Genomic DNA, 55817 nt, shown 5'->3' with positions numbered 1-55817 from the left:
ACCCCCAATTCGCGGCCAGCCTTGGTGAAGGCCGCGATCGCTGTGTCAATCTGCGCGAAGGTGTGCGCGGCGGAAATCTGCGTGCGGATGCGGGCCTGACCTTCCGGCACAACCGGGAAGGAGAAGCCGATGACGTAGATGCCCTCTTCGAGCAAACGGGCGGCCATGGCCTGCGCCAGTTTGGCATCGTGCAGCATGACCGGGATAATCGGGTGCGAACCCGGTAGCAGATTGAAGCCTGCCGCCGTCAGGCCGGCGCGGAAACGCTCGGCATTTTGCGTCAGTTGGGCGCGCAGGTGATCGCCGGTTTCGGCCAGTTCAATGGCCTTCAGGCTGGAGGCGGTGATCGAAGGCGCCAGGGCGTTGGAGAAGAGGTAGGGACGGGCGCGCTGACGTAGGAGGTCGATGACCGTCTTTTTCGCTGCGATATAACCGCCCATCGCACCGCCGAGCGCCTTGCCGAAGGTGCCCGTCAGGATGTCGACGTTCACGCCGGCGCGGGCAGGGGTGCCGGCGCCTTTGGGGCCGGTAAAGCCGGTGGCGTGGCAATCATCAACCATCACCAGCGCATCGTATTGCTCCGCCAGTTTGGCTATGCCTTCCAGGGGAGCGTAGTAGCCGTCCATGGAAAATACGCCGTCCGTGGCGATCAGAATGGTACGCGCCCCGTTATCGCGGGCAGCCTTGAGCTGAGTTTCCAGATCGGCCAGGTCGGCGTTTTTGAAGCGGTACTTTTTCGCCTTGCATAACCGCACGCCGTCGATGATCGAGGCGTGGTTCAGGCTGTCGGAAACAATGGCGTCCTCGTCGGTGAGCAGCGGCTCGAACACACCGCCATTGGCGTCGAAGCACGCAGCGAAAAGGATGGCGTCCTCCATGCCGACGTAAGACGCGATCTTCGATTCCAGTTGCTTGTGCAGGGTTTGCGTGCCGCAGATGAAGCGCACACTGGCCATGCCGGCGCCATATTCAAGCAGGGCGGCGCGGCCGGCTTCGATGACGTCCGGATGATCGGCCAGGCCGAGATAGTTGTTGGCGCAGAAATTGATGACCTCGCGTCCGTCCTCCAGTCGAAGCGCCGGGCGTTGCGGTGAGGCGATAACGTGTTCCGGCTTTTTCAGCCCGCGCGATTCGATATCGGCAAGGGTGGTTTCCACCCGTTCGTAAAAGGCTGTGCGCATGTGACCTTCGCTCTCAATTCCATTATATTGTATTTTTGTACAATATAATGCGAGCGGGTTCAAACGCATTTTCCACTATACAGCCGAAAAATCTACTATAATGGATCTTTTGTGGTGGGGATTATCCCGGCAGCACCACCAGCAAGGCTTCCAGCTTTTCGTTTCCGGTATTGCTGATGCTGTGCGGCACATCAGCGCGATAGCGCACCGTACTGCCGGCCAGCGCCTTTTGCTGCGCTTCCGCGGCGATGACCAGCGCTTCGCCGGAGAGGATGGACAGGTGCTCACGACTGCCCGAAGCGTGGGGCTGCGAGGTCAGCGAGGCGCCGGGTTCGATCTCCAGCCGATACCATTCCATATCGCCTGTGGTTTCCGGCGGGCTCAGGATCTGGAGCACGCAGTGGCCGTCCGCCGAATGGATGCGCGGCGTATTGTGCGCCTCCACCAGTTCAATCGCCTGTTCGCTTGCGTCGGCCGCTTCACCGATCAGGGTGGCGATATCGATGCCGAGCGCCTGCGTCAGCGCCCACAAGGTGGCGAAGGTGGGATTGGCCAGGCCGCGCTCAACCTGACTCAGCATCGAGCGCGAAATCTTCGACCGGCCGGCCATGTCATCGAGCGAAAGGCCCTGCTGTTTACGCAGGGCCTGCAAACGAGAGCCTATTTCAGGGGCTTTTCTGATCTTGTCCATGCGCCTTTTCTAAGCGCAAAACGGCGATCTTACCAGCGCGGATCGGACTCATGTGGCGGGATCTGCATCTCGTGCAGCAGAAGGGCGACGTGCTCGCTGTCATGACCCTTGCGGCCCAGCATGACCGAGCGCTGTGGCTTTGGTGGTGTCAGGCCGGCCTCGTGCAACACGGCGCTGACGCGGTTGTCGAACTCAGCCCGTAGGGCGGCCTTGCTGATGGAAATGCCTTTATGCAGCAAGGCCTCATCCACTTCGTCCATCATGAATAGCTCGTCGACGAAATGCGACATGTAGTCCATGCTTTTGACCAGGCGCTGATGGCTGAGGCAGGACGAATCCCCGAGGCGAATCATCCAGTCGCGGGCGAAATCGACATGGTAACCGACGTCGCGTACACTTTTTTCTGCGATATCGGCCAACTCCTTGTGCGAAGAGCCCGTCAGGGCCTCAAGGAACAGATACTGGTAATTGGAGAAGAGGAACTGACGCGCCAGGGTCTGGGCGAAATCGCCATTGGCCTGTTCAACCAGCAGGCAGTTGCGGAAATCGTGCGGGTCGCGGTGGAAGGCCAGGGCATCGGCGTCGCGTCCCTGTGGATCGTTCTTGGCCGCCAGTTCCAGCCAGAAGGTGGCTTGGCCTACAAGGTCAAGCGCAAGGCTCGACAGGCCAAGATCGACCTCAAGGCTCGGGGCGTGGCCGCACCAGGCGCTCAGGCGTTTGCCGAGGATCAGGGCGTCATCGCCGAGACGGAGGCTGTAATCGAAGATGGGATCTCTCATATTCCCTGTACCTTTTTCTTTGCGTTTAAAGGATGTAAACGCGCCCCTGCCGCAACAAACGAAAGATGCTGCACCGCATGGCAGCGCAGCATCTTGAATCGATTTCGGGGTGAAAACCGCTTGGCGACGTCCGTCTGGCGGACGGCCTGCCGGCGCGACGTGGCGATCGTTCCAGCGTTGTGAAATCGGCAAAGCAAACATATGTGCGGTTCTGTGGCGTTTTCTCTTATCGTTGAAAATACACTACAAAAAAGTCGACGCAGGGTCAATTTCAAAAACTGACACCTATGTCAAATTTATATAATATCGCGCAATTTGGGATAATTTCTCATGTTTCCGACGCTATTTGCAAATTTATGCTGCAGCGGTTGCGTTGAGCGATTCCTCAGCCGCCCATGAGCCGAATCGAGCAGGATCTGGGATCGGCTGAGGCGGCCTGTAAGGCGGTTGATGGCTGCGTCCTATTTTATTTTTCCCACAGGTTGAGAAGGACATCTGAAAAGGCTATCCAAAGAACAGATATTCTCCGGACGAGGTGCGCCGTACCCGGTTACGACAAGACGACGCCAAAACTGGAGTCGAGCCATGTTCAAAAATCCGAAACTGTGGGCGATTATCGCCATCCTGATCGCGATCGTGTCGGTGCAGCTTGGCGCCACGCTCAGCAAACACGTCTTTCCGCTAGTCGGTTCCGAAGGCACGACGGCGCTGCGCCAGTTCTTCGCCACGGTCGCGCTTTTGATCGTTTTCCAGCCATGGCGCGGCGGACCTGAGCGCAAGCACTGGCCGGTGCTGGCGCTTTATGGCGTCATACTCGGCATCATGAACCTGGTGTTTTACGCCTCGATTGACCGTATCCCGTTGGGAATCGCCGTGGCGCTGGAATTTTCCGGCCCGCTGGCCGTGGCGATCTTCGGTTCACGCAAATGGAGCGATTTCATCTGGGTGGGCTGCGCCGTGGCCGGCCTGTTGATCCTGTTGCCTTGGGGGGAGAGCAAGGGCGCGCTTGATCCGGTTGGCGTGGTCTACGCCTTGATCGCCGGCGTGCTATGGGGGCTTTATATCATTGTCGGCCAGAAGGTCGGCGACCGCGTCCATGGTGGCAAGGCGGTGGCGCTCGGCATGGCGTTTTCGACGATTTTCACGGTGCCGATTGGCGTGGCTTTTGCGGGTGCAGCCTTGTGGTCGCCCGCCATTCTGCTCTACGGTGTCGGTATCGGCATTCTGGCCAGCGCCATCCCTTATTCGCTGGAGATGATCGCGCTGAAGGCCATGCCCGCCAAGACTTTTGGCCTCATGATGAGCCTGGAGCCGGCGGTGGCCTCGCTGCTGGGGCTGGTTATCCTGCACGAACTGTTGACGCCCTTGCAATGGCTGGCAATAGCGCTGGTGATTATCGCGTCAGCGGGTTCCAGCCTGACGGCGAAGCGTGGATCGAACGACGCCACGGCTTAGCAAATCTCTTCCACTGTAAAGCGGAGGAGGTGCGGCCGTAGTTTCGCCGGAGGTGCATAACTGATTGCGGGGCTGACCCCTCCGTCAGCGACACCAGCCCTACGGGCTTCGCGCTGACACCTCCCCCGAACGCTTAGCTACAGGGGAGGAGGAAGTTTATTAAGCCGTGACGATCTCTCCATCTTCAATACGCACTGGCCACGGTGTCAATGACTGACCGGCGCACGGACCACCGACACAACGGCCGGAGGCGATCTGGAAAAGGGCGCCGTGCCAACTGCATGAGATAAGGTCGGCCTGCGGTGTCAGATAGTCGTCGAGCTCCTGTGCCAGCGGCAATCCGGCGTGCGGGCAGCGGTCGACATAGCCGTAATAGTCATTAGCCTTGCGCACCACGAAGCCGTGGAAGTGCGCTTCGCCAATCTGCAGCACGAAATTGCGTGCGGTCCTATCAGCGATCAGATTCGCCGGCCCCAGTTTAACGCCGGCGGGGGTGGTGAAAACACGTTCAATTTTAGTCAAGAGTTGGCTTTCATGATCAGCGGTTGGAATCCACCGTATCGGCATCGGGCTGATGACGCGGATGCGCGCGCACAAACGCCGGATGGTCATCGCAGCGTTCATTGACGGCGCGGATATTCGGATACGGATCGAGGCTGACACCGAAGCGCTGGGCGGAGAAGACTTGCGGAACCAGGTAGCAGTCGGCCAGGGTCGGTTCGCTGCCGAAGCTATAGCCCTTGCCGTGCTGACCGATCAGGGTTTCCAGCGCCGTGAAACCTTCGGCGATCCAGCCCTTGGCCCACATTTTCGTCTGGGTTTCGTCGGCCTGCCAGTCGTTCTTCAGTTCGCGCAAAACACGCAGATTGTTGAGCGGGTGGATATCGCAGGCGATCAGCGCCGCCATGGCCCTGACCGCGGCGCGATCGGCGGCGGCTGGCGGCAAAAGCGATGGCTCCGGGCAGGTCTCTTCCAGCCATTCCATAATGGCCGAACTCTGCGTCAGCACGTGGCCACCGATATCGAGCGCCGGCACCAGGCCTTGCGGATTGAGCGCCTTGTAGGCCGGATCATGGTGCGCGTTGCTGCGCAGGTCGTGGCTATGCGATTCGTAGGATAGTCCCTTGAGATTCAGGGCGATGCGAACGCGGTAGGCGGCGCTGGAGCGCCAGTAGTCGTGCAGCTTGAGCATGATCCTCGCCTTTGTTCTTATCTGGCAGGCGCTATGCGCCCGCGGCAGTCCCCAAATCCGATGCTGACAAAACCGTCAGCCTCAGCGCGTGCTCTTAAGATAAGCTCATCATGGTCTTCAAGAAAGGTGCGCGTCTCGTCTGACGGCAGGATCACGGGCTTTTTACCGCCTTCGGACAATTCGAGCAGGCTGCCGGCGCTGTCGGGTGTGGGGCCTGAGATCGTGCCGGTGCCAAGCAGATCACCGGTTTGCAGGTTGCAGCCATTGCTGGCGTGATGTGTGACCAGTTGCGCCGCCGTCCAGTACATATGGCGCGCCTCGCTTTGGCTCAAACTATAGGGCGGCAGGTTTTGCGCCCGCATGGCTTCGGTCTGGATCAGAACGTCCAGCTTGAGCCCCAGCGCGCCCGTGGCCTGATCGGCCTCGTCCCACAGATAGGGCAGGGGCTTGGGATCACCTTCCGGGCGTGCTTGTTGCGCCTGACGGAAGGGCGCCATGGCCTCCGGCGTGATGATCCACGGCGAGATCGTGGTCATGAAGTTCTTGGCGAGGAAGGGACCGAGTGGCTGGTACTCCCAGGCCTGAAAATCACGCGCTGACCAGTCGTTGAGCAGGCAATAGCCCGCGATATGGTGCGCAGCATCGCCGATATCGACAGGCATGCCGAGATCATTACCCTGACCGATCCAGATCCCCAGCTCCAGCTCAAAATCAAGTCGCTTGCTGGGTCCGAAGGATGGGGCTTCGGCGTCGGGCGCTTTGGTCTGGCCCTTGGGGCGGATAACCGTTGCGTCGGTCGGGTGGATCGATGAGGCGCGGCCATGATAGCCGATCGGCACGTGCTTGTAGTTGGGCAGCAGGGGATTATCAGGCCGGAACAGCTTGCCGACCGTCACCGCATGATGGATGCCGGCGTAGAAGTCAGTATAGTCGCCAATGTGCGTCGGCAGATGTAGGGTGCAGTCGGTGGCGCTATGCAGATAGGGTTCGGCGGAATCGGCATGGCGCGGATCGCTAAGTAATTGCGACATTTGCTGGCGCAGGCTTTTGCGTAAAGCTGGCGTGGCGAGAACCTGATCCAGCGTCACGCTGTCCTGCCGCAGGCCGGCCGCCACCAGCGCCTGTAACTCGATGATCTCATCACCGATGGCAACACCGGCGCGCGGCGCTTCATTCGCAGGGCTGAACAGGCCAAACGGCAGGTTCTGGATCGGGAAATCCCTATGCCCGCTGGCGCTGGCCACCCATGAGGTCAGTTTCGGATCGTGTGTCGCGTCTATCATTCTGGCTCCAGCGCTTGCGGCGCGTAGGTTGTTTAGGGGATCCACAGATTGCACAGATTATGCGGGCGCTACCGGGCCCTCGGTGTGCGAAACGACAATAGCGCTATGACGACGCGAAGCGTCAGTTTGCATTTTCACACGATAAGCTGCAACAAACGCGGAAAGGGTGCGGTAGCGCCCGCATAATCTGTGCAATCTGTGGATAAACTTTCTTACTTTTTCGGCAAATCGGCCTTTTTGAAATTGTCCCAGCACTGGTCGTAATCGCTCTGCAACAGTGGTGTTTCCATCGCATGCGTGGTGGGGATAAGGGGCAGGCGTGTCTCGAACATGAAGGCCATGGTGCCGTCGATCTTGTGCGGTTTCAGATCCGCAGCAATCGCGGCTTCAAAACTGGCCTTGTCGGGGCCATGACCGTTCATGCAGTTGTGCAAGGAGGCCCCTCCGGCTGCGAAGCCATCGGCCTTGGCGTCATAGGCGCCAGTGATCAGGCCCATGAATTCGCTCATAATATTGCGGTGGAACCAGGGCGGGCGAAAGGTGTGTTCGGCCACCATCCAGCGCGGCGGGAAGATGACGAAATCGGCATTGGCGGTACCGGGTGTTTCAGACGGCGAGGTCAGGACGGTGAAGATCGACGGATCGGGATGGTCGAAACTGACCGTGTTGATGGTGTTAAAGCGCCTGAGATCATAACGATAGGGCGCCAGATTGCCGTGCCACGCCACGACATCGAGCGGCGAATGATCGGTCCGCGTCGTCCATAGTCTGCCGGCGTATTTTTGCAGCAGTTCATAATCGCCGTCGATATCCTCGAAGGCGGCGACCGGTGTCTCGAAATCGCGTGGGTTGGCCAGTCCGTTGGCGCCGATAGGGCCCAGATGGGGCAGGCGGAAAGGATGGCCGTAGTTTTCCAGAATATAGCCCGCGGCATGGCCTTCAGGCAGGGCAACGCGAAATTTCACGCCACGCGGAATTACGGCGATCTGGAGCGGTCCGACTTTCAGGACGCCCATCTCTGTGAAAATGACCAGCCGACCCGATTGCGGCACGATAAGCCATTCACCATCGGCATTGAAGAAGGCGCAATTCATCGAACGGTTGGCGGCATAGAGGTGGATGGCCACGCCGGTCTGGGCCGTGGCATCGCCATTGCCGGCGTAGGTGATCAGGCCGTCGATGAAATCGACGGGCGCGACGGGTGCGGTCAGCGGTGACCAGCGCAGACGGTTGGGCGTCGGCGCGGCGAAGGTGGGGGCGTCACGATAGGGGATGAAAGGCGCATGGCTGGCTGACGGGCGCAGACGGTAGAGCCACGAACGCCGGTTGTCGTTGCGAGGCGCGGTGAAGGCCGAGCCGGAAAGCTGTTCGGCATAGAGCCCGAAAGGCACGGCCTGAGGTGAGTTTTGCCCGATCGGCAAGGCGCCGGGTATAGCCTCGGTGGAGACATGGTTGCCGAAGCCGGTCATGTACGCAGGGTTTTCTGTCATTGTTGTCTCCCTGTAGAAGCAAAATACCCAGCACCATTGCAGCGCAATGGTCCACCTCCCCGACAAGCGGGGAGGTGCAGATGTTCCTGCGTCTTAAGTCTTAAGCCACCTTGATAACCCCGCGACGGATCTGATCAAGTTCAATCGATTCAAACAGCGCCTGGAAATTGCCATTGCCAAAGCCCTGATTCCCCTTGCGCTGGATAACTTCGAAGAAGATCGGCCCGAAGGTGTTCTCAGTAAAGATCTGCAGCAAAATGCCTTCGCTCTCGACATCGCCATCGATCAGAATGCGGTTGGCCTTAAGGCGTTGCAGATCCTCACCGTGGCCAGGCACGCGCTTATCGATCAGATCGTAATAGGTCTCGATCGTATCCTGGAGCTTCACGCCGCGGGCGCGCAGCATTTCGACCGTATCGTAGATGTTGTCGGTGGTCAGCGCGATATGCTGGATGCCTTCGCCTTTGTACTGGCGCAGGAATTCCTCGATCTGGCTGGTGTCGTCCTGGCTCTCGTTGAGCGGGATGCGGATGGCGCCGTCGGGCGCGATCATGGCTTGCGAGAACAGGCCGGTCGCTTGTCCCTTGATGTTGAAATACTTCTGCTCTTCAAAGCCGAAAATCTGGGCGTAGAAGCTGGACCAGGTACGCATCTGGCCGCGCGCCACATTGTGTGTCAGGTGATCAAGCACTTGGAAACCAACGCTGTTGGCTGCCTCCGCCTCTTCTGCGCCTTCGATGGCGATCCAGTCAGCATAGAGATCGTGGTCGATGAGATAGAGCAGCGATCCGCCGATGCCTTGCAGCACATAGCTGCCGGCTCCGAGCGCGCCTTGGGCGGCATCGTAGGCGACGGCGCCGCTTTTCAGCGCCAGATCATAGGCTTTGGCGGCATCGGTGACGCGGAACCCCATGCCATTGGCCGAAGGGCCATGGTGCGCGGCAAATTCTTTCGCTTGCGGACTGGCTGAGGTGTTGAGCAGGAAGTTGATTGTGCCCTGCTTATAGCGCACGATGTCGCGCTCAGGGTGACACGAAGCGGCGACGAATCCCATCATCTCCAGTTGACGTGCCATGGCGGTGGTGTCGGGGCCTGTGAACTCGACAAACGCGAAACCATTGAGACCTAGAGGATTATCGTTCATGTTGGGCTCCTTGCAGATAGGGTTTCAGCGCAGCGGCGAAGCGCGGCAGGTTGCCCGCTTGCAGACCGGCGATGTTCATGCGACCGTTTTCCACCATGTAGATGCCATGCTTAACGCGCAGGTCGGCCACGGCTTCGCGGTTTAAGGGCAAGAGTGCAAACATGCCGCTTTGCTGCGCCACCGAAGCCAGTTGCGGCACGGCTTTCGCCAGTTCGGCACGCATGGTGTTGAGGCGGGTGCGCATCTGTTCAAGCTCGGTGAGCCAGATTTGCGTCAGGTCGGTCGAATTGAGGATGGTGCGCACAACCGCGGCGCCGTGATCGGGCGGCATCGACCACATGGCGCGCGCGATCAGGATCAGATTACCACGCGCACGCAGGGCGGCGGTGGCGCTGTCGGCCTTGACCCACAAGGCGCCGATGCGTTCGCGGTAAAGGCCGAAATTCTTGGAACAAGACGCGGCGATGATCGCTTCCGGCACGCTGTCGAGCAGGGTGCGCATGGCGTCGGCGTCGGCCTCCATGCCTTGCCCCAAGCCCTGATAGGCGATGTCGATCAGCGGGATCAGGCCCTTGCGGCTAACCAGTTCGCCGATGGTACGCCACTGAGCGGGCGTGAAGTCCGCGCCGGTCGGGTTATGGCAGCAGGCGTGCAGCAACAGCACGTCGCCGGTGCGGGCGCTTTCCAGTGCGGTCATCATCTCATCGAACAGCACGGTCTGCGTGGCCTGATCGAAGAACGGGTGTTCGAGGATGTGCAGACCGGCGGAGCGGATCAGGGCATGGTGATTGATCCAGGTCGGCGTACCCAACCAGACGCACGCTTCCGGATTGGCCTTGTGGATCAGTTCGGCTGCCAGGCGCAGGGCACCTGTGCCGCCGGGCGTCTGTACGCCGCAATAGCGGCTGTCCTCAGCGGTGCCCAAAACTCGTTGCGTCAGCAAGTCTATAAAATGCGCGTCGCCCTCGGCGGCCAGATAGGCCTTGCTGCTTTGCGTCTCGATCAGGTTGCGTTCGGCCATCTTGACGGCCTGCATAACCGGCGTGTGGCCGTTGTCATCGCCATACACGCCAATGCCTAGATCAATCTTGTTGGCCCGCGGATCGTTGCGCAGCAAATGGAGCAAGGTCAGCATGGCGTCGAGCGGCCGATCATCAAGCGCATCGAAAAGATGGGGGCGGGCCAGCAGATGGGAAGGCATGATGGTTTCCAATGTGATGATATCTTGTGAAACTATATGCCTGCCGTCGTGCACTTTCAATTCCAATTTCGTCATTATCCCGAGAAATAATACCTTTTGGGCTGGTCATCCGACGATAAATGACAAAGCTTTTTCGTCTGGATAGCTGATCCTTGCCAAGGTGGCGCTTCCGGAGCATGGTAAGGCTAGCGGCCCCGAACCGTTTCAACGAGCGGGCCTGTTCCGGGAGAGAGTATGAAAAACGCCTTTGTCACCCTTGCCACTATCTGCGCCTTAAATGCGTTTCCCGTATTCGCCGAAGCGCCGAAAGGTTTCGAGGTCGCCATCACGGTCGATGACCTGCCGTCGCATGGCGCGGTGCCGCCGGGCGTCAGCCGGGTCGATGTAGCGCGGGACTATCTGGCGGCGCTCAAGGCGCATAAGGTGTCGGGTGTCTATGGCTTCATCAATGCTATCCATATCAAGGCAGATCCGTCGAGCGCCGAGGTGCTGAAGATGTGGCGCGCGGCGGGTTATCCGCTCGGCAATCATGGCTATAGCCATATGAACATCAATGCCGGCGGGCTTGAGGCCTTCGAAGGCGACCTGATGGGCAATGAGCCCGTCCTGGCCGAGCTGATGAAGGGTGAAGACTGGCGCGTGCTGCGCTTTCCCTTCCTCAATGCCGGCACAGATCCGGCGCTGCACAGTGGCATCATGGACTGGCTGAAAGCGCACAACTACCGCATCGCCGACGTCACCATGAGCTTTAACGACTGGGCCTATACCGACACCTATGCGCGCTGCATGGCCAAGGGCGATGCGGCGACGATTGAAACGATGAAAGCGCAATATATGTTGGGCGTGAAGGCCTCCATTGCGCGGGGGCTGAGCGGTTCGGAAAAGGTTTACGGCCGGCAATTCCGCACGTCCTGCTGATCCACGAAGGCGCCTTTACCGCGCAGATGCTGCCGCAGGTGCTCGATACGTTCGAGGCTGCCGGTGCCCGTTTCGTCACGCTCGATCAGGCACAGAGCGATCCGGCCTATAGCGCGCCGAGCGAGCACCGGGGCGAGCAATTACTGATTGAGCGCACGGCGAAAGAAAAAGGTATCGACATCTGGAAGGATGCCCCCGCCGATGTCGATATCTCTAATCTCGCCAAGCTTTGCGTTTAGAAAGCTTCGGAAACGATCTCGCTGTCGCCTGAGAACCAGGCGCGCTTCATGCCTTGCGAGCGAAAGGGGACGATGACCTCGCCCTTGGCATTGAGGGCGATCAGGCCGCCTTCGCCACCCATATTGACGATTTGCTGTAAGGTGGCGTCGGCGGCTTCGCCGAGCGCCTGTCCGCCGGCGTGGCGGAAGGCCAGTTGCGCTGACGCGTTGACGCGGATGAAGTATTCGCCCTGACCGGTGCAGGACACAGCGGTCTGGCCATCGGCCCAGGTGCCGGCCCCGATGATCGGCGTGTCGCCGACGCGACCGGGCAGTTTACCGAAGACGCCGGCGGTTGAGGTGGCGGCGGCGAGGTGGCCGTAGCTGTCGAGACAGACGCAGCCGACCGTCCCGTGAGCCAATGTGCCAGGCGGGTGGTTGGATTCGAAGCGGCCGGCGCGAGTGAAATACTCGGCCTCGTCGGCGATGGGCTCAAAACCCTGCTCGTGAGCAAAGAGGCCTGCGCCTTCGCCGGCCAGCATAACGTGCGGGGTCTTTTCCATAACGGCGCGCGCCACCAGAACCGGATTGGCGAAACCTTGCAGGGCGGTGACCGCGCCGCAAGCGCGGTCGGCGCCATTCATCAGGCTGGCGTCGAGTTCATAGAAACCGGCAGCGTTGGGCGAGGCGCCTTTGCCCGCGACATAGAGGCCGGAATCTTCAAGCTGGCGGACCACTTCGGTGACGATATCGAAGGCTTTCGCACCATTAAGCAAGCTGTCACGGGCGAATTGCGCTATCTCGCGCATATTGGCGATTTCGACGGAATAGTCGCGGCCGGCCTTGGCACCGGCACCGCCATGCAGGGCGAGAGCGATCATGTGTAGTCTCCGTTAGGTTTGCCACCGGCTATGCCGCGAGGAGACTTTTGATGCAAGAGAAGAAAGGTGATCCACAGATTAAACAGATTAAGATCGGCGCACTTGCGCCGCCAACCTTGTTCAGAAACACGTCGCGAAGGCTTCAGGGACGCAACAGCGCGAACGCGTCTCTTAATCTGTGGATCAACCTGCCTTAATCCGCTGCGTGTGTAACCGGGCCGGTGACCAGGGTCTTGCGGCACAGCCAAACGGCCGGGATCAGCAGGATGATGATGATCGACGAGATGCGAAACAGATCGACCGTAGCCAGAAGGAAGGCCTGCGATGACACCTGCCGAACGATTACACTGATACCTTGAGCGGTGGTCAGGCCGTATTGAGTCGCCTGGTTCAGAGCATCACTCATTGGCTCGCTAAAACCACCCCCGCCCCCAGTATTGCCTGGATTGCCGGGCCCGCCCATAATCTCAGCCAGACGCGTCTGGTGCTGGCTTTCGCTGCGCTCCCAAATAGTGGTCACCAGCGAAGCGGCGAACGAACCGGCGATGATGCGAGCGAAGTTCGACAGGCCGGAGGCGGCCGGCACGCGCTCGGGCGGAATGCCGTTCAGTCCGATGCTGATGAAGGAGATGAAGAAGAAGCTCATCGCCGCACCCATGACGAGGGTGGGCAGCATCAGTTGGAAGAAGCTGGCCTCGGTGGTGTAGAGCGAGCGCATGAAGAAGGACAGGGCGAACAGCACCAGTGATACCGTGCCGAGGATGCGCGCGTCATAACGGTTGAGCATCCGGGCGGCAAACGGCGTCAGGATGACGGCGATTATGCCCGAAGGCGCGGCCACCAGGCCGGCCCAGGTGGCGATATAGCCCATATTGGTTTGCAGCCATAAAGGCATCAAGAGGTTGGCGCCGAAAAAGATGGCGTAGGCCACACAGAGCACCAGCGTACCGAAGGCGAAATTGCGCGTCTTGAAGAAGCTTAAGTCCACCATCGGGTTCTTGTCGTTCAGTTCCCAGATCACCCAGGCGATGAAGGCTATGATGGCGACAAGGGTTTCTACCACGATGGCCGGCGAGTTGAACCAGTCGACGTCCTTGCCGGTGTCGAGCATGACCTGCAGGGCGCCGACCCAGATGACAAGCAGGGCAAAGCCTGTGCGATCGATCGGGCGCTGATAGGTCGGGGTTTCGCGTGAAGCCATGCCACGCCAGCAGAAGAAGGCGCAGAAGGCGCCGACCGGCAGGTTGATGAAGAAGATCCACGGCCACGTGAAGTTATCGGAGATATAGCCCCCCAGAATCGGCCCGCAGATTGGGGCCACCAGCGTCGTCATCGACCAGATCGCCAGGGCTGTGCCGCGTTTATTGGGCGGGAAGATCATCATCAGCAGGGCTTGTGAGCCGGGGATCATCGGGCCAGACACCGCGCCTTGCAGGATGCGGAAGAAGATCAGCGAGTTGATGTTCCAGGCGATGCCGCAAAGGAAGGAGGCGATGGTGAACAAAAGCACCGAGGCGGTGAAGGTCTTCACCACACCGTATCGCCCCATCAGCCAGCCGGTGAGGGGCACGGATATGCCGTTGGATACCGCGAACGAGGTGATGACCCAGGTGCCTTGCGAGGTCGAGACGCCGAGATCGCCGGCGATGGTCGGCACCGACACGTTCGCGATGGTGCCGTCGAGCACCTGCATGAAGGTGCCGAGCGCCAGGGCTAGTGCGGTGATGGCCAGCAGGCTGCCGGTCATGGGCGCGGGAAAGGCGGGTGCACCCGTGGCGGGCGCAGCGGAGGAGGACATAGTGGAGCCTCTAAAAAGAAGAGCGGCCCCTCACCCCAACCCTCTCCCCGTAAACGGGGCGAGGGGGCCTGACGGTGCTAATAGCCCCCTCTCCCTGCGAGAGCGGGGAGAGGGTTGGGGGGAGGGGCATTCAACCGTACTGATTTACTTACGTGTATCGATTTCGGCATCCATCGAGAGGCCAACGCGCAAGGGGTGCGCGGCCAGTTCCTTCGGATCGAGGTCGATGCGGACAGGCAGGCGCTGGACCACCTTGATCCAGTTGCCCGAAGCGTTCTGGGCCGGGATCAGCGAGAAGGCCGAACCCGTACCACCGGAAATACCGCGGACCGTGCCGTGATAGGTGACGCTCTTGCCATACAGGTCGGAATGCAGCTCAACCGTCTGGCCAGGGATGACCTTCCTGAGCTGGCCTTCCTTGAAGTTGGCGTCGACATAGGCGCGTGCGGTTGGCACGACGGTCATCAGGGGTGTGCCGACGGCGACCTGCTGGCCGACCTGGACGGCCTTCCGGGCGACGATGCCATCGGTGGGTGCGCGCACTACGGTGCGTTCGAGCGCCAGATTGGCGGCGTCGAGTTTGGCTTGGGCTGCCAGTACTTCGGGGTTTTGGTCAGCGCTGGCGCCGGTGAACTGCGCCGCATTGGTGGCGCGCTGGCCGCCCGCGGCCTGAACGCCGGCCACGGCCGAGGCGCGGTTGGCGACGGCGGTGTTGTAGGCGGCCTGGGCCTGGGTATAGGCGTTCTGGGCTGTGGTCAGTTCTTCCTGCGACACGGCGCCGGATTGAGCCAGGTTTTGTCGGCGGGTCAGTTCGGTCTTGGCGTTATCGAGCCCCGATTGCGCCGAAGCGATCATGGCGGTGGCGCGGGCCACCTCGGCCTGACTGGCGCCGACCTGACCGGCGAGGGCTTCGTCGCTGGCATAATAGCCTTGCACATGGCGCTGCGCCAAAGCGAGGGCGGCCTTGGCCTGCGCCACGGCGATCTTCGCGTCGGCGTCATCAATGGTGAGCAGCACGTCGCCGGCCTTCACCACCTGTGTTTCCGAAACGACGATCGTGGCCACCGGTCCGGAGACCAGAGCATTGACCTGCGCCGTGTCGGTGCCGACATAGGCGTTGTCGGTCGAGACGTAATGCGAGGCGACGAGGCCGTAATAGGCGCCATAGGTGACAGCGCCGATGACGACGGCGATGCCGAGATAGGTCAGCAGGCGTTTGCGATTGGCGTCGCCTGTGGCGGTGGCCACAGGCTTGGGGGCGGAAGACTGAACCTTGTCAGTGGCTTGGGCGGTATCGGGCATGTGCAAATCTCTGTTTTTAAGAGCTTAATTCGTGGAGGTGTCGGTATTGCCCGCATAGGTCCCGCCAAGGGACTTGATCAGGGCGACGTCAAGGGTCAGGGCGCGGCTGCGCAGGTCGGCGACGACACGGCGCTGGTTAAGCAGGCTTTGCTCGGCCACCAGCAGGGTGGTGTAATCCGACAGGCCGCCATCATAGCGCAGCTTCGACAGGCTATAGGCCTTTTCGTAAGCGGTCAGGGCCTGCTCGGAATTGTCGAGCCTTGATTTCAGCGCCTTCTGGCTGGTCAGGGTGTCGGCTACCTGCTGCATGGCGACGAGGACATCCTGATTGTAGCTGGCGATGGCCAGAGCGTGTTCGGATTCGGCCGATTTGAGATTGGCCTTCAGCGCACCGCCATCAAACAGGGGCAGGCTGATGGCCGGGCCGACCTGGCCGATATCTGAGCCGGAAGAGAACAGCTTGTTAAGGCCTAAGGCTTGTCCGCCGACATAGGCGGCCAGGTTGATATTGGGGTAGAAGGCGGCGTGGGCTTGCTTGATATGGGCCGAAGCGGCCTCGGCGCGCCAGCGGGCGGCGATGACGTCAGGACGGCGGCCGATCAGGTTGAGATCGATGCGCTCCGGCACGGCGCCGAAGGCCTCAGGGGTGGCGGCGAGGGCAGGGCGCTTGAGCGTGGCGGCGAAATCGGGTGCGGCGCCGGTCAGCATGGCGATCAGGTGCTTGTTGAGATCGATCTGCTCATCTAGCGCGTCGAGATCGGCCTGCGCAGCATAGATGCCTGCTCTGGCCTGTTCGTTCTGGGCCTGGTTGCTGACACCGTTATCGAGCTTTTGCTGCACCAGATGGGCGCTGTCCTGACGGATGGCGACGGCACGCTCGGCCAGATCGCGTTCCTGATACAGGCGGTCAAGCTCGATATAGGCATTGGCAATGGCGGTGGAAAGCACCAGTCGGGCCTGGGCAGCATCGGCGGCGGCGGCCTGAGCGTTGGTGCTGGCGGCGGCGATAGCTGCGCGGTTTTTACCCCAGAAATCCAGTTCCCAGTTGAAGCTCAGCGTGGCCTGACCATAGTCCTTATAGCCCTGCGGCACGGCTTCCTTTGGGAAGAGGTAGTTGTAGCTCTGCTTGCCTTCATAGGCGGTGGCGTTAAGCCCGACCTGCGGAGCGCTGCTGGCGCGGAATTGTGACACGGCGGCCTGGGCCTGATTGAGACGTGCCTCGGCCATGGCCAAAGAGGGCGAATTGTTGAAGGCCTGAGTGAGCAGGGTCTGCAATTGGGCGTCGCCAAGCCCTTTCCACCATAATTCTCCGTTCACGGAATCGATGGGGTTGACCTTCTTGGCCTGGCTGGGCTCAGATGCGAATGGCGCACTCTGCGGGATCGTGGTGCAGGCGCTCAAGGCAACAGCCGCCAGCAAGGCGGTGATGGCGACTGCGCTGCGTGGCTTTAATGAAGAGGAGGAACGGTCATGTATCATTATACGTCTCTGAATACGTCTTTAGGGTGGAGGCCCTTGAAATAACCGTACGGTATGGTCATTTCTTGTGGACACATAGTCCTATGCGCTGTATATGTCAACTGACCATACAGTACGGTTCTTAATTATTTCCGCAGAGCAAAACGAGAGGTTACAGGCGTACAGACCATGGATACCAAGCTGACCAAGACGATTGAGGGCAAAGGCCGTATGAGCGGTGAGGGGCGCCGCGAAGCAATTCTCGATGTTGCGTCTGAGATATTCCTGACCGAAGGCTATGCCAGCGCGTCGATGTCCTCGATCGCTGCCAGGCTCGGTGGCTCAAAGGGTACGCTCTATAACTACTTCAAGAGCAAAGAAGAGTTGTTCCTGGCCTATGTGCAGCGTACCTGCGCCCAGCATCGCGGTAATATTGCTGCCCTGCTGATCGGGGATGGCGATGCCCGCACCGTACTGACCGCTTTTGGCAAGGGCTATCTGCGCGCCTTTACCGCAGAACAGATCCTGCAAAACTGGCGTGTCATTTCTGCGGAAAGCTCCAAATCACCCGCTATCGGCCGCGAGTTCTATGAAAGTGGCCCTATGCAAGGAGCGCGTATGCTGGCCGATTACATGCAAAAGGCCAAGGATCGCGGTGAATTGACCATGCCGGACGTTATGGTGGCGGCGCATCAGTTCACCTCGCTGATCCATGGTCGCATGATCAAGGCGCGCCTGCTCAACTTTATCCCGGTGCCAACGGATGCCGAGATCGCGGCCGAGGTTGAGGCGGCAATCTTTGTCTTTTTCGCCGCTTACGGTGCGAAGGCTTAGAGCGCTTTCCGAAAAGTGTGACGCACTTTTCGGAAAGCGCGTCATAACAAAAAAAATCAGATCGGAACACGCTCTAAACCGACAGGATATGGTCCGTCAAAACGCGCGGCCCTTCGCGGTGACTGATCAGTATCAGGCCCTGCCGCTTTTCAGACAGATGCTTCGCCAGATTTCCGACCACTTGAGCTTCGGTGGCAAGGTCGAGCCCTTCGGTCGGTTCATCAAGAATAAGGATCGGCGCCTCGCGCAGCAGGCTGCGCGCGAGAGCGAGGCGTTTGCGCTCGCCACCCGAAAGCGTGACGCCACCATCGCCGATCCAGGTATCGAGGCCTTTTGGCAAGGCCTTTACACGGTTAGACAGGCAGGCGACTTCCAATGCGCCGAAAAGAGCCGTTTCTCGCGCGGCTTGGCTCAAGCCTTTCAGGGCTTCGTCGGAAAAGGCCATCAGCAGGTTGTCGCGGATCGTGCCGGTGATCAGGCCGGCGTCCTGCGGACAGAGTGAAAACTGATCCCGGCTTGAGTGAACCTCCAGACCTTCCACTTTTTGCAATCCCATCAAGGTCTCGATCAGGCGCGTCTTGCCACTGCCGGAGGGGCCGTCGATGCGCAGGCGCAAGGTGCTGTCGAGCCTGATCGTTTCCCCCTTGAAGCTGAAAGCCGGCGTCTCAAACCCAAGCGGGGCAGAAACCTGCGGCTGGTCGTAGATGTCGGCGACGCGCACGCGAGCCTGATCGAATCCGTCCTTCTGCGCTATAGCCTTGATCAGGATGCCGAGACTCTCAAAGCCCATGCTGGCGGCCAGGATCGCCAGCGCCATATGCGCCAGAGGCTGGCCCAGGGCAGCCATGGCGACGCAGGCGAGGGCGAGCCCGGTCAACCCTGTGGTCCAGGCGTTGCTGAGCGCATCCTTGCCGATAACGCGGGTGCGGGCCTCGACCAAGGCGGTCTCCAGCGTCTCTAGCTCCATCAGCAGAGGCTTGCGCAGATCATAGGCGCGGATATCCGGCAGTAAGGTCATCAGGGCGAAGAAGCGCGCCTTCACCGCGCCCATGGCCGCCTGTTCCGAAGCGCTGTTATCGTTGATGCGGCGGTGTATCCATATACTGCCGGCCAGGGCAATGGCCATGAAGACGAGCAGAACAAGGGCGCCCCATAGTCCGGCCAGCGCGGTCAAGATCAGGGCCGTCACCATACCGGCAAGGCCGGCGATGGGCGCGCTCTGCATCACCAGCGCGTTTTCGAGGGCGCTGACGTCCTGAATAAAGCGGCTGGAGGCTTCGCCGCGGCTTAAGCGCAAGGTTATTTCAGGCTGCGCGTTGATCACGCGCGTCAGCAAGGCCGGGCGCAGATCGGCCATGGCCCGGAGCGCCGCCGAGTGGCCGGTATAACGCTCACCATAGCGCAGGATGGTGCGGGTAATGGCGAAGAAGCGAATGGCGGCGCTCGGCAACAGGTAGTTAAAGCCCTGCGCCAGAAGAACGCCGCCAGCCCCGGCCACGGCCGCTCCGGTCAGGAACCAGCCGGAAATCCCCAGCAGGCTGACAGCGGAAATACTGACACCTGCCGCAAAGACGGCCGTGAGAAACAGGCGAGAGCCGTAGGTCGTTTTGAGGGTTTTGAAGAAATCGGCGAAGGTCATGTGATATCCACCACGAGGTCGGCGAGGGCGCAAAGCTTTGGCGAATGGCTGGAAAGAATGACGGTGCGGCCCTCGAACAGCGCCGGCAGCAAACGGATCAGGTCATCTTCGGCGGCTGAGTTGAGATCGGCGGTGGGTTCATCGAGCAGAAGGATCGGCGCATCTTTCAAGGCGGCGCGGGCGAGGCCAAGTTTGCGCCTTTCGCCACCGGACAGGCCGGAGCCGCGTTCGTTGAGATCGTGCAGCAGCGCCTTGTCGCGCGTGGTGACCAACCCTTCCAGATGAAAGTCTGTGATGGCCTGCGCGATATCGGCCTCCGTTGCGGCACGATTGGCCAAGGTCAGGTTGTCGGCGAGGGTACCGGAGAGTATGGGTGGATTTTGCGATACCCAGGCGATACTGGCGCTGATATCGCCTGCGCTTTCACCCTTGATCAGGATGTCGCCGGAGATTTTGTGCCCATAGCCAAATAACAGGCGCAGAAGCGTCGTCTTGCCCGAACCTGTCGGCCCGCGCAGGGCGATAACCTGACCCGGACGGGCGGTAAAGCTGACCGGCCCGATGCGGAAATCGGGATCGTCGGCAAAGCCACAGATCACATCCTGATAGATGATTTCCGGCGCGCTGATAAGCGGCGCGGCAGGTGTGGTTTCCGGCAGAATGTCTAACGCGATAAGCCTTTGCGTCGCGGCCATGGCCGTTTGTCGATCGTGATAGGCGGCGGCTAAGCGGCGCATCGGCGCATATACCTCGGGCGCCAGGGCCAGAACGAAGAAGGCGGCCGGAAAGGTCAGGATTTCCGGCGAATGGAAGGGCAGTTCGCCGAGCAGATAAAAGCCACAATAGATGGCGATGAGGGCCACGCTGAGCGCGCTGAAAAATTCGAGCACGGCTGAGGTCACGAAAGCCACCTTCAGCACCCGCAGCGTCCGTTCGGCAACATCGCGCGCGGCATGGCTGACGCTGCGCACCTGACGCGGCCCCGCATCGAAACTGAGGATCAGCGGCAAAGCCTTGATGCGATCGACGAACAGGTTGGACAGTCGGGACAGGGCCTCGAGCTGACGTTTCGACGCGTCGGCGCTGGTCATGCCGAGGATCGCCATCAGTGCGACAAACGGAAGCAGGGTGAGCAGCAAAATACCAGCGCTGACCGGACTGACCACCGCCAACAGGGCAAGCAGGCCCAGTGGCAGGACGCGCGCCTGAAGCTCGCTCTGGCTGAACCGGGCATAGTAGCCTTCGAGCGCCTCGCTGTCTTCAAACAGGGCGTTGAGGCGCGACTGATGCTCAGCGGAGTCGATCCGCCCGGCCAGGGCCTTGCCCATGATATCGAGGCGGATATGCCGGATGATGCTGCGCGCCGCTTTCAGGCTAAGCTTCTGGTTTATAAGGCCTATACCAGCGCGGACAGCTAGCGCTGCCACCGTGACGAGAAGCGCCGGCAACAGGGTGCTGAGTGTCTCGGGGTGGCCGAACAGGTCGCTGACCATATGGCTGAGGCCCCAGGCAAAAGCGGCGATGCAAAGGCCTTCCGCCAGACCCAGCCAGCCGGTGAGGCGCAGGGTTTTCGTCTCTGCTTTGGCCCATGCCCGTAACTGTCTCCGCAGCTTGATCGGGCTGTCACCGGTATCGGCTGCGGCGTCAGGGTGCGACATCTTGGATGTTGTGCGGCGCAAAATTAAGCCTTATTATTTATATGGTTTTAGCTGTGCCATTTCCCTTTTGAGTTGAGAAAAGGCATTGCTAAGCGTGAATTTTAGGCGTCTTCATCACCAGAGACGCGAAGTTTTTTAATCGGGGACGACTGATGGACCTCAGTACCGTAGAACTCTCAAGGCTGCAATTCGCCTTGACTGCCATGTATCACTTTCTCTTCGTACCGCTCACCCTTGGTCTCAGCTTCATGCTGGTGATCATGGAAAGCGTGTATGTCCTTACGCGCAAGGAAATCTGGCGCACAATCACCCGCTTCTGGGGGCTTTTGTTCGGAATCAATTTCGTTCTGGGTGTGGCAACTGGCCTCACCATGGAATTCGAGTTCGGCATGAACTGGTCGTATTACTCGCACTATGTCGGCGATATTTTCGGCGCGCCTCTGGCGATCGAGGGCTTAATGGCCTTCTTCCTGGAAGCCACCTTTGTCGGCCTGATGTTCTTCGGCTGGGAAAAACTATCCCGACCGGCGCACCTGATGGTGACCTTTATGGTCGCGCTCGGCACCAATCTGTCGGCCCTGTGGATTCTTGTCGCCAATGGCTGGATGCAGCACCCTGCAGGGGCTGAATTCAATCCGGCCACCATGCGGATGGAGGTCACCAACTTCATGGAGGTTCTGTTCAATCCGGTGGCGCAGGCCAAGTTCGTCCACACTGTCAGTGCCGGCTACGTGCTGGCAGCGGTCTTCGTAATGGGGGTTTCGGCCATCTATCTCTGGAATAACAAATGGACCAGCGTCGCCAAGCGCTCCATGGCCGTAGCTGCCGCTTTCGGCCTGGTGTCTTCGCTGTCGGTTGTCGTGCTGGGTGATGAATCCGGCTACGCCCTGACCGATAACCAGCGGATGAAACTCGCCGCACTCGAATCCATGTGGCACACAGAAAAGGCTCCGGCTGGCATCTCGGTGTTCGGTATCCCCAATGTGAAAGAACAGCGCACCGATTTTGACGTCAAGATCCCCTATGTGCTGGGCCTGATCGCCACGCGCAGCGTCGATCAACCGGTCATCGGCATCCTTGACCTGACCGATAAAGCCGAGGAGCGCATCCGTTCGGGTATCATCGCCTATGACGGGGTCGAGAAGCTGAAGTCCAATCCTGAAGATCTGGCAGCCCGCGCGCTTTTCGAGGCTCATAAGTCCGATCTCGGTTACGCCTTGCTGCTTAAGAAATATGTTGCTGACCCGCGGATGGCCACCAATCAGATGATTGTGCAGGCTTCGCTCGACACCATCCCCAATGTGCCGGTGATGTTCTGGAGCTTCCGCGTCATGGCTGGTCTGGGCTTTGCCTTTATCCTTCTGTTCGCCACCGCCTTCCTGATGGTGACGTTCGAGAAGCACAATAACCGACTGTTCCTGCTGGCCTGTATTATCGCCATTCCCTTTCCCTGGATCGCCATCGAAGCAGGCTGGGTATTGGCTGAAATCGGCCGTCAGCCCTGGGCGGTGGACGGTGTGCTGCCGACTTTCCTGGGCGCATCCAGCCTGACCAAGGGACAGATATGGAGCACGATTGTCGGCTTCACCCTGGTCTACGGCATCATGGCGGTTATCGAGATCAATCTGATGATCCACGCCATCAAAAAGGGACCGTATCAGGCCAAGTTCGGCCGGATGCACGATGATCCCGAAGTCAGCCCCACCGATGACCCCGCCATGCCCGTTGTCGGCCCCGCGGAATAAGGAGTTACACCAATGGAATTACCTCTCGACTACATGACCCTCAGGGTTATCTGGTGGGGCCTGGTCGGCGTGCTGCTGATAGGTTTCGCCATCATGGACGGCTTCGACATGGGGGTGGCGGCCCTGCTGCCCTTCGTAGCCAAGAACGACTCCGAGCGCCGCGCCGTCATCAACACGGTGGGTGCCACATGGGAAGGCAATCAGGTGTGGTTCATCCTGGGGGGCGGCGCCATCTTCGCGGCATGGCCCTTCGTTTACGCCGTCAGCTTCTCCGGTTTCTACCTCGCCATGTTTCTGGTTCTGACGGCCCTCATCCTGCGTCCCGTCGGCTTCAAGTATCGCTCGAAGCGTCCGGGCAAGGCTTGGCGTCGCAACTGGGACTGGGCGCTGTTCGCCGGTGGCTTCATTCCAGCCCTCGTCTTCGGCGTGGCCATTGGCAACGTGCTGCAAGGTGCGCCCTTCAGTTTCGATAGCGATCTGCGCGCCACCTATCATGACATGTTCCTCGGTGGCCTGCTTGGCTTGTTCTCTCCCTTCACCGTCCTATGCGGTCTGACCTCCGTGGCCATGCTGGTGCTGCAAGGTTCGACCTGGCTTGGCCTCAAGCTGGAAAAAGGCATTGTACGTGAACGGGCCTTGCGCTTTGGCCTCTTCGCCGCCCTGGCAGTGATTCTGCTCTTCGCTGCCGGTTATGTGTTCGTCCGCTTCTCCGGCCTGGGCTTCAGCGTCGTGGGTTCGGTCAGCGCCGGCGCGCCGTCCAATCCGATCCATACCGAAGTGGTGCCGGCCGCTGGTGCCTGGCTTAACAACTTCGCCAAGTATCCCTGGATGTGGGCGGCTCCTGTGCTGGGTTTTGTCGGTCCCCTTATCGCTATAGCCGGACAACGTCTGCGCAGCGACTGGCTGGCCTTCAGTGGCTCTTCCCTGGCGATCGTTGGCATTATCGGCACCGTTGGCTGCTCAATGTTCCCGATCATCCTGCCCAGCACCGTGGACGCACACTCCAGCCTGCTGGTCTGGAACGCCTCCAGTTCGCACCTGACCTTGTTCATCATGCTGCTGGTGACGCTGGTCTTCCTGCCGATCGTGCTGTTCTACACCGCATGGGTCTACAAGGTGCTGTTTGGCCGGATCAAAACAGAAGACCTGCGCACCAATCCCGATCTTTATTAATCAAACAGGGGAGGCTCCAGCTTCCCCACGCATCACAGGACTAAGCACATGTGGTATTTTTCTTGGATCTTAGGCGTCGGCCTGGCCGTCGCTGTCGGCGCTCTCAATGGCATCTGGTATGAATTCCATACGACGGATGATCCCGACGCTGAAGATCCCTACATCGACTAGCGACATTTCAGGCTGGCTTTCCCCCGCGCCACCTGAATGCTGAGCCGGCCTGATCCTGTCAGGCCGGCTTTTTCATGCCCGCCTGCCTAGCAGTCTGTCGGATTTGGCTAAATCCGACAGACTGCTAGGCGCGCAGGGAATTGACCAGATTGAAGACCATGGTCTTGGCCGGCGCGTCGTGGCCTTCCTGTGCCAGCGCATAAAGGGTCTGCATCACCTCATCGGGAACCGGTGCCACATGCACCTGATTGACCACCTCGAAAATCCCCGGCAGCACCAGTTCACGCACTTCGTTGTCGTCCACCAGTGCCTCGGTGATTTTCTCGCCTTCGCGTAAGCCTGTGAAGGTGATCTTGATATCCTTATCGGGCTTGAGGCCGTAGAGCCTGATCATCCGCGTCGCCAGATCCATGATCTTGACCGGCTTGCCCATCTCAAGGATGTAAAGGCCGGACTTGTGATCCGGCGTCTTCGCATTGTTCATGGCGGCGGTGAGCACAAGCTGAACCGCCTCGAAAATGGTCATGAAATAGCGCTCGACGTCGCGGTCGGTGAGGGTGATTGGGCCGCCGCGCTCGATCTGTGACTTGAATAGCGGAACCACGGAGCCGGTCGAACCCAGCACATTACCAAAGCGCACGACGCAGGCCTGATGAGTGTCGGAAATCTGCGTGCGGATCAGATGTTCGGCCAGCCGCTTGGTGGCGCCCATCAGCGATGACGGCGCCACGGCCTTGTCCGACGAGATCAGCACCAGTTGCTTGACGCCTGCGGCCTTGGCCGCGTCGATGACATATTGCGTACCGAGCACATTGGTCAGCACGCTCTCGCTCGGATTCAGCTCGACCATCGGCACATGCTTGAGGGCGGCGGCATGGAAGATGACGTCGGGTTTCTGCTGTGCGACCAGTGCGGCGATGCGTTCCTTGCGGCGCACACTGCACAGGAACGGACGCGCCCGTTCGCCGGCTCCGTTGTTGGGAAATTCGAGCTTGATGGCGCGGTCGATTTCATAGAGCGCCAGTTCGGAGTGATCGATCAGGCTGACGTGCTCGGCGCCAAGCGCCAGCACCTGTTTACAGATTTCCGAACCGATCGAGCCGCCGGCGCCGGTCACCAGAATACGCTTTCCGCTGTAAAAGCCTTTCAGGCCATCGGTATCAAGCTGGACCTGAGGACGATGCAGCAGCACCTTGAACGACGCGGGATCGCTCGGGTCTGGCAGGGGTATGGTGCCGTTTTTCTTACCAAAGGAGGACAGCCGGGTCATAAACCGAAGCAGTCGATAGTTCAAACTCATGGATGTCCCTGGCGCCTAATTAAAACTGGAGCGCCGTGACGATTAGGATTATCGCTCGACGCTGCATACTGACAGTGCGTATTGAGCTTGTTATGATCGTTTTATCAAGGCCATAACAAGCGAGTGGATCAATTTTATGCAACCTGACGCATAAGTCTGTGCATGAAGTGGCGAATATGAGGCGCGGGCGATGATCGACGTACTATTTTTTGGGCGTGTGGCCGATGCGCTGGGGCAGCGTCGGACGCTGATCGACCTGCCTGCCGAGGGCCTAAGCCTGCTCAGTTTGCGCGCACGCCTGTTTATCGGCGATGACGATTCGAAAGTGCTGATGAGCGTCAATCAGGTCATCCAGAGCGGTGACCAGGCTTTGCGGAATGGCGACGAAGTGGCCTTTTTCTCCGTGTTTTCAGGCGGATGATCATGGCGGATATAGATGTAAAACTCCTGCCTGAGACGCTTGATCCTGTTCACGAGCATGCGGCGTTTCTGGCGTGTTTCGGGCACCTTGGCGCGGTGACCGCCTTTACGGGTGTGGTGCGTGCAGCGGCGAAGGACGCAATCGTCGATTACCTTTATCTCGACTGGTATCCCGGTATGACCGAGGCGTCTATGACGGCTATTGCCGAGATGGCGGCTGAGCGGTTCGACGTCGCGGCGCTGGTGATCCGACACCGTTGCGCCGAGGTGAAATCCGGCCAGCCGGTGGTGTTTGTGGCGGCGGCGTCAGCGCACCGGCGGGCAGCTTTTGAGGCGGTGGACTATATGATGGACCGGCTGAAATCGGAGGCGGCGCTGTGGAAGCGCGAAGTCGGCCCCGAGATTGACCGCTGGATCGAACCGACCGGCAAGGACGCCGAAGATTTGCAACGCTGGAGTAAGCCATGAGCCTGTCGCACCTCGATGACGCCGGACGCGCCCGTATGGTCGATGTGTCGGATAAGGCCGTGACGGCGCGTGTAGCCAAGGCGCAAGGGAAGCTGGTCTGCGCGGCTGAGACGTTGGCGCTGGTACTCGAAGGGCGTACGCCGAAAGGCGCGGTGATATCCACCGCCGAACTGGCTGGCATCATGGCCGCCAAGCAGACCTCCAACCTGATTCCGCTATGTCATCCTCTGGCGCTGAGCAAGGTGGCGGTGGTGATTGCGGTTAATCATGATCTGCCGGGTTTCGACATCAGGGCCGAGGTCAAAACGACCTCGCAGACCGGCGTAGAGATGGAGGCCCTGACGGCGGTCAGCGTGGCCGGACTGACGCTTTATGATATGCTCAAGGCGGTCGACAAGACTATGCGGCTCGAAGGTATCGAGGTCACGGCCAAGAGCGGCGGAAAGTCGGATTGGTAGCTGTTACCAGTCCGCACAGGGGAGAACCTGCGCTAGTAGTCCTTTGAATATCTGAGGCTCGCCGCAGTGCCGGCATTGCCGGTTTGCGACAGAATACTCAAGCTGCGCGACAGGGCGATCTCAAGCTGTGTGGCCATGAATCCCTTGGTATCGGTCACGATCTCGACATAGACATTGTTGGTCAGGTACTTGCCCGCTGCCAGAGACGTGCCGCGGCCGGTCGTGGTATCGGCGCCGACGATGCGCAGGCGGTCGATGCCGGTGGCGGACTGAAGCGCGCCGAGGGGATTGAGATAATCCTTGCCGCCATTGAGGCCGTTGACCGCCGAGGCCAGTTGCAGCGCTTCGGTAGCCGAGATGTTGGCGACGCTTTCGCCGAACAGCATCCGTGACAGGATTTCATCCTGCGGCAGGCTGGGTGTGGAGGAGAAGGCGATATCCGGACGCTGCGCTGAGCCTGTCACCTTGATGGTGCCCTTGATATCCTGCAGATCGGCGCTGGCGCTAAGACTAATTTCCGGATCGGTGACGGGGCCGCCATCGAAGGTGATGGTGCCGGAATCGATGTCGAACGAGCGACCGGCAAAGGTGTAGTTGCCACGTACGACCTTCATTTCACCAACAATGCGCGGATCGCGCGTGGTGCCGTTGATGCGCAGGCGCGCCGACCATTCCGAAGCCAGCCCCATGCCCGAAACAAAAATCTGGTTGTCGGCGCGGGCTTGGATATCCAGCCGCCAGAGGGCGGGCAGGGTGTCGGCCGTCGCTACGGCATTGGCGTTTTCACCCTTTCGGCGCACGCCATCGAGTACAGCGACCTCAGATGCGGTCTGCTTAAGAATGGTATATCTGAGTTGCGGCAGGCGCAGATTGCCCTTGATCAGCGCTCCATCCGTCTCGTTGTTGGTGATGTCGAGCGTGCCGGAAACCGTCGAGTTGATCGCTTGACTGCGCGCCAGGCGGGCATTGCTGAGATCGACATGAACCATCATCGGGAACTTCTGCGCGGCGGCCAGACTGACCCAGCCATTGCCTTTGACCGTGCCTTCGCCGGCGTGCCCGGAGAAGCTGGTCAATTCGAGGCGGTCATTGGTGAACTTGCCATCGAGCGCGATGCTGGTGATGCGCGTGCCGAAATCCTCGTTGTCATAGGTCAGGCTGGTGGCCTTGATAACGCCGTTGAGGCGTGGATTGCTGAGTTGGCCGGAGACGTCGGCGGCGATGGCGATGGCGCCGGATAGCTGCTGGCGCGGCATACCGGTCAGCGAGAACAGCACCCCCGACGGGCCGTTATAGCGCACGCCGCCACTGATCTGCGCGGCGTTGATATCGGCGATCCAGTCCCCGCCGGCGGCAGGCGACAAGGCGATCTGGGCGCGGCCTACCGCACTGTTGCCTTGCCGGATCAGGGCATGGACATAGTTGTTGGTCGGGCTGCGGTCCGGATCGAGGCGGGCATCGAGCACAATATCGACCAGCGATGACACCACGGCAGCGCTGGCGCGTGAGAAGCGGCTGATCTTGAGGTTGGCGCGGGCGGTCGGAAAGGCATTGCCTGCCTGGCTGAAATCGACGGCGCCGGTGACCGTACCGGTCAGGCCCAGATCCTGCTGTATGAGATTGGCCAGCGACAGGTCGAGACTATTGAGACGGGCGTGCGCTTTGAGGGTATCGCCAAAACGACCGGACAGGTCGATGCTGCCCTGTGACAGCACGACCTTGACCGGCGCCAGCACCCAGTCATCGCCGCTTTTCTTGATGACCGCCGGATGATCGAGAAGGAAGGGCAGGTCGTTGGCCTTGCCTTGCGCCGCGAAGGTATAGACGTTCGGCGCAAGGGTGCCGTTGATGGCGATGTTGAACGGCACGTCCTTCTTGCCGGTGGCGACGGCCTGTACCGTGCCGCGTTCGCCGGTCATGGCCACCTTGGCGCGGCCGGTGGCCAGAACCAGATCCTGATAGCGCATATCAGCCATCTGGACATCGGCAGTGAGCTGCATCTGGTCGTGCAGCACGATATTGGCGGCGATGATGGCGCGGCCGATATGGATTTTCATGTCACCGGGAATATTGACGTCATTGCCCGTGGCTTTGACCACAGCGGCCTGATCACCCCCCTGACTGGTCAGGTCCGCCGTGCCCTTGAGGCCGGAGCCGCTGATCGCCAGCGTGCCGGTGAAGGGACCTGAAGACTCTTGCGTCAACAGGCCGGAAGCGTCGATGCCGGCGAAGGTCGCCTTTTGTATATCGATGCGCAGGGGCGAACCGGTCATGACCAGGGCATCGGCGTTGAAAGGACCATAGGCCGTGCCGCCATCGGCGAGCAGGGCGAAGCCTTCCGGCGTGCTGGAAAGGTGCGCCGTGACATCGACCATCTTGACGCCAAGGCCGGGGTGGGCGGCCTTGATGACGGCGTTGGGGTGATCGAGCGTGCCCGAGGCCACGGCTTCGAGCGGGCCATAGTCGAGCGAATTGGCCCTGGCGTTCAGGTTGATCGCGCCGTTTTTCGTCAGGGTGCCTGAGGCGCCGATCAGGGTGAATTTCGGCGCCTTGCCGGTCAGGTTGGTCAGGGCCACCGCACCGTTTTCGCTGCAGGCATAACCGCCGGAAAGCTTGGCATTGCCACCCAGGACGCCTTGCAGGCTGTCGCTGAGCTTCGTCGTCTGGGCATTGGCGTTGCCCTTGACGCTGACCCGGCCATGATTGAGTCCCACATGGGCGGTGGTCGATAGATTGACCGTTCCGACGCCTTCGACCGGGTAAGCGTTGAGGTTCGCCTTCACATCGGCGGCGAACAGGCTTTTGCCAAGATCGCCGGTCAGGGTGGTGGTCGCCTTGATGCGGTCGGAGGTGACGCGGATCGTATTGCTGGAGAGCTTGCCGTCCTCCAGACGGACCTCGCCATCAAGTTTCAGATGCGTCAGCAGCGGATCTACCTGAGAGGCGATCCCGGTCAGTGAGGTCAGTTCGGCCTTGACCGGCACGATGACGCCGGTTTCGGTCATGCGGCTGCGGCCCTTGGCGGCAAAGCCGGTGAGCTTTATGCCCGCCAAATCGAAGCGCTTGGCGGCAAGGTCATAATCAATACGTGGCGTCTTGAAATCACCATCAACCAGCAGATCAGCGTGCAGGTCAGACGCCGTGAAATCCTTGCCCAGAACGTCCGGCTTGAGCAGGCGGGCATGCAGTTCGAGTTTGCGGAAATGGTTCGAGGCGAGATCGACTACGCCCTTGGCGTCTATGCGCAGAGCGTCGGTGGAGAGCGCCACCACGCTGTCGAGCGCGCGGTTTTTCAGGGTTGTGGTCAGATCGACCTGCACGGCCGGGCGCAGCAGAGCCACGCTGTCGCCGGTCAGGATCTGGTCGGGATGGGCAGTGCCCGTGACGTGGAAGACGCCGCTTTGCGCCACCACACCGAGATCGAGCAGGTTATCAGGGCCGAAATTGGCCACCGCGCGGCCATTCCACTGTTTCCAGGTGCCCTTGCCGCCCAGATTGGCGGTGAAAGCCTTGTCGAACTTGAGCAGGGTGGCGGCGATGCCCGTGGCCGGTGCGTCGAGATCGGCCATGATATCGAGCTGATTGGTATTTGGCGCGGCATCGACCACAAGCTTGAGGTGATCGCCTTTCTCACTGAGCGCCAGGGCGTCGATCTTGATGCGCTGGCGCTTGAGGTGCGCCTGACCGTTGAGCACAATCGTATGCGCTTCACCCATGACCGCCTTGTCGAGCACCAAAGCATCGATGCGCAGGCGGTTGATATCTATATCGAGGTCAGGCAGCAGCGGACCATCGCTTTTGGGCGTATCGCTCGGATTGAGCACCGGCTGGCGCAGGACTTCGATCTTCGGCGTCGAGACATCGCGGATATCGACGTGCTTGTTGAGATAGCCGAAGGGGCGCCAGTCAAGGTGGATTGCCGGGCTCTGGATGAAGGTACCCTTGAGGTCCTTCACCTTGACGTCATGCAGGGTCATTTCGCCGTAAAGCGAGCCGTCGATGTCGCCGATCTCGATCTGCAGACCGGAATTGAGCTTGATGCCGGTGGCCAGTTCGATCAGCAGACGGCGGCCCGGCGGCGTGTTCAGCCCGGCCAGAAGCGCGCCGATCAGGACGGTGAAACCTAACAGGATAAAGGCGATATTGCGCGCCACGCGTGACCAGCTAATGTCGCGCCAATCAAGGGACTTGCGCGGTTGTTTCGGTGCGGGCGCGGGCGTTTCGGGTTCGGGCGCAAAATCGGGCTCAGTCTGAGGCAAGCCTTCCGGCGCGACAAAATCAACAGGCGGCTTCGGTGTGCGGGGTTTACGAGCCATCCTAGAACGCCTGCCCGATGCCGACATAGAGCGCGATCAAGGGCTCGCCGGCTTCCTTGTTACGTTTGACCGGCGTGGCGATATCGATGCGGATCGGCCCGAAATTGGTGTACATGCGCGCACCAATGCCGACGCCCACGCGCAGGTCCTTGAAGGACGGCGTGGTCGAGGTATAGGCCTGGCCTATATCGATAAAGGGCACGATGCCGAGATCACCGAAGCGGTAACGGTATTCGACCGAGGCTTCAAAAAAACTCAGGCCACCGGTCGGGTCGAGCGTATCGTCCTTCGGGCCAAGCTGCTGATAGCCATAGCCGCGCACCGATCCGCCGCCACCGGCATAGAGGCGGCGTGACGGGGCGATATCTTCAAGATTGCCGCCGACTACAAAGCCAAGACGGGTGCGGGCGGCGATGACCGCCTTGGCGCCCATGGGGTGATAATAGCTGGCGTCCAGTATGGTGCGGACGCTCGAACCACCGCCCGACAGCGATATCTGCGGCGTCACCTCCGCTGAGGCGCGGTAGCCGGTAGCCGGGTTAAGCAGGCTGTCGGAGCGGTCATAGGCCAGCTTGGTCGGCAAGGCGGCGACATAGAAGCTGTCGGCTTCGCCCAGGAAGTCCTTCAGACCGCTGGTCGCTTCCTTCGAGGCGGTGATGTCGAAGCCGTAGGACCAGGTCCAGACCTTTTGCCACAAGGGTGTCGAGACGCGCGACACCAGACCGGAGAACCCGACTGTATAGGCCTCGTAGCTATCATAGACATTATGTCCGGCGCTGGCGCTGAGCTGGAAGGTGCGATCGCGCTTCTTGGCATTGGAGCGACGGAAGGTCGTGGTCAGGTCTTGCGTCTTGGTGCCGAGCGCGCCGGTGACGATCAGGGCGCCTTCTGGCGGGAAGAGGTTGCGGTTCTGCCAGCTTGCCGTGGCGGTGAAGCCTTCGCCGGTGCCGTAACCGACTTCGGCGGCCAGGGTGCGGGCGGGGCCTTTTTGCTGGTGGACGAGCAGATCGACATATTCGGTGCCGTCCTCGCCAAAGGTGCCGGTGGCGACCGGCTCGACTGCCACGCTGCGGAACAGGCCGGTGGCGACGAGCGCCTCACGCAGGTCATCGACCTGGCGGTTGTCGTAAAGATCGCCCTTCCTGAAGCGGGTCATGACCGCGACGTGATCGGCGCCAAAGGCTTCGCTACCCTCGGACTTGAAGCCGCCGAAGCGTGAGCGATTTCCGGTGTCGACCTCGAGCGTGTAATCGCCGGTCAGTTTGGCGCCATCGAGCAGGATATCGCGCGTACCGACCTTGGAGAAAGGATAGCCGCTCTGTTGCATGACCACGCTGACATTGGCCTCGGCTGCCAGCACCTGGGTGGCGATGATCTGGTCACCGGTTTTGAGCGGCAGGGCGTTGCGAATCAAGTCGGGCGGGAGGGTCGGGTTGGCATTGGCCATAATCAGGCCAAAGCGATAGGCGGGGCCGGGCACCACGGTGATGTGCGCCTGAACCGTGGCGTTGGGCAGGCTGGTGCCGCTCTTGTCGGTCGGGGTGGTGATGGTGGTGGTGACCGTGCCGTCGTAATAGCCTTCCGATTTCAGCAGGCGGAGGATCAGGGCCTCGTCCTCGGTGGCGCGGGCGCGCACCATGGTGACATTCACCGCCTTGCCCTTACCCGATTGCAGCGAGCTCAGCTTCTTGAACTCATCGTTGAGAGCGACCTCATGCAGGCCATCGACCACGGTGGCGTAACGGATTTCCGGCAGCACGTCTTCGGTAACGAGCGCGGTATTGGGCTGGACATCGTAACCTGCCAGAGCCGGCAGAGGGGCATCGAGTTCGGTGTCTTCGGTCGCGGTGACGGGGGGCAGGGCGTCCTCCGGCGTCTCGGTCGCGATCGTCGTATCCGGTGTCGGCGCGTCTGGCGCGGGGGCGGCTTCCGTCTGAACGGGCAGGGCAGGGGCTACGGTCTCTTCAAGCGGCGGCAGGGCGACGTCGAAATCAGCATCATTGATAATGGGGGTATCTTCGGGCGCGCTTTGGGCGGTGGGTGTCGCTGACGGCACGGTTTGCGCCTGCACAGGGACGCACATCAGCAGGGCGACAACCGACACGGTCACTGGCAACGTGATGAGCGCAGCACACAACTTTGGTGCAGATCTGGCTTTGGAAATCAGAATAGGACATGCCCTCAGACGCGCGGCAAACCTTTGCCGCTCTCGATATTACCGTCGTTGCCTTAACTTTCCGCAAAAAATCGATGTGGAAAGCCATAGGGTGATTCGAAAATGGCTGACCCGCGTGAATTTAACCGCAAGGGCCGGAGCGCGTCCCTTTTCAGGGCAGGCTAAACAGAAATTGACAAGCCTGTTGTGAAGGAAAATGCTATGCCAGACCTTATGCCCGACACCGCTATATCCACCGAAATTGATCCGCGCTGGCAGACGCTCAGCCGTCGCGAACCGGGGGATTTTGTCTATAGCGTGCGGACCACCGGCGTCTACTGCCGCCCAACCTGTCCGTCACGCCTGCCGAAGCCGAAAAACGTCCGCTTTCATGCGAGTTGCGAGGCTGCCGAAGTTGCGGGATTTCGCGCCTGCCTGCGCTGCAAGCCCCGTGAAGCCAGCACACAAGCGAAGCAGGCGGAGATGATCGCCACCGTCTGCCGTTTTATCGAAGGGGCGGAAGACGCGCCCTCGCTTGACGAAATGGCGGCCCGCGCCGGCCTGTCACCGCACCATTTCCATCGTCTGTTCAAGGCGTCCACCGGCCTGACGCCCAAGGCCTATGGCGATGCGCACCGCGCGCAGCGGGTGCGCCAGGGCTTGAGTGCCGGTGAGGCGGTGACGGCGGCGCTTTATGAGGCCGGATATGGATCGAGCGGGCGTTTTTACGAGCGCTCGAACGCCATACTGGGTATGACTCCGACCGAGTTTCAAAAAGGCGGCGCCGGCGATATCCGCTTTGCCATCGGGCAGTGCTCGCTCGGCGTCATCCTGGTGGCGCAATCGGATAAGGGGATCTGCGCCATCACCCTGGGCGATGAGGCCGAGGCGCTGGCGCGTGATCTGCAGGACCGATTTCCCAAGGCTAATCTGATCGGCGCCGATGTGGATTTCGAGCGCCATATGGCGCAGGTGGTCGGCATGATCGACCAGCAACAGGCGCTGGATCTGCCGCTCGATATTCGCGGCACCGCCTTCCAGCAAAGGGTATGGCAAGCCCTGCGCGCTATTCCTTCGGGCCAAACGCGCTCCTATGCCGACATCGCCGAGGCTATTGGTGCGCCGAAAGCCGTGCGTGCCGTGGCGGGCGCCTGTGCTGCCAATGCCCTGGCCATCGCCATTCCCTGTCATCGGGTGGTGCGTACCGATGGCGCTTTGTCGGGCTACCGCTGGGGCGTCGAGCGTAAGCGCGCTCTGTTGCTGAAGGAGGGCCAAAATGTTTGAAGCCGATCTCTTTCCCGAACAGGTGTTCCACGCGTGGCCACATCTGGAACACGATGTCGATGTCCATGGTTTTGCCATACTACCCGGCCTGATCGCGCCAGAGGCATGTAAAACGCTTGCGGCGCTCTATGAGCAGCCGATGTTCCGCAGCCATGTCCATATGGCGCGTCATGGCTTCGGGCGCGGCGAGTACAAGTATTTCGCCTATCCTCTGCCGGACGCGGTGGCGGAATTACGCGCGCGCTTTTATCCGCATCTCGCGCCCATAGCCAACCGCTGGCAGCAGCGCATGGGGCTCGATGTCCGTTTTCCGGCCGATCATGCCGATTTCCTGGCGCGATGCCATGCGGCAGGTCAGGTACGGCCCACGCCGCTTTTGCTGCAATATGGGCTCGATGACTACAACTGCCTGCATCAGGATCTGTACGGCGAGCATGTCTTTCCCTTGCAGGTGGCCATCCTGTTGTCGCGTCCGGAAGAGGATTTCACCGGCGGAGAGTTCGTCCTGACCGAACAGCGCCCGCGTATGCAGTCGGTGGCCTCGGTCGTGCCGCTGCAGCAAGGAGACGCGGTGATCTTCGCCGTCCATCAGCGGCCGGTGGCCGGCACACGCGGCGATTATCGCGTCACGATGCGTCACGGTGTGTCGCGGGTGCGTTCGGGGCTGCGGCATACCTTAGGCATTATTTTTCATGACGCAGCCTGACCTGTTTGGTGTGCCTGAGTTCGGGCGTGAGGGCGTGTCCCTCCTGCGCGGTTTCGCCTTGACCGATGCCCAAGAATTGGTGGCCGCTATTGAGGCGGTGGCTAGGGTGGCGCCGTTCCGGCATATGACCGTGCCGGGCGGTGGCCGCATGTCGGTGGGCATGACCAATGCAGGCATAGGCTGGGTGGCCGACAGCAAGGGCTATCGTTATGACCACCAGGATCCGCTGAGTGGCCAGCCTTGGCCGGCCCTGCCGCCCGTATTTACCCATCTGGCGGAGCGTGCCGCTCAGGCCGCAGGGTTCGGGTTTACGCCGGATGGCTGCCTGATCAACCGCTATGAACCGGGCGCGAAAATGGGGCTGCATCAGGATATCAACGAAGGCGATTATTCGGCGCCGATTGTCTCGGTGTCGCTGGGACTGCCCGCGACCTTCCAGTTCGGCGGCCTAAAGCGCAGCGATCCGGTGGAGAAGATCACGCTCCACCACGGCGATGTCGTGGTGTGGGGCGGTCCGGCGCGCAAAAGCTTTCACGGGGTGCTCACTCTGAGAGCTGGCCACCATGTCATTGGTAATCATCGTTATAACCTGACGTTCCGTAAGGTATTAGGGTAGTTTACTAAGCGTGGGGCTTAATTACGTCTTCTACAGTGTTGACTGCGGGAACAATGGGAATCGTGAAAGATATTCGGCTGACCCGCGAATCTAAAAGCTCTTTTTGTATTTTGCCGCCAATGTCTAGGGCCGACACAACCTTAATACCGGCTTGTCCGCTGCCAGTTATTGTCTCTGAAGCTGTAATTGCAATGTCGAATTTAATGTCCTGAACATGCTCATATATTTTACTGGTTCCGCCCCAAACGGGGTTGATTATTCCCAACTCAGGACTCGATTTAGTGATCATTTGTGCAGAGCGTATTCCGCTTAAAATATCAATAAGCGTTCCTTGTATGAAATCTTTCAGTTCCACGTCGAAGCTCCAGGTTAGTTTATCACTTAAGCGGTCTTAGCCTTCTTCGCCGGCGCTTTCTTGGCAGCAGGCTTTTTCGCAGCCGTAGTCTTGGCCGTTGCCGCCTTGGCTGCCGGTTTCTTGGCCGCGGCTGTCTTGGCAGGCGCCTTTTTCGCGGCCGCCTTCTTGGCAGGTTTCTTCGCCGCACCACCCTTGGCATTGATCAGTTCGATCGCCTGTTCCAGCGTGACGGTTTCCGGTGTCATCTCTTTCGGCAGGGTGGCGTTGACCTTGCCGCACTTGATGTACGGGCCATACTTGCCGGCCATGACCGAAATCTTGTCGCCGCCTTCACCGAAGGTGCCGAGTTCTTTCAGAGGCGCTGCCGCCGCACCGCGACCGCCCTTGCCACCGCCGCCGGCGCGCTTTTCAGCGATCAGGTCGACGGCGCGATTGAGGCCGACTTCAAAGATTTCATCGAAGTTCGACAGGTTGGCATAGGTGCCGCCGGTCTCGATGAACGGACCGAAGCGACCCAGGCCGGCCTTGATCGGAGTCTTGTCTTCCGGGTGGATGCCGACTTCACGCGGCAGGCTCAGGAGCTTGAGCGCACGATCAAGATCGATGGTCGAGGGCGGCCAGGCCTTCGGCAGCGACGAGCGCTTGGGCTTGTCTTCCTTCGATTCCGGCTCGCCAAGCTGCACATAGGGGCCAAAGCGGCCGATCTTGAGCGAGACGACCTTGCCGGTGGCCGGATCTTCGCCAAGATCCTTGTCGCCGGTAGCGCCATCGGCGCCTTCGGCATCAGGGTTGCCGACCGGGCGCGTGAACTTGCACTCCGGATAGTTGGAGCAGCCAATAAAGGCGCCAAACCGCGAGGTCTTGAGCGACAGCAGGCCATTGGCGCACGACGGACAGGCGCGCGGATTAGAGCCATCACCCTTGTCGGGGAAAATAAGCGGCCCAAGCAATTCGTTGAGCGCATCGAGCACCTGGGTGGTGCGCAGTTCGGTCATGCCCTCGGCGGCGGCGTGGAAATCAACCCAAAAATCGCGCAGCAACTGCTTCCAGTCGAGCTTGCCGTCGGAGACCAGATCGAGCTTTTCTTCCAGATCGGCTGTGAAATCGTACTGGACATAGCGGTGGAAAAACTGATCGAGGAAGGCGGTGACCAGGCGGCCCTTGTCTTCCGGAATAAAGCGGTTCTTGTCCATGCGGACATAGGCGCGATCGCGCAGCACGGTCAGGATGGAAGCGTAGGTCGAAGGCCGGCCGATGCCGAGTTCTTCGAGTTTCTTGACGAGCGTGGCTTCGGAATAGCGGGCGGGCGGCTCGGTGAAGTGCTGGTCGGGCTCGACCTTGTGCACATCAACCGACGCCCCGGATTTCACCATCGGCAGGCGGCCACCGTCTTCGTCATCGGCGCTTTCGTCGCGACCTTCTTCATAGACGGCCATGTAGCCATCGAAGGTCACCACTTGGCCGGTGGCGCGCAGGCCGATCTGTTTGTCAGGGCTGGTCAGGTCGATGGCGGTTTTCTCGACGCGCGCCGATTCCATCTGCGACGCCATTGTGCGCTTCCAGATCAGCTCGTAGAGACGCGCCTGATCACCTTCGAGGCGCAGGGTTTCCGGGCGGCGATAGAAGGAGGTCGGGCGGATGGCTTCGTGCGCTTCCTGGGCGTTTTTCGCCTTGGCCTTATACATGCGTGGGGCTTCGGGCACATAGGGGGCGCCGTAACGCTCGCCGATCAGTTTGCGCATCTCACCGATGGCGGCCGGTTCGACATAGACGCCGTCGGTACGCATATAGGTGATGAGACCTGTGGTCTCGCCACCGATATCGACGCCTTCATAGAGCTTTTGCGCGGTCTGCATGGTCCGCGAGGCCGAGAAACCGAGCTTGCGGGCGGCTTCCTGTTGCAGGGTCGAGGTCGTGAAAGGTGGCGGCGGCGACTTCTTGCCGGGCTTCTGGTCGACCTCGGTGATGCTGAAGGTGGTGGCCTTGATGGCGTCACGCGCGGCATGGGCGGCGGCTTCGTTCGGCAGGTCGAACTTGCCGAGGCGCTTGCCGTTCAGCGTGAAGAGCTTGGCGTTAAAGGGCGGTGAACTGGCCGAAACCTCGGTGTCGACCGTCCAGTATTCCTCGGTCTTGAACTTCTCGATCTCGATTTCACGATCAACCACGATCTTGAGCGCCACCGACTGCACGCGGCCGGCTGAACGGGCGCCTGGCAGCTTGCGCCACAGCACCGGCGACAGGGTGAAGCCGACGAGATAATCAAGCGCGCGGCGGGCGAGATAGGCGTCCACCAGTTCCATGTCGATGTCGCGCGGGGCGGCCATGGCGGTCTGGACGGCGGCCTGAGTAATGGCGTTGAAGGTGACGCGCTGCACCTTCTTGTCCTTCATCAGGCCCTTTTTCTTGTTGAGCACTTCGAGCACGTGCCACGATATCGCTTCCCCTTCGCGGTCCGGGTCGGTGGCCAGAATAACGCGGTCAGCGGTTTTGATGGCGTCGGCGATGTCGTTCATGCGCTTGGCGGACTTCGGATCGACTTCCCAGGTCATGGCGAAGTCATCGTCCGGCTTGACCGATCCGTCCTTGGACGGCAGGTCGCGGATGTGGCCGAAGCTGGCCAGAACGGTGAAACCCTTGCCAAGATACTTGTTGATGGTCTTGGCCTTGGCCGGGCTCTCTACAATAACAACGGTCATAAAATCTCTTGTCAGGCGAAGTGCAGGCCTGTGCTCTAGCGGAAAGGCGGTCGAAACGCGACCCTTACATCATGCGTCACACCAGAAAATCAAGGCGGCGTGGCGCTCAGGTTCGTGGCTACGAACCTCAGGCATACATGCTGAGCAATTCCAATCCTGTCAACGGCAATAAAATAAATCGAAAATACAATTGTAAATTGATGCAATTAAATTGCAATCAAGGGCATGCTTGTGTCGCAATTATAGAGAGGAATGTAGGGTATGACGGCTCCTGCACAAAAAGACGGGTATGATCTGGCGCATCAGCAAAAAGATGTTCTCGACTATATCACGGATATCGCTCATGAATTGGCGAATGTGGCGGCGCGCGCGGGCTGCGATACCCTAAGTCACGATCTAAAACAGGCCATAATAAAAAGCCGCGGGCTCGGCGACACGTCCGCACCTAGTACGGTAACTCCGTCCGAAGACAGGCCTCAGGAGCGGCTGTAATAGCCACCGTCACAGGCCGTGATCACGCCGGAAATTTCCAGTTCGCTCAGCGCCGCCAGGCCGAGCCACGCCGGTGCGGCCTGGCGGCGCAGCAGGTCGTCGCGGTGCATTGGCGTTTCGCTAATGAGCTGATGCATGGCACGGGCGGCGCGTGCGATGTCGTCTTCCTGATTCGCCGGACGATTATCCGAAGCGAACGGCGCGATGTCTATCGCCGGCAAGGGCGGCGCATCGAACCCCATCTGCCCCTCCAGTACGCGAATGACGTCTTCGGCGCTTTCGCAAAGATTGGCGCCTTGCCTTAGAGCAGGTCGTTGGTGCCGCGACAGCGTGGATCAAGCGGTGAGCCGGGCACGGCGAAGACCTCACGGTTCTGCTCGGCCGCCAGCCGGGCGGTGATCAGCGAACCGGAGCGCAGTTCGGCCTCGACCACGATGGTGCCGAGCGACAGTCCGGAAATGATGCGGTTGCGGCGCGGGAAATCCGACGCCGTGGCGCGATGGCTGACCGGGCTTTCGGATACCAGCAGGCCGTGGTCGCGGATCTTCTCGTAGAGTCCGCGATTATCCGGCGGGTAAATATCATCGACGCCCCCTCCGAGCACCGCGACCGTGCCGCTTTTCAGGCTGGTTTCGTGCGCCCGCGTATCGACGCCACGCGCCAGTCCGGAGATAACGTGGAAACCGGCCTCGCCAAGCTCGTGGGCCAGGGTCTGGGCGATCTTCTGGCCAGCGGCCAAAGCGTTGCGCGCGCCGACAATCCCGATGGCGCGGTGGCGGACTTTCAGCGGCCCTAGCGTCCACAGAATTGGCGGCGCCGCCTCGATCTGTTTCAGCAGGGCGGGGTAGTCAGCATCGCCCAGAACAACCAGCCGTGCGCCGGTGGCAGCGGCCCGCGCCAGTTCCTCATCGAGCCTGGCTTGCGGAAAAGGCGTCAGCGAGCCGCCGGTGCGATTGAAGATGTGCGGCAGGTCTTCGAGCGCGCGTATAGCTGAGCCGAAACGCAGCATAAGCTGGGCGAATTGACCGGCCTGATGCGGTGCGTGCGGGCCAGCCGCAGTCGTGCGATGCGTTCGGCCTCAGCATGTGCGGTGGTGATGCGATCAAAGCCAAAAGTTGTAATTCGCTTCAGATCGCGCCACGCTAACAGGGTTTTTGCCAACGCTCAAGACCTTCCCTCCTCCCTACGAAGTGGGGAGGTGGCGCAAAGCGCCGGAGGGGCGCTACCCTTTAGTGAGCCGCAAGCGAATTTCATCCGCTACATAAAGCGCCGCGCTATCCGGGTCTTCCATAACCTGAATGGCGGGAATACACATGGTCTCTATATCGCGGCTTTTCAGGTAAGCGTCCCGCTTTTCATCATAGGTCCGCGCCTCATCAAAAGGATGCTGACCGCCATCGACTTCGATGCACAGCTTAGCGTCGTCACAATAAAAATCGAGAATATAAGGCCCGAAAGCATATGAGCGGCGAATGTTAAAAACAAGGGCTTCACGATTGCGCAAGCGCACCCACAGACGCGTTTCAGCAAGTGACATCTGTCGACGTAGTTTACGGGCGAGATCGTATTTGGCAGGGGGGGGCTGGTCATCGTCCGTGCTGCGCCCCTCCGTCAGCGCTGGGCGCTGCCACCTCGCCATCAAGATGGGGAGGTGATTATTCTTTCTTCTTGCCGATCTTTGGTTCTTCGCCCTTGAGCAAACGGCGGATATTGTCGCGGTGGCGAATATAGATCAGCACAGCCATGAACAGCGCCATGCCGAGAAAAGGGGCTGCGGGATCGGAAAATGGCAGCAGGAAGGCGACTGGCACGACCAAAGCCGCCGCGACCAGGGCGCCCAGCGACGAAATGCGGAAGATAAACGCCGTCAAGAGCCACAGCGCCGCCGCCATCAGCCCCATGGGCCAGCAGGCCGCGAACAGGGTGCCGAAGAAGGTGGCCACGCCCTTGCCGCCCTTGAATTTCAGCCACACCGGAAACAGGTGGCCCAGGAAAGCGGCCGAACCGGCCAGCGCCATGGCGATCTGGCGCGTTTGCAGATCGGCTTTCAGCAACAGGAAAAACGCCAGCCCCACGGCCGCTGCGCCCTTGCCGGTGTCACCGATAAAGGTGATAGCCGCCAGGTCCTTGCGGCCGGTGCGCAGCACATTGGTGGCGCCGATATTACCCGAACCGACCGAACGGATGTCGATTCCCGCTGCCTTCGCCGCGATATAGCCGAACGAGATCGAACCGAGCAGGTAACCGCCGATGATGGATATCGCGTAGATGGCGGCATCGGGAAGGGCGGGCATACGGTTCTTTCATTCTTTACCTCTCCTTGCTTGCGGGGAGAGGGTGGCCGTCAGGCCGGTGAGGGGGAAGGAAGGGGAAGCGACTAGACCTCGTAGACGATTCTACCGTCCACGAGTGTCTTGAGCACCTTGCCCTGCAACGTGCGGTTTTCAAAGGGGGAGTTCTTCGATTTCGACAGGATGTCTTTTTCGCGCAACGCAAACGGTGCGTCGATATCGACCAGCAGGATATCCGCCGGCGCGCCCTTGGCGATGCGTCCGGCAGCGAGACCCAGCAATTGCGCCGGATTTTGCGTCACGGTGCGCAGAAGATCGATCAGCGGAATATCGTTTTCGTGGTGCAGGCCGATCAGCGCTGGCAGCAGGGTTTGCAGGCCGAGCGCACCGGGTGTCGCTTCCGAGAACGGCAGGCGCTTGTGTTCGGCCGGTTCCGGCGAATGGTTCGACACGATGACATCGATCAGACCCGACGCGATGCCGTCGATCAGCGCCAGACGGTCGCGTTCGGCGCGCAGGGGCGGATCGAGGCGGAAGAAGGTGCGGTAATCGCCAATGTCGATCTCGTTGAACATCAGATGGTTGATGCTGACCGAGGCGAAGACTTCGAGCCCCTTGCCCTTGGCGCGCTCCAAAGAATCCAGGGCTTCGCGGGTCGAGATCAGATCGACCAGAAAGCGCGCGCCGGTCAGTTCCGCCAGCGCCAGATCGCGCTCGATCATGATGCGCTCGGCCAGCGGCGAAACGCCGGAGAGGCCCATGCGCGCCGCCATTTCGCCGGAGGTCGCCACAGCGCCTTCGGAAAGCCACGGCTCCTTCGGACGATGCGCGATCAGAGCGTTGAAGCCATTGGCGTAAGAGAGGACACGGCTGAGTATCTTGGAATTGATGATCGGCTCGTCCGCATTGGTGAAGTAAAGCGCGCCGGCCTCGGCCATCAGGCCGATTTCCGCCATCTGCTGGCCTTCCAGCTTCTTGGTGGCGGCGCCGGCCGGATAGACATGAACCAGTTCGATATCGCGGGCGCGCCTGAGGATGAAGTCGGCCATGGCCGGTTCATCGATGCAGGGATCGGTGTCGGGCTGGACGACGAAGGAGGTGACACCGCCTGCGGCCGCCGCAAGGCTGGCCGATTTCAGGGTTTCGGCGGGCTCGTGACCAGGCTCGCCGGTCTTGACGCGCATGTCGATCAGGCCGGGGATGATGGCGTTTTCGGCGCAATCGACGATGCGGATGCCGGGATGCCCAATAATGGCGCCGTGGCCGAGGATGACCTCTGAGATAACGCCATCAGCCACGATGACCGAACCGGGGCCGTCATATTCGGTGGCCGGATCAATGATGCGGGCATTGACGAAGGCGATGGCGGGGGTGCCTTTGGTCATCATGCGGCTCCACAATTTTTGATAGCTGTAGCATTATAAATGGTTGAGTAATCCACTGCGCGTTGGTTATTTCTGACGACTTCACGCGTTAAATTATCTCCAACTCCATCCATAATTACTAAAGTGTATTTCTTTTTTGCTGTCTGCTCGTCCAAAGTTGTGCCGGGAATGTGGGTGACGCGTGCATAGATTACATAAAGAAAGCATTTTCCTTTCTGAAAATCCCGGTTCGCGTCTGCTTCGGCATGTGCCGCAACAAGCGTTTTAGCGTGCACATGTTTCATTTCATCGGCCATTGACGGCGGCGCATAAATACCAACCATAAGTGCGACAAATGCTGGGGTGAAAGCTATCCCGGTCATCGGTCGTTCTCCAGACGGGCGGCCAGGGACGCCAGCACGGCCATACGGGCGGCCACGCCCATCTCGACCTGATCCTGAATGAGGGAGACAGAGAGATCATCGGCGATTTCCGAGTTCGATCTCGATGCCGCGGTTCATAGGCCCCGGGTGCATGACCTTGGCGCCGGGAGCGGCGACAGCCAGCTTCTCGCGGTCGAGGCCGAAGAAGCGGTAATATTCACGGGCGGAGGGGATAAAGGCGCCATCCATGCGCTCAAGCTGGAGGCGCAGCATCATCACCACGTCGGCGCCGGCAATGCCTTCGCGCATGTCGTGATAGACCTCGGTGCCCCACTGGTCGGCATCGCCCGGAATGAGGGTCGGCGGGCCGACGAGGCGGACATTGGCGCCCATGGCGTTGAGCAGGATGACGTTTGAGCGCGCCACGCGGGAGTGGGTGACGTCGCCGCAGATCGCAATGGTCAGGCCATCGACATGACCGAAGGCGCGACGGATCGACAACATGTCGAGCAGGGCCTGAGTCGGGTGCTGGTGCTGGCCATCGCCAGCATTGACGACCGAGCAGCCGACCTTCTGTGCCAGAAGGGCCGCAGCACCCGAGGCCGAGTGGCGGACCACCAGCAGGTCGGGCTTCATGGCGTTGAGCGTGACGGCGGTGTCGATCAGGGTTTCGCCCTTGGCGACCGACGAGGTTTTCATGCTCATATTGATGGTGTCGGCCCCGAGGCGCTTGCCGGCCAGCTCGAAGCTTGATTGGGTGCGGGTCGAGTTCTCGAAGAACATATTGACCAGAGTGCGGCCGCGCAACAGATCAAGCTTCTTGGTCGATTGCCGGTTGAGATCGACGAACACGTCCGCCAGATCAAGCAGGTTGGCGATATCGGGTGGATCAAGATCCTGGGCACCGAGGAAGTGCGGCTTCGGAAAGGCGTGCAACCGGGTGCGGATCAGTTCGTTAAAATCGGTCATGTGTTGGCAACTTCGGGGCGTATGGGACATGCTGACATGATTTTGCCGGCACGGTCATCACTATTACCAGGATTGGGCTTCGCCGGGTTTTGGCGGAGAATGCCCCAAAGTACAAGTGATAAGGAAGAGATATCCGTGAAAAGCCAAAGCGAAAAGGCGACCGACTTTGCGACCTTGCATGAACGAGGCTGTTTCGTCATCCCCAACCCGTGGGATCGTGGCTCGGCTCGACTACTGTCGGGACTGGGATTCCGCGCCCTGACCACCACCAGCGCAGGTTACGCGCGCTCCCTCGGCGTCAGCGATTATCAGGCCGGACGTGAGCACGTTCTGGCGCATGTGCGCGATCTGGCGACGGCGACCGACCTGCCGCTGGCAGCCGATCTGGAGAATGGCTTTGGCCATCGACCGGAGGATTGTGCGGAGACGATTCGCTTCGGCGCCGAGGCCGGACTGGTCGGTGGCTCGATCGAGGACGCCACGGGTGATGATCGCGTGATCTATGATATCGCCGAAGCGACGGATCGTATCCGGGCAGCGGCGGAAGCGGCGAAGGTATTGCCGCATCCTTTCATGCTGGTGGCGCGCTGCGAGAACTATCTGCATGGCCGGCCCGATCTGGCCGATACCATCGCACGTTTGCAGGCCTATCAGGCGGCCGGTGCCGATGTGCTTTACGCGCCGGGATTATCGACGGCGGAGGAGATCGGTGAGGTTTGCCGCAGCGTGGACGTGCCGGTCAATGTGCTGGGCGGGATCGGCGTAAAACCCTTGTCGGTATGTGAGCTGGCGGAACTGGGCGTGCGGCGGGTCAGCCTGGGTAGCTGGCTGCATTCTGCGGCCATGACGGCCTTCGTCAATGCGGCACAGGACGAAAGCTTTGGTTATGTCGCCGACCTGATCGGCGGCAGGCAGATGGACCAGTGGCTGAAAGAAGGGGCAGGGTAATTCATCCTCCCCCGTACGCTTAGCTACAGGGGAGGAAATTAGACCAGATGGAACAGCCACAACAGTAACGGCATCGTCACGGCGCTCAGAGTGGTGGTCAGGGCCACGATACCGGCCATCAGAGGCGCATCGCCACCCATATGTCGCGCCTGAACATAGGCCGCCGCCGCGCAAGGTGCCGCGCCACAGGCCAGGGCAATGCCCTGCGCCATGCGGTCACCGCCCAGCGCATAACAGATTGACCATGCCAGCACCGGCATGACCAGGATCTTGAACAGTGACACCAGCCCGACCAGAACCGGCCGGCGCCAGACATAACCAAAACTAAGTCCCACACCAGCGAGAATCAGGCCGGTCGGGATCGCGGCATCGCCCAGCATACCCAGCGATTTTTCAACGAAGGGAATGGACGGCATGCGCAAAGCATTCAGCGCCAGTCCTGTCAGGCAGGCGGCAAAGATCGGATTGGTCAGGAGGGTACGCGCGAACCACAGCGGCGTGCGGTTTGGCTTTTCGCCTTCGGGTTCGCCCCATTGGGCCAGCACCAGAATGCTGATCATGTTGCTGGCTGGAATAAGCGCGCTGATCGCCACGACGGAGAGGGCGTTGGCGTTCGGTCCGAAGATCGACGCGGCTACGGGGATAAAGATAAAGGAATTGAAGCGCATCAGGCCCTGAAACACGCTGGTGAAGGTTGGGCCGGAGAGCTTGAGGAAGGGCTTGAGCGCAAAGCCGAAGGCGACGGCGATGATCAGCGAACCCAGGACGCCGAGCGCGATGGGCCCGGTGGAGAAGCCGGAGAGATCGGCGTGCCAGATCGCGGGGATCAGAAAGCCTGGGTAGAGGACATAGATGGCGAACGTCTCGATCGGCGGCCAGACATTGAGCGGCAGAAAGCCGGATTTCTTCAGGCCGTAGCCCAGCGCGATCAGCAGAAAGACAGGAACGATGCCATTGAGGATGGTCAGCCAGGTCATTCATTTCGCTCACGGCTGTCGCGCTGTGCGCTCGCCTTCGCGGGAGCGGCGAGCGATCGCCGACGCCCGGCCGGGCGCTGAAAAAAGGTGTTTCTAAGCACCGGCCGCGTCTTTCATACGATCCAATGCGCCTTGCAATATATAGGCGGCGGCGGAGCGGTCGATGACCTCGGCGCGCTTGGCGCGGGTGAGGTCGGCTTCCTCGATCAGGAAGCGGTTCATGGCCGACGACGACCAGCGCTCATCCCAGAACGCGATGGGTAAGTCTCTCAAGCGTAACAAATTACGCGCGAAGGCGCGGCAAGACTGGCAACGGGGACCTTCGGTGCCGTCCATATTTACGGGTAAGCCGATCACCATGCCATCGGCTTCTCGTGACGCCATCAGCTTGAACAGGCGCTCGGCTTCCAGCGTGAACTTCGACTTGCGGATCAGCTCCAGCGGCGAGGCGATGGTCAGGGAAATGTCGGACACGGCGACGCCAATGGTCTTTTCGCCCAGGTCCAGCCCCAGCAGGGCGCGGCGCGGCGCTAAGGCGGCCGCCAGTTCGGTGATGTCGATAATGGCCATGAACGGGCTTTGGCGCTTAAGCCGTAAAGAGTCAACAGACTGTCATGTGACTGTCGGGTCTGTGTCACGCAACGCCGGTATCAAGGCGCACCATTCCTCTGCGGAAGCGATGGCGATCATTACAGTTATTTAATTAACGATTACATGGCGCTTTAACACATTAACTGAATGTAATAAATTAAATTCATGTAATAAATAAATGATGTGTAATACATGGATGAGATTTAACAATATTCATGTTTCTATTTGTTTTAGGCAAGTGTAGATGTGGCTTCAGTTCTTAACGAGTAATCATCCTCCCTCATCTACAACTTAAAAGGAATAACATCATGACCCGTTCGATCCTCATCGCCGCTTTCTCGATCACCGCCCTGGTTGCCGGCGCCGCCCATGCCGACGACCGCGCCCGTGTGGAACAGGAGCGCACCGTTTCTGCCGCCAAGACCGATTTCAACAATCCCGGCCAGGTCAAGATGCTTTACAAGCGCATCACCGCAGCGGCCGAAGCCGTCTGCCACAGCGAACTTTCCGATCCGATCACGGCCAATGAAGACGCCGCTTGCACCCGTCAGGCTGTTTCGGGCGCCGTCCGCGAAATCAACGCGCCGCAATTGAGCGCCCTTGATGGCCAGGTCAATGACCGCGCCTCGGCCTACGCCATGAACGACCGTCAGCACTAAGCCCCCGTAACAGGAGACATCACCATGCTGCGTGCAGTTTTCATGACCGGTCTTATGGCCGGAGCGATCTTCTCTGCCCAAACCGCTTCGGCCCAGGACAATGTCTCGCATGTCGATGTGACCTTCGAGACCCGCGATCTGCGTGATCCGGCACGCGCGGAAGTCGTCTACGCCCAGATCAAGAAGGCCGCCAAGAAAGCGTGCTGGAGCGAGGGCGAGGGGCCGGGCTTCCGCATCATCGACGATCGGGCCTGTGAAAAACAGGCGGTCGATGAGGCTGTCGCGGATATCCACAGCGCCGAAATGAACCGCGTGCACGCGGCGCGCTCGGCGCCCGAGATGGCCATGAATGAGCATAAAGCGCGTTAGGGCTGCCTTTAGACTAAGATGGAACAGGGGCGTTACGCGATGAGCGAACGCCCTTTTTCATGTTTGCCCCTTGCCAAAAACGCCCTCAATCGCTAACCGGAACCCACATTATTATATGGAGTCTCGACCATGGCCATTGATGTGGCAACCGTTAAAAAGGTGGCAAGCCTGTCGCGCCTGCGTGAAAGCGATGACCGCCTGCAATCGCTCGCCGGTGAGCTGAACGGCATTCTGGGCTGGATCGAGCAGTTGAACGAGGTCGATGTCACGGGCGTCGAGCCGATGACGACCGCCGTCCAGATGCCAACCCCCATGCGCGACGACGTGGTTTCCGATGGTGACAAGGTCGCGCAGATCGTCGCCAATGCCCCGAAGACCGTTGACGGCTTCTTTGTTGTGCCGAAGGTGGTTGAATAAGATGCCCAATACCTCAAGTGAACTTACCAAACTGACGCTCAAGGCGGCAGTTGACGGCCTGAAGGCCAAGACCTTTTCCTCCACCGAACTGACCAACGCCTTTATCGGCGCCATTGAGACCGCCAATCCGGCGCTCAATGCCTATGTCGAGCTGACCTTCGACAAGGCGCGCGAACAAGCCGCCGCGTCCGATGCGAAACTGGCAAAGGGTGAGGGCGGGGCTCTCGAAGGCGCGCCGCTGGGCATCAAGGATCTCTATTGCACGGCGGGTGTTCGCACCACGGCCTGTTCGGGCATCCTGGAAAACTTCGTGCCGACCTACGAAGCGACCGTGACGCAGAACCTGTGGGATCAGGGCGCCGTCATGCTCGGCAAGCTCAACATGGACGAATTCGCCATGGGCTCGTCGAACGAAACCTCGAAATGGGGCAGCGTCGTCAATCCGTGGAAGTCACGCGGCTCCAATGCGCCATTGACCCCCGGCGGTTCATCGGGTGGTTCGGCCTCGGCCGTCGCCGCCGATCTCTGTCTGGCCGCCACGGCGTCCGATACTGGCGGGTCTATCCGCCAGCCCGCCGCCTTCACTGGCACGGTCGGTATCAAGCCGACCTATGGCCGTTGCTCGCGCTACGGCATGGTGGCCTTCGCTTCGTCGCTCGATCAGGCCGGCCCGATCACCAAAACGGTCGAAGACGCTGCGATCATGCTGCAAGCCATGTGCTCGCATGACGTCAAGGATTCGACCTCGCTCGACCTCGCCATTCCGGACTTTTCGTCCTTCCTTGGCAAGTCAGTCAAAGGCCTGCGCATCGGTATCCCCGATGAGTACCGCCTCGATGGTATCCCTGCCGAGATCGACGCCCTGTGGGAACAGGGCATTGCCTGGCTGAAAGACGCCGGTGCCGAGATCGTCCGCATCTCCCTGCCGCACACGAAATATGCCCTGCCGTGCTACTATATCATTGCGCCGGCGGAAGCCTCGTCCAACCTCGCCCGCTATGACGGCATGCGCTTCGGTCACCGTGCCGAGGGCGTCACGTCCCTGACTGACACCTATGAAATGTCGCGTTCGGAAGGCTTCGGCAAGGAAGTGAAGCGCCGCATCATGATTGGCACCTATGTGCTGTCGGCGGGTTTCTATGATGCCTATTACGTCAAGGCTCTGAAGGTGCGCCGGCGCATCGCCGAGGATTTCACCAAGGCGTTTGAAACCTGTGATGTCATCCTGACCCCGGCCACGCCGTCGTCGGCGTTCGAACTAGGTGACGCCGCCAAGGCCGCCGATCCGGTCGCCATGTACCTGAATGACGTCTTCACCGTCACCACGAATCTGGCCGGTCTGCCGGGCCTGTCTGTGCCGGCGGGCCTCGATAGTCAGGGCCTGCCGCTCGGTCTGCAGGTGATCGGCAAGGCGCTCGATGAGGGCACGGTGCTGAATATCGCCTCGGTGCTGGAAAAGGCCGCAGGCTTCACCACCAAGCCCGGCCGTTGGTGGTAATAATTTAAAAGCCTTCTGTCTCGGACAGGAGGCTTTTTTCTTGTCCCTCTTGCGGGCGTCCGTCAGGTGCCATACCTTGCGTGGGAAACCCTTTCGGAGCGGCTTTAAGTCCGGCAATTGCATGTATCATCCTATCCGGGCGGGTCTGCTCGTCCTTTCCACACTGGCTTTTTTCAGCGCGTCTGGCCTGAGCGCCCAGGAAACGCCTGCGCCGCAAATGCCTGAACCTGAAGGCGCCGAGCCCGAACTGTCCGATCAGGATATGGCGGATCTCGCCATGGTCTGCACCGCCACCTACGATGTGGTGCTGGCCAATGGGCAGGGCGGCGCGCAGACCGAGGCCATCAAGGACGCGCGTGATCTGGCGCGGTCGATTTATCAGGAAATCTCACAGGCCACGGATGACGCGATCGACGCCGAAATCACCAAGGCCGATGCCACCCTTCAGGCCGAAGTTAAAAGCGGGGGTGTCGATCTGAAAGATTTTCAGGCGACGTGTGATTCCCTGTTGATGGAAGAACAGGATGGCGTCGCTGCACCGATCGTTTCCTGAGATAAACTCACCCTTTACGGGAAAGACATGGGGTAGCGGGGGCTATCTGGTCTAAGCTACGCATTGTATGCGTAGAAACAGGTGATGTGATGTTAGCAACCTATCAGGACATGGTGGCCTGGGGGCTTCTGGTGCTTCCGCTGATCGTTCTGGCGTGGGCGGCGGTGTGGTTCGTGCTGATCCAGGCCGAACGCAACCGTCATGAGCGCTACACACGGTTTCATGCCATCATGGAGCAACTGGCGAAATCGGATGGGCCTACGGCTGATAAGATGGCGGCCGCCTATGAACTGCGAAACTACCGTGAATACAAGGATGTCATCGCGCGCGTGTTTATAGACGGCAAGGTGAGAGGCGATACGGCCGAAGCCCTGTCACGTCAGTTACGCGATACGGTTGACCATATCAGGCATTAGTTGTTGACGGTCGCCAGCACGATGTCTGAATGTTCAACCACCGGATAAGGGTTTATGGCCTCGGCATGTTCAGGAATGACCGGCAGGGCATCAACGTCCGGCAGATGCGATAACTGGCTGGCGACCTCGACACCGCTGCCAATCGTGGCCAAGGCAAATGCCGCCAGACTGATCACCAAAGCATTAGGGAGCCGAAACGAACCCGGCCTGGCTTCGGTTTCGGGCGCGTTCCAGGAAATGGAATAGGTGCTGGGATGGACCGCTGCGCGCATGGTCTGGCTCTGCAATCTGGGTGATTGGGTCACGTCAAAGCTAATCACACCGGCATAAAAATTCAGTGCCGGTCACAAGCGCCAAAATCGGATCGACATCAGGTGCGGGGCTTACATTATCTTTTCAATATATGATGCGCAGCTTAGATGGGCGCCATGCCCGCGGGGCGAGGATAGTTGAATTTGTATCTGTTTTGGAACTGGTGCTTGTGTTCTGCGCGCATTTGGGCAGTATCGCCCAAAAGCTAACCAAGAACCGGAGCCGAGGATGAACCTCCCCACGATCCCACGTCCCAATGAAATCACTGTTCGTGGTGTCATTCTGGGCATCCTGATTACCCTGATCTTCACCGCCGCGCAGGTTTATCTCGGTCTCAAGGTCGGGCTGACCTTCGCCACGTCTATCCCGGCCGCCGTCATCTCGATGGCGCTGTTGCAGGCCTTCAAGACGGCGACGATCCAGGAAAACAACATCGTCCAGACCATTGCCTCGGCGGCAGGCACACTCGCCTCGGTCATCTTCGTTCTGCCGGGCCTGATCATGATCGGCTGGTGGACCAATGTTCCCTTCCTCACCACCTTCATGGCCTGCGCCATCGGCGGCGTGCTCGGCGTCATGTACACCGTGCCCTTGCGCCGTGCTCTGGTGACGCAATCGTCCCTGCCGTATCCGGAAGGCGTAGCGGCCGCTGAGGTTCTGCGCGTTGGCACCTCGTCACGCGAAGGCGGCGCTGAAGGTGCTGCCGGCCTCTGGTCGATCATCTGGGGCAGCCTGTTTTCGGCCTTTTATGCCGCACTGGCCGGCGCCAAGCTGATGGCCGGTGAAGTCGCCAAGTATTTCAAGGTTGGCACCGGCGCGACCGGTCTCGGCGGTTCGGCCTCGCTGGCGCTTCTGGGCGCGGGTCACCTGATGGGCATCACCGTCGGCATCGCCATGCTGGTGGGCTTAGCCATCGCCTGGGGCATCTGCGTGCCGATCCTGACGCAACTGACCCCCATGCCCGATCTGTCGGCGGCAGATCACGCGGGCAAGGTGTGGGGCACGCAGGTGCGTTTCCTCGGCGCTGGCGCTATCGGCGCCGCAGCCATCTGGACACTCGGCAAACTGATCGTTCCGGTGTGGAGCGGCTTGATGTCGGCTATGGAATCGGGCCGTGCGCGTAAGCTCGAAGGCGCGGTCATTCCCCGCACGGAGCAGGATCTGCCGGTCTGGATCATGGGTCTGGTGGTGCTGATTTCGCTGGTGCCGGCGGGCTGGCTTCTGGCCAATTTCGTCTCGGGCGGACCTCTGGCAGAAATCGCCCTGCCGCTCGTGATCAGCGGCGTGCTCTATATCATCGTGGCCGGTATGCTGGCCGCCGCCGTCTGCGGCTATATGGCCGGTCTGATCGGTTCTTCCAATTCGCCTGTTTCCGGTATCGCCATCCTGACCGTTCTGGGTTCTGCCCTTATTGTAGGCATGATCGGTTACGGCATGACGGGGCCCAATACGGCCACAGCGCTGGTGGCGTTCGCCCTGCTGGTGACCACGGTCGTGCTGGCCGTCGCCGTTATCGGCAACGATAATTTGCAGGATCTCAAGACCGGTCAACTGGTCGACGCCACGCCGTGGAAGCAGCAGGTGGCGCTGATCATCGGTATTATCGCAGGTTCGATTGTGGTGCCGCCAGTGCTCGATCTGCTCAACAATTCCAACGGTTTCGCCGGCGACCCGAACTATCACGCCGTGACCAACGAACCGCTGGCCGCCCCACAGGCGACTCTGATCTCGACCCTGGCGAAGGGCGTCATCAGTCACGATCTCGACTGGAAGCTGCTCGGTATCGGTGCCGCCATCGGTCTAGGTCTGGTCGTGCTCGATATCGTCATCCGCAAGCTCAGCAAGGGCAAGCTCAGCCTGCCGTCGCTGGGTGTTGGTCTGGCCATCTATCTGCCGAGTTCGGTGACCGCGCCGGTGGTGATCGGGGCCTTCGCCGGCTGGATTTTCGAGCGCGCCGTCAAGGGCAAGACCGTCAACGGCAAGGACTTTGCCGAACCGGCCAAGCGGCTGGGTGTGCTGATCGCCTCGGGTTTCATTGTCGGGGAAAGCCTGTTCAATGTGGCGCTGGCGGGCATCATCGTCTTGACCGGACAGGCCGCACCGCTGGCCGGACCGTTCGCGGCCATCTGGCCGGATGAAAATGTTGGCATGGTCATCGCCATCGTTCTGGCCCTGGTCGGGGTCACGGGACTTTACCGCTGGGCCGCCGCCCGCGCCAAAAAGGTCGTGGCGGAAAACTGATCCCGTCAGACCGTCCTGTGGAAAAGCCTCCCGGTTCATGCCGGGAGGCTTTTTTCATCCTGGTGCCTATGGTCATGCGCACGAAAAATTGCGCAAATGATACTTTCCTGTTGGCGTAAAGATCGCTAAAACAGGGTTATGAGCAACACAGCGAACAGACCCGTCATCAACCCTATCCCGGCCGATGGCATCACCTATTTCCTGCATCCTCACCCGCGTTCGCCTTTTTCGGAAGCCGTTCAGGTCGGACAGGTGCTTTACCTGTCGGCGATGATCGGGCTCGACGAAAACGGCAAACTGGCCGAGGGCTTCGACAACGAAGTGAAGTGCATCATGTCGAATACGGCCGATATCCTGAAGCGCTATGGCCTTGGCCTTGAGCATATCTTCAAGGCGACCGTCATGCTGACCGACATCACCAAGTGGGGCGATTTCAACCGCCTGTACAAGCCGTACTTCCATCCGGCGCAATTGCCGGTGCGGACGGCCTTCGGCGTGACCAACCTGGCCTATGACGCCACGGTCGAGATCGAATTCTGGGCGCATGTGCCGACCGAATCAGCGAAGTAAGACAAGAAGCTCCCTCTGACAAAGAGGGAGCTTTTTTACGCCAGCATCTTCTTCACGAACTCGACATAGCCGTCCATCCAGCCCTGCAGGAACTTCTGCGTGCCTTCGTTGATGTCACCGCTTTCGGTGAAAAAACCATCCTTGACCGTCAGATAGACCTCAGCGCCGGAATAGACAGTAACGCCGACCGCAGCCAGCACATCGCGCAGATGCGCCTGCATCACCGCCGTGCCGATGCCGCCCGGTGAAGCGCCGAAGAGGCCGGCGGGCTTCTGGCCCCAGGCATTATGGCCGTAAGGGCGCGAACCGACATCGATGGCGTTTTTCAGCACGCCTGGCAGGGAGCGATTGTATTCCGGCGAGATGAAGAGCAGGGCATCCGCCGCAGCCACCTTGGCACGGAAGTCATCGACCACTGGCGAGGGATCGCTCTCGAAATCCTGATTATAGAGCGGCAGACGGCCGATCTCGATAAAATTGAAGACGAAACCGGGCGCCTTGAGCTTGATCACGCCGTTCGCCAGCTTGCGGTTGATCAACTCTTTGCGCAGGCTGCCGACGATAACGGCGACCGAAATATCACTCATGAGGGACTCCTAAAATTTACCGCTCTTTATGTGCTGGCCATAGGCGCCGGTCAAATAGCGTTTTCGTGCAGGCGCTGTTTGAGAAAGGCGAGCACGAAAATCTCTTCCGGCGTCAGTTGCGCATAGTTGGCTTGCATCGAGGCGTTGATGTCGCGGCTGATCTGCGCAATCAGGCTGCCGTCCAGATAGGCATCGATAATCTGCGGATGGATATAGCTCTTGCGACAGACGGTCGGGGTATTGCCGAGTTTTTTCGCGACATGCTCAATGGCCGTCACCACGTTCTTCTTGGCCTGGGCCTCGCTGTCGTAATGGGCATAGTCCTGCAAGGCCATGGCGGCCAGAACCGTGCCGGTCCAGGTGCGGAAATCCTTGGCAGTGAAGGGCGCTCCAGTTACGGCCTGCAAATAGGCGTTGACATCGCCGGAGGTGACATCGCGCACAGTGCCGTTGACATCGACATATTTGAACAGTTCCTGACCTTCGATATCGGCGCAGGCCTTGACAACCTTGGCGATGCGACGATCGGCCAGTTTCAGGTTCCATTCCTTGCCGGACTTGCCGCGAAAGCGGAACCGGATCGTGTGGCCTTCGACATCGACATGCTTGTGATGCAGTGTGGTGAGGCCGTAGGACTTGTTGGTTTTGGCGTATTCATCATTGCCGACGCGGATTAGGGTCTTTTCCAGCAGGGTGACGATTGTGGCCAGCACCTTGTCGCGCGTCAGGCCGCGCTGGCTCATATGTTCGCGGGTAATCTCGCCCAACTTAGGGAGAAACTCGCCAAAAGCCAGGATGTGGCTGAATTTCGAGGCCTCGCGCAAGGCGCGCCACTCGCCGTGATAGCGATATTGCTTGCGACCGCGCGCATCCAGACCGGTGGCCTGCATATGGCCATTGGCATGCGGGCAGATCCAGACATTCTTGTAAGCCGGCGGAATGGCCAGCTTGCGGATACGGGTGATGACCGCCTCGTCGCGGATGCGCTCACCCTTGGTGTCGAAGAAAAGGACGTGCTTGCCATGTTTGCGACGCGTGAAACCCGGCGTCTGATCGCTGACATAGCGCAAACCTTGCGCCTTGGCCTGTGCGGCGCCATCGAGAACGGGCGGGGTTTCCAGATTGAGCAGGGCGGCGGTTTTCATAGCCTTAAGGCTGAAACAGGCGCGCTGGGAAAACGATAGGGAAGAAGGGT

General features: G+C 60.2%; 54 protein-coding genes, 1 pseudogene and 1 riboswitch (1 of these 56 cut by a window edge). Of the genes and pseudogenes, 23 read left to right on the top strand and 32 right to left on the bottom strand.

What is annotated here, in order from left to right:
• The 3 genes from ABQ278_RS13450 to paaC all read right to left on the bottom strand — a co-directional run.
• A protein-coding gene (locus tag ABQ278_RS13450; protein ID WP_349320046.1) for a glycine C-acetyltransferase crosses the window boundary here: on the bottom strand, positions 1 to 1181 show its 5' portion. The gene continues 7 nt to the left of window position 1, outside the view; only the first 1181 of its 1188 coding nucleotides appear in the window; it begins with the start codon at positions 1179 to 1181; its stop codon lies beyond the left edge, outside the window.
• Between the two features lie 121 nt (positions 1182 to 1302).
• The gene (locus tag ABQ278_RS13445; protein ID WP_018082157.1) at positions 1303 to 1872 is read right to left on the bottom strand and encodes an XRE family transcriptional regulator; all 570 of its coding nucleotides are present in this window, start codon (positions 1870 to 1872) and stop codon (positions 1303 to 1305) included.
• A gap of 29 nt (positions 1873 to 1901) precedes the next feature.
• On the bottom strand, positions 1902 to 2651 hold the full coding sequence (paaC, locus tag ABQ278_RS13440; RefSeq protein WP_349320045.1) for a 1,2-phenylacetyl-CoA epoxidase subunit PaaC: 750 nt from the start codon (positions 2649 to 2651) through the stop codon (positions 1902 to 1904).
• A gap of 500 nt (positions 2652 to 3151) precedes the next feature.
• Positions 3152 to 3221, top strand: a riboswitch (guanidine-III (ykkC-III) riboswitch).
• Positions 3222 to 3236: 15 nt separating this feature from the next.
• Here paaC and ABQ278_RS13435 point away from each other — a divergent pair.
• Entirely contained in the window at positions 3237 to 4106 is an 870-nt protein-coding gene (locus tag ABQ278_RS13435) for a DMT family transporter (protein WP_349320044.1), read from the top strand.
• Positions 4107 to 4265: 159 nt separating this feature from the next.
• On the opposite strand, the gene ABQ278_RS13430 is transcribed toward ABQ278_RS13435, so the two are convergent.
• From ABQ278_RS13430 to ABQ278_RS13405, 6 genes are all read right to left on the bottom strand, one after another.
• Entirely contained in the window at positions 4266 to 4673 is a 408-nt protein-coding gene (locus ABQ278_RS13430; RefSeq protein WP_349322169.1) for a Rieske (2Fe-2S) protein, read from the bottom strand.
• Positions 4645 to 5298, bottom strand: a complete 654-nt coding sequence (maiA, locus tag ABQ278_RS13425) for a maleylacetoacetate isomerase (protein ID WP_349320043.1) — start codon at positions 5296 to 5298, stop codon at positions 4645 to 4647. The genes ABQ278_RS13430 and maiA overlap by 29 nt, the downstream gene beginning before the upstream one ends.
• A gap of 17 nt (positions 5299 to 5315) precedes the next feature.
• Positions 5316 to 6581, bottom strand: coding sequence for a fumarylacetoacetase (fahA, locus tag ABQ278_RS13420; protein WP_349320042.1), 1266 nt, complete (start codon positions 6579 to 6581; stop codon positions 5316 to 5318).
• 212 nt (positions 6582 to 6793) lie between these two features.
• On the bottom strand, positions 6794 to 8071 hold the full coding sequence (gene hmgA / locus ABQ278_RS13415) for a homogentisate 1,2-dioxygenase (RefSeq protein WP_349320041.1): 1278 nt from the start codon (positions 8069 to 8071) through the stop codon (positions 6794 to 6796).
• A gap of 100 nt (positions 8072 to 8171) precedes the next feature.
• Complete coding sequence (gene hppD / locus ABQ278_RS13410; protein ID WP_349320040.1) at positions 8172 to 9215, bottom strand: 4-hydroxyphenylpyruvate dioxygenase; 1044 nt, start codon at positions 9213 to 9215, stop codon at positions 8172 to 8174.
• Positions 9205 to 10416, bottom strand: a complete 1212-nt coding sequence (locus tag ABQ278_RS13405) for an amino acid aminotransferase (protein WP_349320039.1) — start codon at positions 10414 to 10416, stop codon at positions 9205 to 9207. Before ABQ278_RS13405 ends, hppD begins: the two co-directional genes overlap by 11 nt.
• 234 nt (positions 10417 to 10650) lie before the next feature.
• On the opposite strand from ABQ278_RS13405, the gene ABQ278_RS13400 reads away from it, so the two are divergent.
• Together ABQ278_RS13400 and ABQ278_RS13395 are read left to right on the top strand one after the other, a co-directional pair.
• A complete protein-coding gene (locus tag ABQ278_RS13400) occupies positions 10651 to 11334 on the top strand; it encodes a polysaccharide deacetylase family protein (protein WP_349320038.1) in 684 nt (227 codons plus the stop codon).
• Between the two features lie 26 nt (positions 11335 to 11360).
• On the top strand, positions 11361 to 11573 hold the full coding sequence (locus ABQ278_RS13395; RefSeq protein ID WP_349320037.1) for a hypothetical protein: 213 nt from the start codon (positions 11361 to 11363) through the stop codon (positions 11571 to 11573).
• Here the strand turns inward: ABQ278_RS13395 and ABQ278_RS13390 are convergent.
• The 4 genes from ABQ278_RS13390 to ABQ278_RS13375 form a co-directional block, all read right to left on the bottom strand.
• Positions 11570 to 12433, bottom strand: coding sequence for an isoaspartyl peptidase/L-asparaginase (locus tag ABQ278_RS13390; protein WP_349320036.1), 864 nt, complete (start codon positions 12431 to 12433; stop codon positions 11570 to 11572). The two genes, ABQ278_RS13395 and ABQ278_RS13390, sit on opposite strands and share 4 nt — an antisense overlap.
• Before the next feature lie 193 nt (positions 12434 to 12626).
• The gene (locus tag ABQ278_RS13385) at positions 12627 to 14231 is read right to left on the bottom strand and encodes a DHA2 family efflux MFS transporter permease subunit (RefSeq protein ID WP_349320035.1); all 1605 of its coding nucleotides are present in this window, start codon (positions 14229 to 14231) and stop codon (positions 12627 to 12629) included.
• 144 nt (positions 14232 to 14375) lie between these two features.
• Positions 14376 to 15533, bottom strand: a complete 1158-nt coding sequence (locus ABQ278_RS13380) for an HlyD family efflux transporter periplasmic adaptor subunit (protein ID WP_349320034.1) — start codon at positions 15531 to 15533, stop codon at positions 14376 to 14378.
• A 24-nt stretch (positions 15534 to 15557) separates the two neighbouring features.
• Positions 15558 to 17012: an efflux transporter outer membrane subunit gene (locus ABQ278_RS13375; protein WP_349320033.1), complete on the bottom strand. Its 1455-nt coding sequence runs from the start codon at positions 17010 to 17012 to the stop codon at positions 15558 to 15560.
• Between the two features lie 168 nt (positions 17013 to 17180).
• On the opposite strand from ABQ278_RS13375, the gene ABQ278_RS13370 reads away from it, so the two are divergent.
• Positions 17181 to 17825 (top strand): TetR/AcrR family transcriptional regulator, encoded by a 645-nt coding sequence (locus ABQ278_RS13370; RefSeq protein WP_349320032.1) that lies wholly within the window; start codon positions 17181 to 17183, stop codon positions 17823 to 17825.
• A gap of 73 nt (positions 17826 to 17898) precedes the next feature.
• Here the strand turns inward: ABQ278_RS13370 and ABQ278_RS13365 are convergent, their stop codons facing one another.
• Together ABQ278_RS13365 and ABQ278_RS13360 are read right to left on the bottom strand one after the other, a co-directional pair.
• Complete coding sequence (locus ABQ278_RS13365; RefSeq protein ID WP_349320031.1) at positions 17899 to 19464, bottom strand: ATP-binding cassette domain-containing protein; 1566 nt, start codon at positions 19462 to 19464, stop codon at positions 17899 to 17901.
• Complete coding sequence (locus tag ABQ278_RS13360; RefSeq protein WP_349320030.1) at positions 19461 to 21143, bottom strand: ATP-binding cassette domain-containing protein; 1683 nt, start codon at positions 21141 to 21143, stop codon at positions 19461 to 19463. The genes ABQ278_RS13365 and ABQ278_RS13360 overlap by 4 nt, the downstream gene beginning before the upstream one ends.
• Positions 21144 to 21274: 131 nt before the next feature.
• On the opposite strand from ABQ278_RS13360, the gene ABQ278_RS13355 reads away from it, so the two are divergent.
• The 3 genes from ABQ278_RS13355 to cydX are packed head-to-tail and all read left to right on the top strand — an operon-like array spanning position 21275 to position 24211.
• Complete coding sequence (locus ABQ278_RS13355) at positions 21275 to 22867, top strand: cytochrome ubiquinol oxidase subunit I (protein WP_349320029.1); 1593 nt, start codon at positions 21275 to 21277, stop codon at positions 22865 to 22867.
• Positions 22868 to 22879: 12 nt separating this feature from the next.
• Positions 22880 to 24040: a cytochrome d ubiquinol oxidase subunit II gene (gene cydB, locus ABQ278_RS13350; protein ID WP_349320028.1), complete on the top strand. Its 1161-nt coding sequence runs from the start codon at positions 22880 to 22882 to the stop codon at positions 24038 to 24040.
• 48 nt (positions 24041 to 24088) lie between these two features.
• Entirely contained in the window at positions 24089 to 24211 is a 123-nt protein-coding gene (gene cydX, locus ABQ278_RS13345; RefSeq protein ID WP_018082178.1) for a cytochrome bd-I oxidase subunit CydX, read from the top strand.
• Between the two features lie 124 nt (positions 24212 to 24335).
• On the opposite strand, the gene ABQ278_RS13340 is transcribed toward cydX, so the two are convergent.
• A complete protein-coding gene (locus ABQ278_RS13340) occupies positions 24336 to 25481 on the bottom strand; it encodes a polysaccharide biosynthesis protein (RefSeq protein ID WP_349320027.1) in 1146 nt (381 codons plus the stop codon).
• Between the two features lie 220 nt (positions 25482 to 25701).
• Between ABQ278_RS13340 and ABQ278_RS13335 the strand changes: the two genes are divergently transcribed.
• From ABQ278_RS13335 to moaC, 3 genes are read left to right on the top strand one after another with little or no spacing between them, the layout of a single operon-like run.
• Complete coding sequence (locus tag ABQ278_RS13335) at positions 25702 to 25932, top strand: MoaD/ThiS family protein (protein ID WP_349320026.1); 231 nt, start codon at positions 25702 to 25704, stop codon at positions 25930 to 25932.
• A gap of 2 nt (positions 25933 to 25934) precedes the next feature.
• Positions 25935 to 26399, top strand: a complete 465-nt coding sequence (locus ABQ278_RS13330; protein ID WP_349320025.1) for a molybdenum cofactor biosynthesis protein MoaE — start codon at positions 25935 to 25937, stop codon at positions 26397 to 26399.
• A complete protein-coding gene (gene moaC / locus ABQ278_RS13325; RefSeq protein ID WP_349320024.1) occupies positions 26396 to 26857 on the top strand; it encodes a cyclic pyranopterin monophosphate synthase MoaC in 462 nt (153 codons plus the stop codon). Before ABQ278_RS13330 ends, moaC begins: the two co-directional genes overlap by 4 nt.
• 32 nt (positions 26858 to 26889) lie before the next feature.
• On the opposite strand, the gene ABQ278_RS13320 is transcribed toward moaC, so the two are convergent.
• Together ABQ278_RS13320 and ABQ278_RS13315 are read right to left on the bottom strand one after the other, a co-directional pair.
• The gene (locus tag ABQ278_RS13320; protein WP_349320023.1) at positions 26890 to 31173 is read right to left on the bottom strand and encodes a translocation/assembly module TamB domain-containing protein; all 4284 of its coding nucleotides are present in this window, start codon (positions 31171 to 31173) and stop codon (positions 26890 to 26892) included.
• A gap of 1 nt (position 31174) precedes the next feature.
• The gene (locus ABQ278_RS13315) at positions 31175 to 33283 is read right to left on the bottom strand and encodes a BamA/TamA family outer membrane protein (RefSeq protein ID WP_349320022.1); all 2109 of its coding nucleotides are present in this window, start codon (positions 33281 to 33283) and stop codon (positions 31175 to 31177) included.
• Positions 33284 to 33550: 267 nt separating this feature from the next.
• On the opposite strand from ABQ278_RS13315, the gene ada reads away from it, so the two are divergent.
• From ada to alkB, 3 genes are read left to right on the top strand one after another with little or no spacing between them, the layout of a single operon-like run.
• Positions 33551 to 34612 (top strand): bifunctional DNA-binding transcriptional regulator/O6-methylguanine-DNA methyltransferase Ada, encoded by a 1062-nt coding sequence (gene ada, locus ABQ278_RS13310; protein ID WP_349320021.1) that lies wholly within the window; start codon positions 33551 to 33553, stop codon positions 34610 to 34612.
• The gene (locus tag ABQ278_RS13305) at positions 34605 to 35318 is read left to right on the top strand and encodes a 2OG-Fe(II) oxygenase (RefSeq protein ID WP_349320020.1); all 714 of its coding nucleotides are present in this window, start codon (positions 34605 to 34607) and stop codon (positions 35316 to 35318) included. Before ada ends, ABQ278_RS13305 begins: the two co-directional genes overlap by 8 nt.
• Positions 35305 to 35934 (top strand): DNA oxidative demethylase AlkB, encoded by a 630-nt coding sequence (alkB, locus tag ABQ278_RS13300; protein ID WP_349320019.1) that lies wholly within the window; start codon positions 35305 to 35307, stop codon positions 35932 to 35934. The genes ABQ278_RS13305 and alkB overlap by 14 nt, the downstream gene beginning before the upstream one ends.
• Positions 35935 to 35938: 4 nt before the next feature.
• On the opposite strand, the gene ABQ278_RS13295 is transcribed toward alkB, so the two are convergent.
• The gene (locus ABQ278_RS13295) at positions 35939 to 36289 is read right to left on the bottom strand and encodes a hypothetical protein (protein ID WP_349320018.1); all 351 of its coding nucleotides are present in this window, start codon (positions 36287 to 36289) and stop codon (positions 35939 to 35941) included.
• Between the two features lie 26 nt (positions 36290 to 36315).
• Positions 36316 to 38985, bottom strand: a complete 2670-nt coding sequence (gene topA / locus ABQ278_RS13290) for a type I DNA topoisomerase (protein ID WP_349320017.1) — start codon at positions 38983 to 38985, stop codon at positions 36316 to 36318.
• A 261-nt stretch (positions 38986 to 39246) separates the two neighbouring features.
• Between topA and ABQ278_RS13285 the strand changes: the two genes are divergently transcribed.
• Positions 39247 to 39477 carry a hypothetical protein gene (locus ABQ278_RS13285; RefSeq protein ID WP_349320016.1) on the top strand — a complete coding sequence of 77 codons (231 nt, stop codon included), beginning with the start codon at positions 39247 to 39249 and terminating at the stop codon, positions 39475 to 39477.
• Here ABQ278_RS13285 and ABQ278_RS13280 read toward each other — a convergent pair.
• The 7 genes and pseudogenes from ABQ278_RS13280 to ABQ278_RS13250 form a co-directional block, all read right to left on the bottom strand.
• Positions 39462 to 39698 carry a hypothetical protein gene (locus ABQ278_RS13280; protein ID WP_349320015.1) on the bottom strand — a complete coding sequence of 79 codons (237 nt, stop codon included), beginning with the start codon at positions 39696 to 39698 and terminating at the stop codon, positions 39462 to 39464. The two genes, ABQ278_RS13285 and ABQ278_RS13280, sit on opposite strands and share 16 nt — an antisense overlap.
• 80 nt (positions 39699 to 39778) lie before the next feature.
• Entirely contained in the window at positions 39779 to 40486 is a 708-nt protein-coding gene (gene dprA / locus ABQ278_RS13275) for a DNA-processing protein DprA (protein WP_349320014.1), read from the bottom strand.
• Between the two features lie 213 nt (positions 40487 to 40699).
• Positions 40700 to 41014, bottom strand: a complete 315-nt coding sequence (locus ABQ278_RS13270) for a DUF559 domain-containing protein (RefSeq protein ID WP_349320013.1) — start codon at positions 41012 to 41014, stop codon at positions 40700 to 40702.
• A 118-nt stretch (positions 41015 to 41132) separates the two neighbouring features.
• Positions 41133 to 41771: a glycerol-3-phosphate 1-O-acyltransferase PlsY gene (plsY, locus tag ABQ278_RS13265; protein WP_349320012.1), complete on the bottom strand. Its 639-nt coding sequence runs from the start codon at positions 41769 to 41771 to the stop codon at positions 41133 to 41135.
• Between the two features lie 83 nt (positions 41772 to 41854).
• Positions 41855 to 43153, bottom strand: a complete 1299-nt coding sequence (gene pyrC, locus ABQ278_RS13260; RefSeq protein WP_349322168.1) for a dihydroorotase — start codon at positions 43151 to 43153, stop codon at positions 41855 to 41857.
• A complete protein-coding gene (locus ABQ278_RS13255; protein WP_349320011.1) occupies positions 43153 to 43515 on the bottom strand; it encodes a hypothetical protein in 363 nt (120 codons plus the stop codon). The genes pyrC and ABQ278_RS13255 overlap by 1 nt, the downstream gene beginning before the upstream one ends.
• A pseudogene (locus tag ABQ278_RS13250) lies at positions 43512 to 44484 on the bottom strand (aspartate carbamoyltransferase catalytic subunit). The gene ABQ278_RS13255 and the pseudogene ABQ278_RS13250 overlap by 4 nt, the downstream one beginning before the upstream one ends.
• Before the next feature lie 135 nt (positions 44485 to 44619).
• On the opposite strand from ABQ278_RS13250, the gene ABQ278_RS13245 reads away from it, so the two are divergent.
• Positions 44620 to 45432 carry an isocitrate lyase/phosphoenolpyruvate mutase family protein gene (locus ABQ278_RS13245; RefSeq protein WP_349320010.1) on the top strand — a complete coding sequence of 271 codons (813 nt, stop codon included), beginning with the start codon at positions 44620 to 44622 and terminating at the stop codon, positions 45430 to 45432.
• A gap of 38 nt (positions 45433 to 45470) precedes the next feature.
• Here the strand turns inward: ABQ278_RS13245 and ABQ278_RS13240 are convergent, their stop codons facing one another.
• Together ABQ278_RS13240 and ruvX are read right to left on the bottom strand one after the other, a co-directional pair.
• Positions 45471 to 46409, bottom strand: coding sequence for an AEC family transporter (locus ABQ278_RS13240; RefSeq protein WP_349320009.1), 939 nt, complete (start codon positions 46407 to 46409; stop codon positions 45471 to 45473).
• 93 nt (positions 46410 to 46502) lie between these two features.
• Entirely contained in the window at positions 46503 to 46979 is a 477-nt protein-coding gene (gene ruvX, locus ABQ278_RS13235; RefSeq protein ID WP_349320008.1) for a Holliday junction resolvase RuvX, read from the bottom strand.
• Positions 46980 to 47308: 329 nt separating this feature from the next.
• On the opposite strand from ruvX, the gene ABQ278_RS13230 reads away from it, so the two are divergent.
• From ABQ278_RS13230 to ABQ278_RS13205, 6 genes are all read left to right on the top strand, one after another.
• Positions 47309 to 47659: a UrcA family protein gene (locus ABQ278_RS13230; RefSeq protein ID WP_349320007.1), complete on the top strand. Its 351-nt coding sequence runs from the start codon at positions 47309 to 47311 to the stop codon at positions 47657 to 47659.
• Between the two features lie 24 nt (positions 47660 to 47683).
• On the top strand, positions 47684 to 48028 hold the full coding sequence (locus tag ABQ278_RS13225; protein ID WP_349320006.1) for a UrcA family protein: 345 nt from the start codon (positions 47684 to 47686) through the stop codon (positions 48026 to 48028).
• Positions 48029 to 48157: 129 nt separating this feature from the next.
• Complete coding sequence (gene gatC / locus ABQ278_RS13220; protein ID WP_018082201.1) at positions 48158 to 48445, top strand: Asp-tRNA(Asn)/Glu-tRNA(Gln) amidotransferase subunit GatC; 288 nt, start codon at positions 48158 to 48160, stop codon at positions 48443 to 48445.
• 1 nt (position 48446) lies between these two features.
• A complete protein-coding gene (gene gatA, locus ABQ278_RS13215) occupies positions 48447 to 49943 on the top strand; it encodes an Asp-tRNA(Asn)/Glu-tRNA(Gln) amidotransferase subunit GatA (RefSeq protein ID WP_349320005.1) in 1497 nt (498 codons plus the stop codon).
• A gap of 121 nt (positions 49944 to 50064) precedes the next feature.
• Positions 50065 to 50496: a hypothetical protein gene (locus ABQ278_RS13210; protein WP_349320004.1), complete on the top strand. Its 432-nt coding sequence runs from the start codon at positions 50065 to 50067 to the stop codon at positions 50494 to 50496.
• A gap of 89 nt (positions 50497 to 50585) precedes the next feature.
• Positions 50586 to 50912, top strand: coding sequence for a hypothetical protein (locus tag ABQ278_RS13205; RefSeq protein WP_026172808.1), 327 nt, complete (start codon positions 50586 to 50588; stop codon positions 50910 to 50912).
• On the opposite strand, the gene ABQ278_RS13200 is transcribed toward ABQ278_RS13205, so the two are convergent.
• Positions 50909 to 51217, bottom strand: coding sequence for a hypothetical protein (locus tag ABQ278_RS13200; RefSeq protein ID WP_349320003.1), 309 nt, complete (start codon positions 51215 to 51217; stop codon positions 50909 to 50911). The two genes, ABQ278_RS13205 and ABQ278_RS13200, sit on opposite strands and share 4 nt — an antisense overlap.
• Before the next feature lie 235 nt (positions 51218 to 51452).
• On the opposite strand from ABQ278_RS13200, the gene ABQ278_RS13195 reads away from it, so the two are divergent.
• On the top strand, positions 51453 to 53465 hold the full coding sequence (locus ABQ278_RS13195) for an OPT family oligopeptide transporter (RefSeq protein ID WP_349320002.1): 2013 nt from the start codon (positions 51453 to 51455) through the stop codon (positions 53463 to 53465).
• Positions 53466 to 53603: 138 nt separating this feature from the next.
• Complete coding sequence (locus ABQ278_RS13190) at positions 53604 to 54035, top strand: RidA family protein (protein ID WP_018082207.1); 432 nt, start codon at positions 53604 to 53606, stop codon at positions 54033 to 54035.
• A gap of 35 nt (positions 54036 to 54070) precedes the next feature.
• Here the strand turns inward: ABQ278_RS13190 and ABQ278_RS13185 are convergent, their stop codons facing one another.
• Positions 54071 to 54622 carry an NADPH-dependent FMN reductase gene (locus ABQ278_RS13185; RefSeq protein ID WP_349320001.1) on the bottom strand — a complete coding sequence of 184 codons (552 nt, stop codon included), beginning with the start codon at positions 54620 to 54622 and terminating at the stop codon, positions 54071 to 54073.
• A gap of 50 nt (positions 54623 to 54672) precedes the next feature.
• A complete protein-coding gene (locus ABQ278_RS13180) occupies positions 54673 to 55767 on the bottom strand; it encodes a DNA topoisomerase IB (protein WP_349320000.1) in 1095 nt (364 codons plus the stop codon).
• Positions 55768 to 55817 lie beyond the last annotated feature (50 nt).

The sequence above is a fragment of the Asticcacaulis sp. MM231 genome (assembly GCF_964186625.1).
Taxonomy (GTDB): Bacteria; Pseudomonadota; Alphaproteobacteria; order Caulobacterales; family Caulobacteraceae; genus Asticcacaulis.
The sequence above is the reverse complement of the archived record's forward strand: the minus strand, read 5'-3'. Positions and strand labels throughout refer to the sequence as shown.

Bases quoted from the DNA above. Each gene is read 5' to 3' on its own strand.
- ABQ278_RS13355 (WP_349320029.1), top strand. From the start codon at position 21,275: ATGGACCTCAGTACCGTAGAACTCTCAAGGCTGCAATTCGCCTTGACT.
- cydB (WP_349320028.1), top strand. From the start codon at position 22,880: ATGGAATTACCTCTCGACTACATGACCCTCAGGGTTATCTGGTGGGGC.
- ABQ278_RS13285 (WP_349320016.1), top strand. From the start codon at position 39,247: ATGACGGCTCCTGCACAAAAAGACGGGTATGATCTGGCGCATCAGCAA.
- ruvX (WP_349320008.1), bottom strand. From the start codon at position 46,979: ATGGCCATTATCGACATCACCGAACTGGCGGCCGCCTTAGCGCCGCGC.
- ABQ278_RS13210 (WP_349320004.1), top strand. From the start codon at position 50,065: ATGTATCATCCTATCCGGGCGGGTCTGCTCGTCCTTTCCACACTGGCT.
- ABQ278_RS13385 (WP_349320035.1), bottom strand. From the start codon at position 14,231: ATGTCCTCCTCCGCTGCGCCCGCCACGGGTGCACCCGCCTTTCCCGCG.
- moaC (WP_349320024.1), top strand. From the start codon at position 26,396: ATGAGCCTGTCGCACCTCGATGACGCCGGACGCGCCCGTATGGTCGAT.
- plsY (WP_349320012.1), bottom strand. From the start codon at position 41,771: ATGCCCGCCCTTCCCGATGCCGCCATCTACGCGATATCCATCATCGGC.
- ABQ278_RS13430 (WP_349322169.1), bottom strand. From the start codon at position 4,673: ATGCCGATACGGTGGATTCCAACCGCTGATCATGAAAGCCAACTCTTG.
- topA (WP_349320017.1), bottom strand. From the start codon at position 38,985: ATGACCGTTGTTATTGTAGAGAGCCCGGCCAAGGCCAAGACCATCAAC.
- ABQ278_RS13400 (WP_349320038.1), top strand. From the start codon at position 10,651: ATGAAAAACGCCTTTGTCACCCTTGCCACTATCTGCGCCTTAAATGCG.
- hppD (WP_349320040.1), bottom strand. From the start codon at position 9,215: ATGAACGATAATCCTCTAGGTCTCAATGGTTTCGCGTTTGTCGAGTTC.
- maiA (WP_349320043.1), bottom strand. From the start codon at position 5,298: ATGCTCAAGCTGCACGACTACTGGCGCTCCAGCGCCGCCTACCGCGTT.
- ABQ278_RS13240 (WP_349320009.1), bottom strand. From the start codon at position 46,409: ATGACCTGGCTGACCATCCTCAATGGCATCGTTCCTGTCTTTCTGCTG.
- ABQ278_RS13225 (WP_349320006.1), top strand. From the start codon at position 47,684: ATGCTGCGTGCAGTTTTCATGACCGGTCTTATGGCCGGAGCGATCTTC.
- gatC (WP_018082201.1), top strand. From the start codon at position 48,158: ATGGCCATTGATGTGGCAACCGTTAAAAAGGTGGCAAGCCTGTCGCGC.
- ABQ278_RS13380 (WP_349320034.1), bottom strand. From the start codon at position 15,533: ATGCCCGATACCGCCCAAGCCACTGACAAGGTTCAGTCTTCCGCCCCC.
- ABQ278_RS13185 (WP_349320001.1), bottom strand. From the start codon at position 54,622: ATGAGTGATATTTCGGTCGCCGTTATCGTCGGCAGCCTGCGCAAAGAG.
- ABQ278_RS13405 (WP_349320039.1), bottom strand. From the start codon at position 10,416: ATGCCTTCCCATCTGCTGGCCCGCCCCCATCTTTTCGATGCGCTTGAT.
- pyrC (WP_349322168.1), bottom strand. From the start codon at position 43,153: ATGACCAAAGGCACCCCCGCCATCGCCTTCGTCAATGCCCGCATCATT.
- ABQ278_RS13230 (WP_349320007.1), top strand. From the start codon at position 47,309: ATGACCCGTTCGATCCTCATCGCCGCTTTCTCGATCACCGCCCTGGTT.
- ABQ278_RS13270 (WP_349320013.1), bottom strand. From the start codon at position 41,014: ATGTCACTTGCTGAAACGCGTCTGTGGGTGCGCTTGCGCAATCGTGAA.
- ABQ278_RS13340 (WP_349320027.1), bottom strand. From the start codon at position 25,481: ATGACCCGGCTGTCCTCCTTTGGTAAGAAAAACGGCACCATACCCCTG.
- ABQ278_RS13365 (WP_349320031.1), bottom strand. From the start codon at position 19,464: ATGACCTTCGCCGATTTCTTCAAAACCCTCAAAACGACCTACGGCTCT.
- ABQ278_RS13390 (WP_349320036.1), bottom strand. From the start codon at position 12,433: ATGATCGCTCTCGCCCTGCATGGCGGTGCCGGTGCCAAGGCCGGCCGC.
- ABQ278_RS13190 (WP_018082207.1), top strand. From the start codon at position 53,604: ATGAGCAACACAGCGAACAGACCCGTCATCAACCCTATCCCGGCCGAT.
- gatA (WP_349320005.1), top strand. From the start codon at position 48,447: ATGCCCAATACCTCAAGTGAACTTACCAAACTGACGCTCAAGGCGGCA.
- ABQ278_RS13195 (WP_349320002.1), top strand. From the start codon at position 51,453: ATGAACCTCCCCACGATCCCACGTCCCAATGAAATCACTGTTCGTGGT.
- paaC (WP_349320045.1), bottom strand. From the start codon at position 2,651: ATGAGAGATCCCATCTTCGATTACAGCCTCCGTCTCGGCGATGACGCC.
- ada (WP_349320021.1), top strand. From the start codon at position 33,551: ATGCCAGACCTTATGCCCGACACCGCTATATCCACCGAAATTGATCCG.
- alkB (WP_349320019.1), top strand. From the start codon at position 35,305: ATGACGCAGCCTGACCTGTTTGGTGTGCCTGAGTTCGGGCGTGAGGGC.
- ABQ278_RS13375 (WP_349320033.1), bottom strand. From the start codon at position 17,012: ATGATACATGACCGTTCCTCCTCTTCATTAAAGCCACGCAGCGCAGTC.
- ABQ278_RS13320 (WP_349320023.1), bottom strand. From the start codon at position 31,173: ATGGCTCGTAAACCCCGCACACCGAAGCCGCCTGTTGATTTTGTCGCG.
- cydX (WP_018082178.1), top strand. From the start codon at position 24,089: ATGTGGTATTTTTCTTGGATCTTAGGCGTCGGCCTGGCCGTCGCTGTC.
- ABQ278_RS13305 (WP_349320020.1), top strand. From the start codon at position 34,605: ATGTTTGAAGCCGATCTCTTTCCCGAACAGGTGTTCCACGCGTGGCCA.
- ABQ278_RS13335 (WP_349320026.1), top strand. From the start codon at position 25,702: ATGATCGACGTACTATTTTTTGGGCGTGTGGCCGATGCGCTGGGGCAG.
- ABQ278_RS13205 (WP_026172808.1), top strand. From the start codon at position 50,586: ATGTTAGCAACCTATCAGGACATGGTGGCCTGGGGGCTTCTGGTGCTT.
- hmgA (WP_349320041.1), bottom strand. From the start codon at position 8,071: ATGACAGAAAACCCTGCGTACATGACCGGCTTCGGCAACCATGTCTCC.
- fahA (WP_349320042.1), bottom strand. From the start codon at position 6,581: ATGATAGACGCGACACACGATCCGAAACTGACCTCATGGGTGGCCAGC.
- ABQ278_RS13180 (WP_349320000.1), bottom strand. From the start codon at position 55,767: ATGAAAACCGCCGCCCTGCTCAATCTGGAAACCCCGCCCGTTCTCGAT.
- ABQ278_RS13395 (WP_349320037.1), top strand. From the start codon at position 11,361: ATGCTGCCGCAGGTGCTCGATACGTTCGAGGCTGCCGGTGCCCGTTTC.
- dprA (WP_349320014.1), bottom strand. From the start codon at position 40,486: ATGCTGCGTTTCGGCTCAGCTATACGCGCGCTCGAAGACCTGCCGCAC.
- ABQ278_RS13435 (WP_349320044.1), top strand. From the start codon at position 3,237: ATGTTCAAAAATCCGAAACTGTGGGCGATTATCGCCATCCTGATCGCG.
- ABQ278_RS13445 (WP_018082157.1), bottom strand. From the start codon at position 1,872: ATGGACAAGATCAGAAAAGCCCCTGAAATAGGCTCTCGTTTGCAGGCC.
- ABQ278_RS13370 (WP_349320032.1), top strand. From the start codon at position 17,181: ATGGATACCAAGCTGACCAAGACGATTGAGGGCAAAGGCCGTATGAGC.
- ABQ278_RS13255 (WP_349320011.1), bottom strand. From the start codon at position 43,515: ATGACCGGGATAGCTTTCACCCCAGCATTTGTCGCACTTATGGTTGGT.
- ABQ278_RS13330 (WP_349320025.1), top strand. From the start codon at position 25,935: ATGGCGGATATAGATGTAAAACTCCTGCCTGAGACGCTTGATCCTGTT.